Here is a 57,671-nt window from a genome sequence, read left to right on the forward strand (position 1 = left end):
CGTCAATGCGTAAGTCCTATTATCTTGTTTACCTAAAAGGAAATTTCTTAAGTTCAGTTCAGCACGATTGATCTGATCTATGAAATACTTACTTTCATTTTCAAAATTAGAATTCTTATTTTTTATGTAGATTAATGTTCTCCATGAAAGGGAAGCACAGAATTTTGCTAACCAATCTTTATACTCAATAACATAAATTTTTTGATCTAAAAAAGGCATAAACATTTTTTCAGAAAATTGTTTTTCCCAACTCGAAAAAAGAAGCTCACAATCGCTGCATAATAGATAGTCCTTGATAATATCTTGTTGCCTTTTATTGATGTTATCTACGTTTCGGAGATAGCCTGTAGCACTAGTCTTTTTTAGCCATTTACCAACAAATTTGGGGATAAAGTGACTTTCTTTTAATTCTTTCGATTCATGGCAAAGCGCACATATATTATTCATTTTTTTCAGTATGCGTATGTTTTTGAAAATTTGAATAATATCGCTTAATTTTTATTATTAATCAATTAATCCCTCCCAACCTCCCTTTAGAAAAGGGAGGAGCTGTCATGTAATTAAATTGATGCGTGAAAGTCCCCCTTTGCAAAAGGGGGGATTTAGGGGGATTCAAAAGTACTTAAACAAAAAAAATCCCCTCAATTGAGGGGATTTTTTCCACTCTAAACTAGAGGAATCTTACACGATAGAATCATCCAGATTAGGCGCTAACCAGCGTTTCGCTTCATCCAGTGTCCAGCCTTTACGTTTCGCATAATCTTCCAGCTGATCACCAGAGATTTTACCCACGTTAAAGTATTCAGTTTGCGGGTTCGCATAATAGAAACCGCTGACTGATGAAGGTGGCCACATTGCAAAACTAGAAGTCAGGTAAGTACCAATCTTGTCAGTTGAACCCAACCAGTCAAACAATGGCGCTTTTTCTGAGTGCTCAGGACAAGCAGGGTAACCCGGTGCTGGACGGATACCAACATATTTCTCTTTAATCAACTCATCGTTAGTTAAAGACTCATCTGCCTGATAACCCCAGAACTCCTTACGGATCCGCTGGTGCAGATGTTCTGCAAAGGCTTCCGCAAAACGGTCAGCCAGTGACTGCACCAGAATCGCGTTATAGTCGTCGCCTTTGGCCTTGTACTCATTTGCCAGTTCTTCCGCACCGAAGATCGAAACGGTAAAGCCACCCAGATAATCCTGAGCCACATTTTTAGGCGCAATAAAGTCAGCCAGCGAGTAGTTGGCTTTGCCAGTTACCTTGTCAGATTGCTGACGCAGATGCTGGAAGATATGGGTAACATTGCCATTTTGATCGGCAACGGCAACTGTATCTGCTGCGACACGGTTCGCTGGGTAAATGCTAAAGGTTGCACGTGCATCGAAACGTTTATTTTCGATGATGTCTTTCAGCATTTCCTGAGCCTGGTTATACAGGTCACGTGCTGCTTCACCAACCACTTCATCTTCCAGGATTTTCGGGAATTTACCCGCCAGACTCCAAGAAATAAAGAACGGTGTCCAGTCAAAGTATTCCACCAAGGTTTCCAGCGGATAGTTGGTGAAGGTTTGTGAACCAATAAAGTTTGGTTTTACTGGCGCATTCTTGTCGAAGTCGATCTTGAAGCTATTTTCAATTGCTTCCTGATAAGACAGCTTTGCTGCTTTCGGTTGTTTATTCGCTAAACGCACACGGATTTTTTCATAATCCGCGGCATAGTCTGCCAGTAACTGTGGCTTCATTTCTGGAGACAGTAACTGGGTCGCTACACCGACTGCACGTGAAGCATCAGCCGTATAAAGTACGCCATCATTTTGGTATTGAGGCGCAATCTTCACGGCAGTGTGTGCTTTAGAAGTCGTCGCACCACCAATCATCAATGGAATCTTGAAGCCTTTGCGCTGCATTTCTTTGGCAACAAATACCATCTCATCCAGAGAAGGGGTGATCAGACCAGACAGACCGATGATATCGACTTTTTCGTCAATCGCGGTTTGCAGGATTTTTTCACATGGCACCATCACGCCAAGATCCACGATGTCATAACCGTTACAGCCCAGTACCACGCCGACAATGTTCTTACCGATATCGTGTACGTCACCTTTTACGGTCGCCAGCAGGATTTTACCTTTGGCTTCGCCTTGGGTTTTCTCTGCTTCAATGAACGGATTCAGCCAAGCCACGGCCTGTTTCATCACACGTGCAGATTTCACCACCTGTGGCAGGAACATTTTACCGGCACCGAACAGGTCACCAACCACGTTCATACCCGCCATCAATGGACCTTCAATCACATCCAGTGGACGAACCGCTTTCAGACGCGCTTCTTCAGTATCCTGGTCGATATAAGTGGTAATGCCTTTGACCAGTGCGTACTCAAGACGTTTTTCTACCGGTTCATTACGCCAAGCCAGATCTTCTTCAGCTTTCTGGCTGCCGCCCTGACCACGGTATTTTTCAGCAATTTCCAGCAGTTTTTCAGTTGCTTCGTTGCCGCTTTCGCCCTGGTTACGGTTTAGGATCACATCTTCAACCGCAGCTTTCAGTTCAGGATCGATGTCATCGTAAATCGCCAGCTGACCGGCATTCACGATACCCATGGTCAGACCTTGCTGGATACCGTAGTACAGGAATACCGCATGGATCGCTTCACGGACAGGCTCATTACCACGGAATGAGAAGGATACATTTGAGATACCGCCAGAGATCATGGCATTTGGCAGGTTCTGTTTGATCCAGCCAGTCGCTTCGATGAAGTCAACAGCATAGTTATTATGTTCTTCGATACCGGTTGCTACCGCAAACACGTTCGGGTCAAAGATGATGTCTTCAGAAGGGAAGCCGACTTCATTGACCAGAATGTCATACGAACGTTTACAGATCGATTTTTTGCGTTCCGCAGTATCTGCCTGACCATCTTCATCAAAGGCCATGACGATCACGGCAGCACCGTACTGACGGCACAGGCGGGCACGTTCGACAAATTCGTCATAACCTTCTTTCAGGGAAATCGAGTTCACGACCGCTTTACCCTGTACGCATTTCAGACCCGCTTCGATAATGTCCCATTTAGACGAATCCAACATGATCGGCACACGTGAGATATCCGGCTCAGAGGCGATCAGATTCAGGAAGTGAACCATTGCCCCTTGAGAATCCAGCATACCTTCATCCATGTTAATGTCGATGATCTGTGCACCGGCTTCAACCTGCTGACGGGCAACGTCCAGAGCTTCAGTGAAGTTTTCTTCTTTGATCAGACGCAGGAATTTTTTTGAACCGGTGACGTTGGTTCGTTCACCGACATTCACGAACAACGAATCTTTGGTGATGTTAAATGGTTCTAAACCACTGAGACGGCATGCTGGTTCGATTTCTGGTACTTTACGTGGTGCAATGCCTTCAACGGCTTGCGCAATCGCACGGATATGATCCGGAGTGGTACCACAGCAACCGCCCGTGATGTTAATCAAACCGCTTTCAGCGAATTCTTTAATAAAGGCCGCAGTCTGTTCCGGCGTTTCATCATAACCACCGAAAGCATTTGGTAGGCCGGCGTTCGGGTGTGCAGAAACAAAGGTATCAGCAACGTCAGACACGGTTTTCACGTGTGGACGCATTGCATCGGCACCGAGGGCACAGTTAAAGCCGATTGATAGCGGTTCCGCATGACGTACCGAGTTCCAGAACGCTTCTGCAGTTTGACCAGTTAAAGTACGGCCAGAAGCATCAGTAATAGTCCCGGAAATCATAATTGGTAATTCGGTGCCCAGTTCTTTGAACACTTCTTTGACTGCAAAGATCGCAGCTTTGGCATTCAAGGTATCGAAGATAGTCTCGATCAGGATGATATCGGCACCGCCTTCAATCAACGCCTTGGTTGATTCCATGTAATTCACTTTCAGTTCGTCAAAAGTGATATTACGGAAGGCTGGGTCGTTCACATTCGGTGAAATGGAAGTGGTGCGTGATGTTGGTCCAATCACACCTGCCACGAAACGTGGTTTTTCTGGTGTTGAATATTTGGCACAAGCTTCTTTGGCCAGACGCGCAGCTTCACGGTTGATTTCCGGAACCAGATCTTCCATGTGATAGTCGGACATGGAAACGCGGGTACCATTGAAGGAGTTGGTTTCAATGATATCGGCACCGGCTTCAAGGTAGGCTTCGTGAATGCCTTGAATAATCTGTGGCTGGGTCAGTACCAATAAGTCGTTATTGCCTTTAAGGTCGTATGCCCAATCAGCAAAACGCTCACCACGATAATCGGCTTCTTCCAATTTATGGCGTTGGATCATGGTACCCATCGCACCATCGATAATTAAAATTCTCTTGGCAAGAAGTTCTTTTAGGGTGGCAAGTGTGGACATTCAAACTTTCTCAGTAAGCATTAAAAAACGGCAATAATCTTAACAGATTAGTGGACAGTTTGCTGTAGCTGTTCTTCAGAATGCTGGATATGTCTGATATGAAATTTTGATAAGCAGTTCAGACGCTGGATAGAAGACTGAAATCAGATAGAAAACTCAAAAAAAGCGATGGACAGATTAACAAGCTGAGCTGAACAGAAAAATGTAAGCGAGTTTCATCAGACTGTCATCTTAGGGGCGCAATATTTAGACAAGCAGCAATTAAGTGGTTCTATGACAGGCTGAACTTTAGCCGCTTATATAGTTCAAAACCTATAAAAACTGGCACATCAGAAAAGGGTGAATGTTCACAAGTAATTGATTAATAAAATTTAAAAATAAAATTTTTTGTAAAAATTTTAGGATCACTGGCAGTTATAAAGTCTAAAAAATTACTTTCGCTGGCAGGTCATTGTCATATAATTGTCACAATTTAATTGAACAATATGGGGATTCTAGAATCCTCTATTCCTGCTTGCATGAATTCTAATCAAACTCCCTTAGAATCAGCACAAGGAACGTCTTCAAAACACACGAAGAACGTACATGTGCCGACACCGAAGTTTTTTATGCCGGTGTTCCTGACTCTAATCATTTCGACGCTGATCTATATCGGCTTTCAATTGACTTCCGATATTGCACATGTCCCTGCGGTACAGATGGGGTCATTGATCCTTTTAGGCACAGCATTACTGATTGCGCTGGGCTTTGAATTTGTCAACGGTTTCCACGATACCGCCAATGCAGTAGCAACCGTGATTTATACCAACGCCTTGTCTGCACCTGTGGCTGTGATGTGGGCGGGTTTCTGTAATTTCATGGGGGTGATGGTCGCAAGCGGCGCGGTTGCCTATGGGATTATCGCCCTGTTGCCGGTTGAGCTGATCATGAATGTCGGCACCGGTGCCGGTTTTGCCATGGTCTTTTCCATGCTGATTGCGGCGATTCTTTGGAACTTGGGCACTTGGTTCTTGGGTATTCCAGCTTCCAGTTCCCATACCCTGATCGGTTCGATTCTGGGTGTCGGCATCATGAACTATCTGCTGAATGCGGGTAGTGGTGCATCTGGTGTCGATGTTGAGCAGGTGATCAAGGTCGGTAAAGCCTTGCTGTTCTCGCCACTGATCGGTTTTGTTTTTGCCGGCATCTTGTTCCTGTTGGTGAAAAAAATCTTTAAACGTCAGCTTGAACTGTTTAAGCCACCTGAAGGCAACAAGCCACCACCACCACTGATTCGTGCCATTCTGATCTTTACCTGTACTGGTGTCAGCTTTGCGCATGGTTCAAACGACGGTCAAAAAGGTATGGGCCTGATCATGCTGATCCTGATCGGCTGTGTACCGCTGGCTTACTCACTGAACAAGAATCTGGATACCGCACATATCCAGTCTTTCGGTCAGCTGTCTGTACAAACGGCTGATGCCATCTATCCAAAGCATGAAGATATTCCAGATGAAAAAGCACGCGCCATCATCACGACTTACATTCAAACCAAAGAACTGAATGCTGAAGTGGTACCTGCACTGGCAAGCCTGACGGATCACCTGGGTGACAAGGTCGGCAGCTACAGCAACATCAAGGATGTTCCTGAAGCACAGGTGTCTGAATTCCGTAATGACATGTACCTGAGCACCACAGCATTTAAACGTCTGGAAAAAGCAGAAGCTTTACCGACGATGACCGCTGCTCAGGAAAAAACAGTCGATGAATATCGCGATAATCTGGATTCATTCTTGCAGTACATCCCAACCTGGGTGAAAGTGGCAACTGCCTTGGCACTGGGCTTAGGGACTATGGTGGGCTGGAAACGCATCGTGGTGACTGTGGGCGAGCGTATTGGTAAAGAACACATGACTTATGGTCAGGGTATGTCTGCTGAACTGGTTGCGATGTCTACGATTGCTGCTGCGGATGGCTTTGGTATGCCGGTATCTACCACGCACGTTTTAAACTCTGCCGTTGCAGGTACCATGGTGGCGAACAAATCCGGTCTGAACTTCAAGATGGTGAAATCGATTTTGTCTGCCTGGGTGTTTACACTACCCGCAACGATCTGTTTATCCGGTGCACTGTACTGGTTGTTATTAAAAGTTTTCTAAAAAGATCGGATGTAAAAGAGGAAATCAGGATAACGACTAAGGCGACAGGGATGTCGCCGTTAGACTGTGATATAGGGACATATCATCAGTCTAACAAAAGATTTTTGTTACTTTCGATCTTTCAAAAGTAAAGAAGAAAAGAATGGATCAACTTCAATTTGCTTAAAGTCCATTCATAAAAATTTGAAAGATTAAAAGCCTATATTGACCTCTCCCTAACCCTCTCCTAGAAGGAGAGGGGATTTTACATTACGTATTCAAATAGAGTGATTTAAGCTTAATGCTGCTCTTTTTTTACCTAAAAGATGTAGGTTTAAATATCTAATAGTAATTTAGATTTATAACGGATGCGCCCTCTCCCTATGGGAGAGGGCTGGGGTGAGGGGAAAGAATAGGAATAACTATTAAAATACTTCTCCTTAACCCTCACTTGCGCTGCATTTTAAAAGCAGTGCTTTAAAGCTTGCTCAGGAGAGGGAACTTCATTTAAGAAAAATTATTTTTTCAACCTACCCAGTAATCCTTTCGGTAATTTATCCGTTGCAAAACCATATAAAGCCGCAAATGGCAGGGCAGTACGCGCCAGATAAGCCACACGCCATAAACCGCCATGGTTTGCGCCATACATCATCAACTCGAGTGGATGATTCAGTTTTACATCTGGATTGGCCACAGATTCAGGATTACGCAGGTCGTGAATCCACAGCGCTGCCATAATCGCATTCGTCGTTTCAGGTGCAAAGGCTTCGACATCAAACAGACTGGCGCCATTAAATGCTGCTTTTAACAAAGGGTTCTTGGTCACTGAATAAGTCGTGGTTGAAGGTGCAATATTGATACTGACACACTGACCATTAGCACGCGCTAAAGTTGCACGCCATTGCTGCAGACGTTTGGCCAGTGCATAGTTTGGACCTTGCTCCACCACCAGACAGTCACTAACACCGTAAGGTTTTTCGCCAACTTTGAAGAGTTCCTGCTCATTTTTCTGGAAGAAGTGTTTACGGGAAATCAGTGAAATGCCCTTGGTTAAGGTACTTTCCAGTTTAGACAATTGCTGGTATTTGCTTTGTGCAGCCTGAACCACTTCTTCAGGTACTGCGTAGACATCGGTTGGAGTGCACATATACATCAGGCTGGTATTTGCTTTCTGTTCACTGACGTAGCTCATAATGGCATCCATCGCCATGGAAACCCGCACGTGCTTTTCGCCATCCAGATAGGCAATCGCGGCCAGATCCAGATCTTGCTTGAACTGAATTAGCCATTGGGCAATTTCAGGAATCTGGGTCAGCAGATTTGCGCCGAGTTTTTCTTTTAAGATTTCCAGTGATGTATCTGCAGATAGTGCTTCAACCGATGGTGCATATAAAGTGGCATTGCCTTGACTCACGGTATCCAGAATCTTGCCCCAGACACGGGTATTCGGCAGGTCAATCGCGACAATATTAGCTCTCCATTTGGATAACCAGGTCAGTGGGCCTGCTTCAGAAGCGGCGCCGAAGAGCACCATAGTACGATCCGACAGGTCAAACCATTCCGGATGGGAAATACATTCACGCAGGGCATTGGCATGACTTGGTTCGACAATTCCACGTTCTTCCCAAGACTGGATCTGATCTAGTAAAGCTTGTCCTTGCAGCTTTTTGCCATGATAAGGCACATACCATTCCGGTGAATTTTCTGATGAGCCTTTTAGCTGGAAAGTATGCAGTTTTTCTGCAGGCAAAGACATCACATCTTTGAGTACATATTTTTGACCATTACGGTAAAACTCAAAACTGCAATGCGCCGTTTCCAGACCCTGTTTGGCAATACTCAGTGCAGCACCTGCAGAACGCAGTCCATCTTCAACCAGGCGCTTAAAATGCACTGGATACTGTTTGCGCCAGTTTTTCTCCTGTTGTGCGGCATTGGCATGTACAGGATCAACTGCACCTAGGGCTGCGGAAATGATGTTACGGCCAATTTTTGAGGTGCTTGGTTTTTTTTCTGAGGCTGAAATGGTGAATTGAAGACCGTCTAGGGAATTGGACATGCAAAATATCTCGTGATTTACAGCGATTTATAGATAGATATACACATTATCGCTGCAAAATTTAGTCCAGGCTTGGCAATATATGACATCCTGACTTTGGAAATTATTACGAGATGTTTCAAGTAAAAAGGAAGTATGATACTTCCTTTGAGGAATCTGCTTAAAAATTCATTAACTGAACTTGTATCAGCTCACTCGGTACGAAAATAGAGTAATCCGGACAGATCTCTATAAATCATAAAAGGGGATAAGACTATCCCCGTGCTCCATAAAATTTAAAGCGGAAGCTGAGCTAGTTTATTTAGGAAATGTGGAATGACAAGAGGTTCTAGAATGATGGTGATGATCACCCCATAAGCTGCTCCCCATAGGTGAGCACTATGGTTGATATTGCTGTTGCCGCGTTTGCCAGACCAGACACTATAAACCACATATAGCACGGCAAAAATAATCGCGGGTACTGGAATAAAGAACACAAAAATCAGTTTCCATGGCTCAAACAGGATATAGGCGAACAGTACCGCAGAAACTGCACCTGATGCACCCAGGCTGGCCCAGCGCGGATTATTTTTATTCTTTAAATAGCTTGGCAGGATTGCCGCAATTAGCCCCCCCAGATAGAACAGCACAAAGCCCATGTCAAACAGATACTGGCGGTAAAAGCTTTCAATGATGCTGCCAAAGAAGAACAGGGTAATCATGTTGAACAGCAGATGGGTACCATCAGCATGAATAAAACCATGCGCAATAAAGCGGTCATATTCACCACGTTGAATGGCAGGCGGCCAGAAAATTAGACGGTTCATTACTTTTTCTTTGGAAAAAGCAATGAAAGAGATGACACAGGTAATCAGAATAAGGGTAATGGTATGATTAAAAGGTAAATGCAGCATATAAGACAGTTCTAATTCTGAAGTCGGGATATCTAATCTTGCCATTAATCTGGCATTTAGGTGGAACTTTTATAATAAATCCGACAATTTTAGTTGAAATTTTATATTTCCCCCGCATCTTCAGTTAAAATAGCAGCTTCAGCTTGAGGAAATTATTGTTATGTCGACTGAGAACAGCAGCACTACAGTTGCAGAGGAAATTCCGAACCTATTGATTACACCAAATGCGCAAGAGTATTTGAAAGAATTGCTGGAAAAGCAAAACACGCCGGGCATTGGTGTGCGTATTTTCGTGGAAAATCCTGGTACTCCGCGCGCTGAATGTTGCATGGCTTATAGTGCACCGGATGAAGTTGTACCGACAGACTACAAACAGGAATATCCAGATTTTCCTGCATACATCGATACACCGTCAATTCCTTACTTGCTGGATGCCGTGATTGATTACAACAAAGACCGTTTTGGTGGTCAGCTGACTTTCCGTGCGCCAAACTCTAAAGTGCCACGTGTGGGTCCAGATGCATCTGTAGAAGAGCGGATCACTTATGTGCTTCAGGCAGAAATTAACCCAGGTCTGGCAGGTCACGGTGGTAACTGTGCACTGGTAGAAGTGATTGAAGATGAAGAACATGGTCTGACAGCAGTTCTGAAATTCGGTGGCGGTTGCCAAGGCTGTTCAGCAATTGATGTAACGCTGAAACAGGGTGTAGAAACCACGCTGAAACAGCATATTCCAGAACTGGCACGTGTAGTGGACCAAACTGACCACAGCCAGGCTGAAGGTGCTTACTTCAAATAAGTCTTCAATCAAATTGAGCTTATGAAAAAAGACCCCGAATGTTCGGGGTCTTTTTTTATGCTTCGATTTTTAAAATTTTTAACGTACTTTTTGAATAATAGAATTTTTCCAGATAGCTACGGGCACGCTCACGTAAATGACCTTGTGAAATCATCTGCTGAATCACAGGAACCAATAATTCATTTAGTTCCTGCTGAATCAGAGATTCGTCAATATTCAGATCACGCAGCATTGAGTCAAAAGTATGATCCTGATTACGTACATACCAGGCATGCACGCCGTCATGTAATTGCTGCTGCAGATAATCAGTCTGGCGGATATGGTCCCAGATTTCATGACCCAGATTCACGGTCTGGTTCAGATCCTGCACTTCAATATAATTTTTCAGTACTGATAACGGCATATCCTTGATTTTATGCCAGAGATTTGCCTGAAAATGATACAGTTTCTCATCATCAAAATGCTGGTTCAGGATATTTTCACTCAGCTGACCCAGCTTCAGGATATTCTTTTGCAGGTACTTGCTGATGGCATTGTCCAGACTGCTATCGGTGACATTTTCCAGTACCGATTTGCCCATTTTCATAAAGCGGGAAACACCCGGAACACTTTTCGCAATCATTGAATTGTCCAGATAATCCTGAATCGAATGCTGGATCAATTGGCTGATCATGGCAGAGAAAGCAGGATTATTCACGATGCGTTTGATCAGGCGTTGGCGGTGACTACTTTTACTCGCCACATACTGGGCAATCTTGTCGATGGTCATGACCGGAATCACATCAGAAATCTTGGTCGTGTCATTTGCCGGATGTACCAGTGCAAAACGGATATGTTCGGCAATCTGTTCGATTAGAAAAGAGCTTGCTGCTGTGCCTAAGATTTGCTTTTGTAGCAGCTGGTTAATCTGGGCTGGGTTCCACAGATCTTTCAGTGTCTGTTTACGAAACCAGAGATAGAATGCCTGAAACTCTTGCTGAATGGTTTCAGATTGAGCAAAGGACTGATCGAGAAAATCAAGTTGAGCATCAATCAATTGCTCAATCATTTGGTGTTTCTGCATAGTTATTCTAAAACTTAATTTAAAGGAATGAGTTTATCAGCAAGCGGATTTTTAAGTGTCTGTGTCTTTGCAAGGAAAGGTAAATAATACTGTGCCACCTGTTGGTCTGCTTCCAGTAACGGCACGTGACCGACATTATTCAGAATAATCGGTGTTTCAGCCCGTTTTAATAAAGAATGCAGTTCCTTGGCAACTTCGACGTTTATAATACGATCTTGCTTGCCCCAGAGAATTAAAGTTGGTGCTTCTACATTACGGGTTAAGCGGGCAAAAGTCTCTGGCGTATAGATGCGGCTTAGCATGACAATCTGGTCAATGGTTTTGCTGGTTTTGTCCGCTTGTGAAATCAGCAGTTTTTCCTGTGCTTGTACCAGTTTGTCGGGCAAGGCAGGTGGATGCTGCATCAATTTATGCCGCACATCATCCAGATCGCCCGGTTTATTCACGATCAGATTTTTTAAAGCATGCGGATCACGAGTATATGGAGTATTGGCCTGTTTATAGATGCCGGCACTATTGATGAGAAACAGGCTTTGCGTATCAAAAGGGTATTGAGCGGCATAGACAGTGGCAATAGAACCGCCCAGAGAATGACCTGCCACATGCAGATTTTTCTCAACTTTTAAGGCTTCCAGAAACTGGCGCAGCTGTGAGGTGACATTCGGTACGGAAAAATCAAAGTCCTCAGGTGTTCTGGTATCGCCATTATTCGGCAGGTCTGGAATGATGACATGATAATAAGGAGTCAGAAACTGTGCGACACGATTCCAATGATCTTTGGTGCCGGCCAGACCGTGAATCAGTACAATAGAAGGTCGGTTTTTACTGCCACCTTCATTATAACTCCAGGTAATTTCCCCAACTTTGATGCTTTTATTTTGCAAGCCTGCTTGGGTGCGTTGCTGGAATAAATATTGATTTAAGATATTGCTCGAAGTCTGAGCACGAGCAGGTGAAAAGACCTGGGCCTGACTCATTGTACTAATAGTTGAAGTGACAGCTAGGGCAAGCGCGCACAGTAATTTTGAGCGTTTTATTGGTGTTTTTATCATGGCTACAATTCCGTGTATTGCATCAGGTGCACTGCTCAAAGATCGTTATGAATCACAAAGTAAATAGAACTTTTGGGTGAAAACGATGATGTGTTTTCTATTGTAAATTATTGTGAACCAATGTCACGAATTTCTTATACAGTTGTCTAGAAAAAATCCGGTTTTCATGTGAAGTATGCTAGGAAATGGCAAGAAAACTGTGAACTATCCGAAAAGATAGAAATTTGCACAAGTTCTTTTTTTGCAAGTGACATTCCCATATCAGGGGATTAAGATATTGCAACTTAAAACAATGGTGGTAAACAGGAATGCTCACAGCTCAGGAAGCGATCGAACGTCTAAAAAAAGGTAACCAGCGCTTTGTTAATGGTGAAACACAGCATTTAAAATTATTATCGCATCAAGAACGTGCGGAAATGGCAGAAAGTCAGGAACCGTTTGCGATTATTTTAGGCTGTTCAGATTCGCGTGTACCTGCGGAAATGATCTTTGACCAAGGTTTGGGCGACCTGTTCGTGATTCGTGTTGCGGGTAACATTGTGGCGCCGTCTCAGGTCGGTAGTGTGGAATTCGCGGCAGAAAGCTTTGGCTGCCCTGTGGTCATCGTACTTGGTCATACCCACTGTGGTGCGATTCATTCAACCATTGAAGCACTGACTAATCCGGCAACTCCACCGTCAGCAAACCTAATGTCAATTGTGAATCGTGTTCGTCCATCGGTTGAAATCCTGATGCAGACTGAACTGAAAGATGACTTAAACAAACTGTCTCGACATGCAGTAAAATCTAACGTCTTTGCATCTGTAAACCAGTTGCGTCATGGGTCTGCCGTACTAGAGAACCTGATTCTGCAAGGTAAACTGCAAGTGATTGGTGCAGAATATTCACTGGAAACAGGTGAAGTCACTTTTTTTGACTTCTGATCAGATTCTGTAATCTGATTGAATTAAAGGCGCCTTAGAGGGCGCCTTTAATGTATGGGTAAGCATTATTTAACAGAATGTTTTGCGCCTTGGCATTGGGATGGATCATATCCTGTTGCATCAGGTCTTTATTACCCGCCACGCCATTTAGGAAAAATGGCAGTAATTTCACTTTATATTGCTGGCTCACTACCTTGTAGTTGTTTTCAAAGGCTTTGCTATAGCTCTGGCCATAATTGGGTGGCATTTTCATGCCAAATAAAATGACTTTTGCCTTTGCTTTCTGGCTTTGCTGGACCAGACTGGCGAGATTTTTCTGAATCATTTGTGGCGGCTGACCACGCAGACCATCATTTCCCCCTAATTCAATCACCACTACATGCGGCTTATGCGTTTGTAGCAATTTAGGCAGACGTGCCAAGGCACCGCTGGTAGTTTCGCCGCTGACACTTGCATTGACCACTTTATGCTGTTTCGGATACTGTTGGTCTAAACGTTTTTGCAACAGATGAACCCAACCCTGTTCAGGTTGAATACCATAACCCGCACTTAAGCTGTCACCCAGAATCATAATCGTCTTTGCTGAAACCAGAACAGGCATCAGGCACAGGCTGAAAAGCGCTAAGCTGCGGAATAAATAAGACTTTAGAATTCGAATATTAAGACGCATAGGACAAGTATGATTCAAGACCGCCAAGGAAGCTCCATCATGCCACAGCCCATCATTTCTGCTCAACAATTGACACAAAAGATACAACTATCACAAAAACAGTTGACGATTTTTGAGAATCTGAATCTGGAAATTCAGGCCGGTGAGCAGGTGGCGATTACTGGACGATCGGGCTCTGGAAAATCGACTTTACTGGGTATTCTGGCTACCCTCGATCAGACCAGTTCCGGGCAGCTACAGGTTTGTGGTGAATCAATTACCAAGCTGAATGAAGAACAGCGGGCCAAGGTCCGGCTGGAGAATATCGGTTTTGTATTTCAGTCCTTTCAGCTGTTGCCGCATCTGACTGCGCTGGAAAATGTCATGTTACCGTTACGACTGCAACCAAACTTTAACTATGCCGAAGCCGAACAAAAAGCTTTGAATCTGTTAAAGCGAGTTGGGTTAGACCGTCAGGCACAGCAAACGCCAAAAGTCTTATCGGGTGGGGAGCAGCAACGTGTCGCGATTGCCCGGGCTTTGGTCAGTGAACCAAAAATCATTTTTGCTGATGAACCGACCGGCAATCTGGATGGGGAAACCGCGCAGGAAATTGAACAGCTGTTATTTCAGTTAAACCGAGAACTCGGCACAACGTTGGTCTTGGTCACGCATGACCAGCAACTGGCCCAACAATGCCAGCGCCATTTTGAATTGAGCAATGGTCAATTAACTGAACATGTAAATGGAGGATGATATGCATCTCTTCCGACCTTTACTGACTCAAAGCTTTAAGACCACCGGTATTTATCTGTTGATTATTGCCCTGACTTTGGCGATCAGTGCCACAACAGCCCTCAAGTTTAGTAATGAGCAGATTCAGAATGCGGTAGCTCTACAGGCGGCGGAAATTCTGGCTGGGGATTTGCAGCTTAGCAACAATGAACCGATTGAAGATCGCTGGCGGGATAAAGCAGATCAGCTGGGCTTGCAGCAATCTGAAGTCACCGTATTTGGCAGTATGGCGCATACCAATGATGAATTTGTCATGGTCAATGTCAAAGCCATTGATTCAGCTTTTCCCTTACGTGGTGAGCTCCGTGTTAAACCTGCAGCAAAACAGATTCAGCCGGGTGAAATCTGGCTGAGTCAACGCGCCCTGGATTTGTTGAAAGTCCAAGTAGGGGATCAGGTCAATATTGCCGACGCTGCGTTTAAGATCACCGCAGTGATTGATTATGACTCCAATCAGGAACTAGGCTTTTCCGGTTTTTCTCCAACCGTGATTATTTCTCAGGCTGATATAGCCAGAACCAATGCGATTCAGGTTGGTAGCCGGATTGATTACCGTTTGTTGATGGCAGGTGAGCCAGAAAGCATTAAAGCCTATCAGAAAGATTTTAAAAAAATTATCAAACCTGAATCGGATTCCGATGCGGATCAAGAGCAGTTTGAAGAGCAGAACAGCCTGCGTCTCAGAAATGCCAATGAAAGCAATACCCGCTTGATGAAGCCGATTGCCAATCTGGATACTTTCCTGCAATTAGCCAATATCCTCACCATTCTGCTGTGTGGTATTGCGATCGCCTTAACTGCACAGCGTTATGTGCAGCAGAATCAGGATCATATTGCCCTGATGCGTTGTATCGGCGCGACCCGGAATCAGATTCTAGCAGCTTATCTAGCCTTACTTGGATTAGTGCTAGTGATTGCGATGCTGATTGGGGCCATCGTTGGGGTGAGTCTAGGTTATGGATTGCTGCAACTGATGTTGCAGCTGATTCCAAACCTGAAACTGGAATTTTCTGCGGCAGCGATGCTGTTAGGACCTTTGCCAATCGCCATGCTGACCAGCGCCGTGGTGTTACTGGGTTTTGTAATGCCAAGCTTATGGCAGTTGCTGAACACACCACCCATCCGTGTCATCCGTCAGGAAGAAAAATCGGTACATTCCATGCTGTGGATGCTGGTCTGTGGTACTGTCAGCCTGATCATTTTCAGTATTGTGCTGACAGAGAATATCGTGCTGACGGCTTGGGTGATTGGCGCGATTATTTTGCTCTGTGCCGCGCTGTACCTGACGGTTTGGGGCTTATTGAAAGTTTTACGTAATTCCAAGTCTCGAATTTCAGCTTATGTCCGAACGCCCTATCAGACTGCTTTACAGATTACCGCTTTGGCTCTCGGTTTAAGTTTGATTACGGTGCTGGCCGTGTTACGAACCGATCTGCTGGAGCGCTGGCAGCAGCAGTTGCCGGAAGGGACACCGAACCAGTTTGTTTATGGCTTGCCACCTTTTGAAATGCCCGCATTCAAGGCACAAGTAGAAGAAAATGGATGGAAAAGTACGCCTCTGTATCCCAACATTCGCGGTCGATTGATTGCTAAAAATGATCAGCCATTTCCAGCTGAGTTGATCAAAAAGAGCAATACGTTGCGTCGGGAATTGAATCTGACCCAGACTGATCGCTATCCGCAAGATAATGTGATTGTCAGTGGTCAGGCTGAACTCAAACAGCCGGGAGAAGTGTCAGTTGAAGCAGCGACTGCGGAAGAGCTGGGGATCAAGATTGATGACAAGCTGACCTTTAGTCTGCCTGAAGGTCCACTGGAAGCCAAAGTGGTGAACCTGCGTAGTGTGGAGTGGGAGAGTTTTAGCCCAAATTTCTTCTTTATCTTTACACCGAATACCATGGACGCTAATGCTGGCAGTTATCTGGGGAGTTTCTATGTGCCGGAACAGGAACGGCCGAAACTGGTGCAGTTGATCCAGCAATTTTCAAATACCGTATTTATTGACGTGACATTGATCCTGAACGAGATCAAACGTATTGTGAATGTGCTGGTACAGATTGTCACTGTACTGGCACTACTGGTCAGTGTTTCTGGGGTGCTGGTGTTGATTGCCTGCCTGAATTTACTGATGGATGAACGCAAGCGGGAAGTGGCCTTGCTGCGTTCTTTTGGCAGTTCCAAGCAGAAACTGAAAACTATGCTTAGTCTGGAAATTGGTTTTATTGGACTGTGTGCTGGTATCGTATCTTGCTTGTTTGCGGAAGTGATTAGTGCAGTGGCGAGCTATCGTATGGAATTGCCGATTCAGCCACATTGGGAAATCTGGGTAATTCTGCCGATCTTTATGACGCTGTTATGTGCCTTGATTGGACGTTATCGACTGAGTTATCTCAGTGAAATTCCCCCGTTGCAAAGCCTGCGAGAATTAAACCAATAAGAAATTGATGATACCTAAATTAGATGTTCAGTTGCTTACGCATCATCTCCAGTACTTCTTCCCAGAGCGGCTGAATTGGTTCAAGCAGTTTAAGGTTGTATTGATACATGAAATAGCAGGCTGCAAAGGCGGCAAGCAGGGCGATGAAATTAATGATTGCCGGCTTATGTAGTCTTTGCCCGGCATACCAAAGGGCTGCAAGTACCGCACCCATGATCATGCCGCCGATATGCGCGGCATTATTAATGCCGGCAATCATAAAGCCCATAAACAGGTTGATGCCCATCACCATCAGCAGGGTCTTTTTATCCAGAATAAAACGCTGACGGGGTAAAATGGGCAGAATAGAAATAATGGTCAATGCGCCACCGAGTCCCATCACGGCACCGGAAGCACCGGCACTGACGCGTGGAAACAGTTCCGGATTGGCGACACCACCTTCAATTAGCGCATAAGTATCCTGAATGCTCATATAGCCACTCAGTAGACTTCCCATCAGCCCGGCACAGAGATACAGACCAACGAAATAGGCTCGCCCCAGCATCTGCTCGGCGACACTACCAAAGATATACAGCGCCCACATGTTCAACATCAAGTGAATCAGACCAAAATGAAAAAACATGCTGCTAAATACGCGAATGGGTTCCGCCAGATAAGTCAAAGGTGCATAATCAGCTCCCCAACGAATGGCGTCTTGCGTACTTGGATGGCTGGCATCGGTGCCGGTCAGAATCTGCCAGACAAATAATCCGACATTCACAGCAATCAACAGGGCAGTGAACCACCAGGCGTGGACGTCCAGTTTACGGTGAATGGAAGGCGGTGCGTATTCAGACATGCTATTCTTGTGCTGTATTTATCTTTCCGACAAGCTTAACACGAAAAATTGACATCTTCAGGAGTAACACACTGACATGAAAGCTTTTCTGATCCGAATCTTCCTGCTGTTGTTCAGTGTGTTTCTATGTATCCAGCTCTGGATTTTTGCCTCTCTGGCCTGGTGGCGTTTCAAGCCGGTGGATACTACCATGATGATGCGTCTGGATTACTGGAGTGAGCCAGCCGTACCGATCAAACACCAGTGGCGTCCTTATGACGAGATCAGTACCAACCTGAAAAAGGCGGTGGTCACCGCTGAAGATGGCAAGTTTATGCATCACCACGGTTTTGACTGGGAAGGGATTCAGACCGCATTGAGTAAGAATAAAGAGCAAGGCAAGGTCGTAGCAGGTGGTTCGACCATTTCCCAGCAGCTGGCGAAAAACCTGTTCCTGTTTAACAAGCGTTCTTTTTTGCGTAAGGGTCAGGAAGTCATTGCCACCTGGATGATGGAACGGATGTGGTCAAAAGAGCGTATTCTGGAAGTGTATTTAAACTCGATTGAGTTCGGACATCATGTCTATGGAGCAGAAGCCGCAGCCAAACACTATTTCGGCAAGACTTCAGAAAGCCTGACCAAAGATGAAGCGATTTTTCTGGCAGCCATCCTGACCAATCCGAAATATTTCGAAGAACATCGTCATGCCTCTGCGCTCAAGGCACGTAAGCACATGATTCGCCGCTATATGCGTTATGCGGAAATTCCTTAAGGGAAATATTGTTATAAATATTCACCATCAAGCCCGAGAAATCGGGCTTTTTTTATGAAAATGTCATAAATTTAAAGCATACTGATAGTAATGAATGAAGACTTTAAAATTTATATAGGTTCGATATGAATACGGCAGCGAATAGCCCTACAGTACAGACTGAATATACCTATAACGACCGCTACATTAACCGGGAACTGTCTATTCTGGATTTCCATTTGCGTGTTCTGGAGCAGGCGGTAGATCCACTGCATCCCTTGCTGGAACGCATGAACTTCCTGCTGATCTTTTCCCGTAACCTGGACGAGTTTTTCGAGATCCGTGTAGCAGGGGTGATGGAACAGCTGTATCTGGGCAATGAAAGCCGTAGCCCGGATGGCCTGACCCCGAAACAGGTGCTGGAGCAGATTTCTAAAACTGCGCATGCTGCTATTGAACGACAGTATCGTATTTTAAATGAAGAAATCCTGCCAAAACTGCGTGAGGAAGATATCTGCTTCTTGCGCCGTGGTGAGTTAACTCCAGCGCAGTCACAATGGGTGAAAAAATACTTCCAGGAACAGGTAGCACCGGTATTGACTCCAATCAGTCTGGACCCAGCGCATCCATTCCCGCGTTTGGTCAATAAATCCCTGAATTTTATTGTGACCCTAGAAGGGAAAGATGCTTTTGGTCGTCAGATTGACCTAGCGGTAGTGCCTGCACCACGTTCCTTGCCACGTGTGGTACGTCTGCCGGATGAATTAACCGGTGGCAAAGAGCATCACGTGATGCTGTCTGCGATTATTCATGAGCATGTATCCGACCTGTTCCCGGGCATGACCGCAACCGGATGCTATCAGTTCCGTGTCACCCGTAATGCCGACTTGGCTTTAAATGAAGATGTGGAAGATTTGGCGATTGCCTTAAAAGGCGAACTGAACTCTCGCCGTTTCGGTCGTGCGGTACGTCTGGAAGTGACTGAAAATTGTCCTCAGCATATTTATCAGTACTTGCTGGATGAGTTCGATCTGGAAGAAGAGCAACTCTATAAAGTGGCCGGTCCAGTAAATCTGGCGCGTTTGCTGTCGAATTTTAAACGCCCACACCTACGTTATGACTCATTTACTCCGGTGGTACCTAAAGTCCTGAAGAAATCGGAAAATATCTTTAGTGCGATGCAGAAGCAGGACATCCTGCTGCATCATCCATTTGAGTCTTTCTCTCCGGTAATTTCTTTGCTGCGTGAAGCGGCGCGTGATCCACAGGTACTGGCGATCAAGCAGACGCTCTACCGTAGTGGTGCAGATTCTGAAATTGTGCAGGTACTGGCTGAAGCGGCGCGTAATGGTAAGGAAGTCACCGCCGTTATCGAACTGCGTGCGCGTTTTGACGAAGAATCCAATATCGCCGTTGCCAATGTGCTACAGGAAGCGGGTGCGGTGGTTGTGTATGGCATTGTGGGCTATAAGACCCATGCCAAGATGATTCTGGTAGTGCGTCGAGAAAACAACAAGCTGGTACGTTATGTCCATCTCGGCACCGGGAACTACCATGCTGGCAATGCGCGTATCTATACCGACTATGGTTTGCTGACCACGGACAAAGACTTGTGTGAAGATGTGCACCGGATCTTCCAGGAACTGACAGGTATGGGCAAAATGGCCAAGCTGAAAAAGCTGCTACATGCGCCATTTACCTTGCATGCCCAGCTTATCAATTACATCGACAATGAAATTGCCAATGCCAAAGCGGGCAAAAAAGCGCAGATCATTGTCAAAGTGAATGCGCTGACTGAACTACAGCTGATTAATAAGCTCTATGAAGCATCACAAGCTGGTGTAAAGATTGACTTGATCATCCGTTCAATCTGTTGTCTACGTCCGGGTTTACCGGGTTTGTCGGAAAATATTCGTGTACGTTCTATTGTCGGTCGTTTTTTGGAACATACCCGCGTGTATTACTTCCTGAATAATGGCGATTCTCGTATTTACTGCTCAAGTGCTGACTGGATGGATCGGAACCTGTTTAACCGGGTTGAAGCCTGTTTCCCGATTGAAGATGAAACCTTGAAAAAACGCATCTATCAGCAAGGTTTGTTGAACTACCTGAAAGACAACCAGCAAGCCTGGTTGCTGCAAAGTGACGGTACCTGGGTGCGTGCTCAACCAGCAGAAGGGGAAGCACCGCATAATGCACAGCGGGTACTGCTAGAAACCTTTAAGTAACGTGTCAATTTTCATTCAAAAAGAGGCTCAAAATGGGGCCTCTTTTTATTTTGAATCGGCTTAATCGAAAGTTTATTCTGCGGCCCATCTCAAATCATTCAGGCAATAAAAAAGGAGCGACCGAAGTGCTCCTTTTTAGCTTGACTAGCAGATTAGTGTTGAGTGACTTTCTGCAGAATCTGTAGCAATACATCGAATTCGCTTTGCAGCGGCGTACTTTTACGTGTCACCAAAGCCAAAGTACGGGTTGGTGCGCCACTAATCCGGTTCACCTGAAGTTCAGAATTAGCTTTCACCATATTGGTATGAATTGCAATTTCTGGCAGCAGGGTGAAGCCTAAATCAGAAGAAACCATTTCAATCAGTGTCGGCAATGAGCTTGCTTTCAGGCGGTGATCATTTTTACGTTCACCAATCGGGCAGGCACTTAATGCATGATCGCGGAGACAGTGGCCTTCTTCCAGCAACATCAGGCGAGAGAGATCCAGATCTTCTAATGTTTTAGCATTTGCTGCATTCTGGTCAGATTTGTGATGCACCACGTACAGGCTTTCTTTGGCAATCTCAGCGACTTTCAGGCTGCGAGTATCAAATGGCAGTGCCAGCACCACCATATCCAGGTTGCCGTGCTCCAGACGTTCCACAATCTTTTCGCTTTGGGCTTCGTGCAGATGCAACTGGATTTTTGGCAGCTGTTTGTGCACTTCATCCAACAGTTGTGACAAGATAAATGGCGCGATGGTTGGAATCACCCCAAGGTGCAGGTCACCAGTCAGTGGTTCGCTCATTTCGCGGCTTAAACGCATCAGGTCTTGAGCATCTGCCAGTAGAACACGGGCGCGTGCAACCACTTGTTCACCAAGCGGGGTCAAACGTACGTTCTGACGATCACGTTCAACCAGAACGCCACCAAGCAAACGCTCCAATTCCATGATCCCGCCAGACAGGGTGGACTGAGTCACAAAAGAACGGCGAGCAGCTTCTGTAAAATGCAGCGTCTCTGACAGTGTTACGAGGTATGACAGCTGTCTTAGGGATGGTAATGCAGCCATAGTGTCCTAATTTAATGATTTAAAATGATCAGCAAATAATTCGCTAAGATATGGAATAAAATGCGGTGGGATATCATGCCCCATTCCATCAATTAATTCAAATTTAGCACCTGATATTGCCTTTGCAACAGCCTTACCATGGCCGGGTGGCAGCAAGCGATCGTGAGAGCCATGAACCACAAGCGTCTCATGAGGGATTTGCTTATCCAGTTGCAGCAACGAGCCCGTACATAATATTGCTAAAAACTGTTGAAGTACACCCGCTGGATAATAACTTCGCTGATATAATTTGCGGGCGGTCTGCATGGCTTCGATCTGGTTGACATAACCCGGTGAGCCAATGATTTTAAAAAGCTTTAGGCTGTGGTCGACAATTCCATCTTCATCATGCGAAGCCGGCTTGCCAATTAGACTAAAGAGTTGTTTGGGAAATGGGGGTGGTAACAGCGGCTGGTTATTGCTGGTAAACAACAAACCGAGCTTTTTCACTTTTTCCGGATAACGCGCTGCCAGAATCTGGGCAATCATGCCGCCCATGGAAGCACCGAGCACATAGACTTCATCTAGTCCCATGCGGTCAATCAACAGGCTGACATCATCGGCCATGTCATACAGGGTATAAGGTGCGCCCTGATTTTCAAGACCGAGCATGAAACGACCCATGAGTTTCAGGGTGTTCAAGCGAGGTCCTTTATGATGCACCTTGGACGACAAACCAATATCGCGGTTGTCAAAACGGATCACCCGGAAGCCCTGGTCAATAAAAGATTTACAGAAGAAATCTGGCCAGAACAGCATTTGTGCGCCAAGGCCCATGACTAACAGCAGCGTGGGCTGATTTTCTAAACCACCCACTTCGACATGCAGTTCAATGCCATTACCAAGATCGACCTTGGTTTCATGCATAAAAGCTGAGTATGGGGAAACACTGTATTGCAAGGCACTGTTCATGACCGATTTCCTGAAAAAAGAACATTCTGTACAAAGAATGTCCTGTGTATTTAAACCTTAAACAGCTGCAGGAATCAAGTCAGGGACCTGTTTAGTCAGTGTAAGTCTTTGTTTTGATGCAGTTGGACCAAGTAATACAAAGCCACGCAGGGTGCCTTCACTATCGGTGGCTTTCGCCAGCATACCATCGTCAAACTCTTCAGTTTCCCAGGTTACTTCGACTTCAGCTGGAGCCGGAAGTACAGTCAATGGCGCAGCTGGAGTTTTAACAGCCACCGGCATCGCAGGGTAGTGGACCGAAGTTGATTCACCATTCAGGGTTTTTGCCAAGGCACGTGCCTGTTGCATGATTGGCATCACATAAGGGAGTAAGGTGCCGTTGACTTCGGCACAGTCACCGACTGCATAAATGTCGGGCAGGTTAGTTTCCAGATGTGCATTAGTCAAGATACCGCGTGCTGCATGTACACCAGAGGCTTTGGCCATAGACGCATTTGGCTGTAAGCCAACAGCAGACAGGACTACATCGGCAACTACAGACTGACCATTGGCTAACGTTACCAGATAGTCGCCATTGTCCACTTTAGAGACTTTTTCAACGGTCGTGCCCAGGACAAACTTGATGCCAGTTTCTGCCAGATTTTGCTGGAAAGCTTTGGCAACATGTTCAGGCAGCAAACGCACTAATGGATATGGTGCCAGGTCAATGATGGTGACCTGATGACCAGTATGCTGCAAGTCATTGGCAAATTCACAGCCGATCAGACCCGCACCTAGAATTACAACACGCTTGTCCTGACGAGCTGCAAGGCTGGCACGGAACGCTTTATAGTCAGTCAGGTTGTTCACCACGTGAATGTCATCACTACCATCACCTGAAATGGCTAAACGGATCGGATTAGCACCCACTGCTAATACCAGTTTGGAATAAGATTGTTTTTGTTCTTGTCCGTCTTTGGCAATGGTCAGTTCATGGGCTGCGGCATCAATCGCTTTCCCCCAGGTATGAGGTTCAATACGCATATTCAGTTGAGCTGCCATTTTTGCTGCATCACCCAGTGCAATATTTTCAGGCGCTTTTTTACCAACAAAAGCATTGGACAGGGTAGGCTTGGCATAATTGGTCGCATCATCGGCGCAAATCATGAGCAGTTCATGGTCTGGATTAAGCTTACGAAACTCGCGTGCGACAGCATAACCTGCCATACCCGAACCAATGATGACGATAGGATGCATATTGAACTCCATGCTTTTTTAGTATGTATTTAAGGGCATAAAAAAAGACCACTGAAAATGGCCTTTGTCTGGCTGTGATCAGACTTCGATCATTTCAAAATCGAGTTTAGATACGCCACAGTCTGGGCAAGTCCAGTCATCTGGAATATCTTCCCATTTGGTGCCTGGTGCGATACCGTCCTGCGGCCAGCCTTCAGCTTCGTCGTAAATCCATCCACAAACGATGCATTGATATTTTTTCATGTAACTCTCCAAAAACCAGCGATTCTTCGGGCTGGATAAAAACCTGAACAGGCAAGACTCTAATAATATGGCATTTTCAGCATTCATATTTGGCTAAATTTTTACGCAGTTCTGTTCAGAAAGTAAAGTGGATAACAGTTTATTCAGTGAAATTAAAAGCAGAATAGCGATACGGGTCAGAAAATATCATTTATTCAAATTTTTTATGGATTGAAATATGCTGGAAAATGCATTCATTCTGATGGATCAGTCAGGGACGATTTTTTTCTGGCGATAAGCATCTTCAGAAAAATATTTGACTGAATGGAAATGGAAAATGGCTTCGGAACAAGCATTAAAATTTTTATTAAAAAAGCACTGTGATAAATCCCTGAACTGAAAATAGATACGCAAATGTCAAGAGGGAAATTGCGGGAAAAATACACAATTTCCACTATCCTTTAGTCGTAATACAGTTTAAAATTCACCGGTTCTTTTTTCTTATTTAACGATCTCCCATGAGCAATATGTCTACTTCATTGTGGTCTCACATTCGTACTGTCCAGGATTTTCCAAAGCCAGGTATCTGCTTCTTTGACTTGACGCCGCTTTTCATGAACAACATCGGTGCATTGACTGATGCCTTGATTGCGAGCATTCCTGCTGAAAAGCTGGAAGAAGTAGACAGCTTTATTGCGGTTGAAGCACGTGGTTTCGTGCTGGCTAGTCTGTTAGCACAGCGTACCGGAAAAGGCTTATTGCTGGTTCGTAAAGCAGGTAAATTACCACCTCCAGTCGTGGGTGTGGGTTATAGTCTGGAATATGGTTTGGACCGTCTGGAAATGTCTGCTGAAGTACAGTCTAAAAAGGTGATTATTGTCGATGACGTTCTGGCCACTGGTGGTACCTTGAAAGCGGTACGTGAGCTGGCTGCTAAATGTAATCACGAAGTGCTAGGCGCTAGCATCTTCCTTGATCTACCCGACCTGCACAATGACTTGGGTCTGGATATCTGGACTGTACTGGATGATAAATCTAAGCCTGAAGTAGAAGCTGCTTAAGCCTTATCGATTGATTGGGAGCCTCACAACCTGTGGGGCTTTTTTATGGCTGTTATTTTTATATGATGTATTGATTTTGCAGAAGCTGTTCAATTTGCAGAATCAGTGGATTGATTCGTTCCGGATGTTCCAGACGGTGATGGCCACCAGCGACGGCTTCGACCTGCATGTAGTCTTCCAATTGTGACTGCACTGCGTGCATGTCGAGCATTTCATCGCCCAGTTCGATATAGGCAAATTGAGGAATATCGTGCTGCAGGTCCTCATCACAGATGGCAGGGTAATCATCACGGAAATTTGGATTCAGGCTTGGATTGGCAATCACACAAGGAATCTGGAAGCGCTGCGACATCTTTAAGGCCCAGTAACCACCGAGGCTATGTCCGACCAGGATATCTGGATGAATCTTCTGAATAATTTCACTATAGAATTCAGCTACAGTCACATAATTGAGGTTGCGATAATCCACATCAATACAATATTTTTTGTCTGCATCAATGGCATGGAATTTTGTTGACTCTTTGGAAGAATCAAGTCCATGAATAAACAGGATTTTAGAAGTGCATTGGCTCATTATGGTCGTCGTATTCGTTTGTTTTCTGGTCCAGCAATGATTTGCGTCTGAACACATTGTAGAACGTCTATACAATGAAAGAAGTTAGCATTTGGTCTAAGAGATTTTGTTCAATGAAAGAATTAACCCAAAGGTCGCAGGCATTCTTTCACTACTTTGATATCACAACGTTATTTTTTGAATTAATGGTCAATTAATTTTTCACAAATTCTACTCAGTAAAGGGCTGGCGGTTGTCTGACAGGAATAAATTTATAAGGAAAGAATAGATTTGAGCAGAAAAGAGAATTCAGATGAGTCATGACGCTACGATTTAACGTCAAAATCTGCTATTGTATGCACCTTCTATTTTTAAACTAATCTTATTCGAGGCAGAGATGACGCAAACTAACGCTCAATCGACTTCTGAACAACACATTTCCGAAAACGATTTAATTGCACAGCGTCATGCCAAGTTAAAGCAAATTGAAGAACACGCCAAGGAAACCGGTAAGAGCCCATGGCCAAATACCTTCAAGCGTGAACACTATGCACAAGACCTTCAAGACCAGTTCGCTGACAAATCAAAAGAAGAAATTGAAGCAGGCGAAAAGGTTTATGTAAAAGTTGCTGGTCGTGTGATGTTGAACCGTGGTTCATTCATTGTGATCCAGGACATGACTGGCCGTATCCAGCTCTATGTTCCACGTAAAGAACTGGATGCTGATACACTAGCAACCATCAAATCACTGGATCTGGGTGACATCATTGCAGCAGAAGGTTATATCGGCCGTTCTGGTAAAGGTGATCTTTACGTTCACATCGAACATTTTGAATTACTGACTAAATCATTGCGTCCACTGCCAGACAAATTCCATGGTCTGACAGACACAGAAGTGAAATACCGTAAACGTTATCTGGATCTGATTGTTAACGAAGAGACCCGTAAAACTTTTGAAATCCGTGCCAAAGTGGTTGCTGGTATCCGTAGTTACCTGACTGAAAAACGCTTCATGGAAGTTGAAACTCCAATGATGCACGTGATTCCAGGCGGGGCGTCTGCGCGTCCATTCGAAACACACCACAACGCTTTGGATATGCCGCTGTTCCTGCGTATTGCGCCTGAGCTTTATCTGAAACGGTTGGTCGTAGGTGGTTTTGAACGTGTATTCGAAATCAACCGTAACTTCCGTAATGAAGGTGTTTCAACTCGTCATAACCCGGAATTCACCATGATCGAGTTCTATCAGGCTTATGCAGACTATAAAGACCTGATGGAACTGACTGAACAAATGCTGGAAAAACTGGCCCTGGATATCCTAGGTACAACTGACGTGCCTTATGGCGATGAAGTGTATAGCTTCAAAGGCCCATTCAAGAAAATCTCAATGTTTGATGCGATTCTTGAGCACAACCCGCAGTTCACACCTGAAAACGTGAATGACCGTGAGTTCCTGGCGAAATTTGTTCGTGAAGAGTTGAAAGAAGAAGTGAAACCAGGTTTCGGTCTGGGCAAACTGCAAACGATCGTATTTGAAGAAACTGTAGAAACTAAACTGCGTCAGCCTACTTTTGTGACTGAATACCCAGCAGAAACTTCTCCACTGGCTCGTCGTAATGATGAAAATCCACACATCACTGACCGTTTTGAATTCTTCATCGGTGGTCGTGAGCTGGCGAATGGCTTCTCGGAATTAAATGACCCGATCGACCAGGCTGAACGCTTCCAGGCTCAGGTTGCTGAAAAAGACGCGGGTGATGATGAAGCAATGCATTACGATGCGGACTTCATTGAAGCGCTGGAATACGGTCTACCTCCAACAGCGGGTGAAGGTATCGGGATCGACCGTCTGGTGATGATCTTTGCCAATGCACCAAGTATCCGTGACGTCATCCTGTTCCCACACATGCGTCATAAACACGCTTAAACCTAAGCACAAAAAAACCCGCACATGATGCGGGTTTTTTATGGGCTACATTCTTGTCACATAAGCCGAACATTGTTATGGACTCATCTAGGCTAAAATGCATTCTTATAAAATTACAGACAAAAAAAACGCAATGATTGGGGTTGTCATTGCGTAGAAAAAGGAAAAACTTATTGCAAATGAAACTGTGGAGAATGTTTCTTGCTGTTTCCTCAATATGTAATCAGAATAAAACTCTTCAGCCTTTATTACATTGGTAAACGTGTTAAGTGCTGTTAAGTAAAGTAAGTTTTTAAACAGTTCTGTGACTTAAATTCCATAATATGAACTAATTATGGAGATGACTCACAAAAAAGCCCTTCATGAGAAGGGCTTTTCAGTATTTTAAAGCTTTATTCCGGACTTAGAAGTGGAACACACCGAGTGCATTTTTCACTTCATCTAAAGTTGCCTGAGTGATGTCACGACATTTATCTGTACCAGTTTTCAGTACATCCATGATGTAGTCAGGATCTTTTTGCAGCTCCATACGGCGTTCACGGATTGGGCCGATCAGCTCTTTCAGGATACCTTCCAAACGTTTTTTCACAGCACCATCGCCTAAACCGCCACGACGGTAGTGTGCTTTCAGCTCTTCCAGTTCTTCTTTGTTTGGATCGAACGCATCCAGATAAGTAAATACTACGTTGCCTTCTACCTGACCTGGATCTTCAATGCGTAGGTGGTTCGGGTCGGTGTACATCGCATTGACCGCTTTTTTAATGTCTTTGTCAGAGGCATCCAGCACAATGGTATTGCCTAAAGACTTGGACATTTTTGCCTTGCCGTCAAAGCCTGGCAGACGGCCCACATTTGACAGAAGTGCCTTACATTCTGGCAGCAGTTCACGACCCACTTGACGGTTCAGACGACGCACGATTTCGTTGGTCTGTTCGATCATTGGGATCTGGTCTTCACCGACTGGTACTACAGTTGCCTTGAATGCAGTAATGTCGGCAGCTTGAGCGACTGGGTAGCACAGGAAGCCAGCTGGAATGTCACGCTCGAAACCACGCATCTGAATTTCAGATTTGATGGTTGGGTTACGTTCCAGGCGAGAAACTGTTACGAAGTTCAGGTAAAGCATGGTCAGCTCATTCAGCGCTGGCAGGCAAGACTGTACGCAGATGGTAGTTTTGGTTGGATCAATACCGACAGCAAGATAGTCAGTTGCAACTTCAATGATATTACGACGTACTTTTTCGAAGTTATCTGCATTGTCTGTCAGGGCCTGAGCGTCAGCAAGCAGCAGATGTTGATGGTGAGAATCCTGTAAACCCACGCGAGAACGCAAAGAACCAACAAAGTGACCGAGGTGAAGTTGTCCGGTAGGACGGTCGCCAGTCAAGATCACTGGACGATTATCTTGATTACTCATTATCTATTCCAAAACAGTAGTCGTACTACATTCAAAATTTTTAGGATCGCAACATTGTACGGCATTCTGTTTTTGAATGTCAGTCACAATAAATGCCTGCTGCAAAAAATCTAGGAATTTAAAGAAGTAAATACAATCTCGAACTTTGTTTTTGAGTAGAATATTTCTAGATTTATAAGGAATAACAAGAATGGCGAGTAGCTTATTAATATTACTGGATGATATTGCCACGGTTCTAGACGATGTTGCGGTCATGAGTAAAATGGCTGCAAAAAAGACGGCTGGGGTTTTGGGAGATGATTTAGCACTCAATGCTCAGCAAGTGAGTGGTGTACGTTCAGAACGTGAACTTCCTGTCGTGTGGGGCGTCGCCAAAGGCTCCTTCGTTAATAAACTAATTCTTGTTCCTTTGGCTTTGCTGATCAGCGTAGTCGCGCCATGGTTAATCAATCCTTTATTAATGATTGGTGGTCTGTTTCTGTGTTATGAAGGTGTGGAGAAAGTACTACATAGCATACAGCACAAAAAAGCCAAGACTGAAGAAGAAGCTGAAGCAGAATTAACCACAATTGAAACAGATCTGGTGCAATTCGAAAAAGACAAAATTAAAGGTGCGATTCGTACGGATTTTATTTTGTCGGCTGAAATTGTTGTGATTTCGCTAGGTACTGTCGCTACTGCAGCTTTTACGACTAAGGTGATGGTACTCTCGGCAATTGCTGTGGTGATGACAATCGGCGTGTATGGCTTTGTGGCCATGATTGTGAAAATTGATGATTTGGGATTATACCTAACCGAGCAGGCATCAAGTTTTAAACAAAGCGTGGGTCGCGGCCTACTGGCTTTTGCCCCCAAGCTTATGAAAACCCTAACGATTGTAGGAACGATTGCCATGTTCCTGGTCGGAGGCGGGATTATTGCGCATACGATTCCATGGTTCCATCATTTCACCGAAGATTCTGTAGAGTATGTCGAGCATATTCCGACAATGGGTAGCATTGTAGGAGCGGTTACTCCAACATTCATTAATTTGGTGATTGGTTTTATTGCCGGGTTGCTAGTATTTATCGTAATTGCTTTAATTCAAAAGATTAAATCTAAATCGAAGCAGGCATAATTAATCCTGAATCGCTAAAATAAGCTGAAGTAAACTATAAGGAAATCACTATGCGCTGGAAAGGTCGTCGAGTTAGTAGCAATGTAGAAGACCGCCGTGGCGGTGGCGCCAAAGCGGGTGGAATCAGTATTATTGGTCTGATCGTGGCCTTTGTGGCCTGGAAATTCTTTGGGGTCGATCCGCAGCAGGCTTATCAAGCCACCAAACAAGTGACTCAAAATGTTTCCAGTGCAGAAACGAGTGGTCTGGATAATCCAACGCCAGAGCAGCAGGAAGCGATGGAATTTGTCGGTACAGTGCTTGCAGATACCGAGGATACCTGGTCACAAGTTTTTCAGCAGCAGCTGAACCAGCAATATACGCCGCCAAAACTGGTGATGTTTAGTGGTGTAGTGAATTCCGGTTGTGGTACGGCACAATCTGCCATGGGGCCGTTCTATTGCCCAGCAGACCAGAAAGTGTATATCGATACGTCTTTCTTTAGAGACATGCGTACTCAAATGGACATTAGTGGCGAGCAGAATCAAACTGAACTGTCACGTAATGACCAGGCGGGTGATTTTGCTCAGGCGTATGTGGTGGCACATGAGGTCGGACATCATATTCAGACCTTGTTAGGCATTTCTTCGCAGGTACAGCAGGCGCGTCAGCAGGCGACCAAAGCGCAGGCCAATAAGTTATCTGTGTATCAAGAATTACAAGCCGACTGTCTGGCAGGCGTGTGGGCCTATCATAACCATGAAAGAACCCAGTTCCTAGAACAGGGCGATGTACAGGAAGCGATGGATGCTGCTCATAAGATTGGTGATGACTATCTGCAGAAAAAAGCTCAAGGTCATGCTGTACCCGACAGTTTTACCCATGGTACCAGTGCACAGCGGATGCAGTGGTTTAATACCGGTTTGAAATCAGGGCAAATGGCGGACTGTGATACCTTTAATAAAGGGATCTAAAGCTTTTAATATTTCAATTTTTCAGAATAAATTAAAGGAGCAAAAATGCTCCTTTATTTTTAACTCAATATTTAAATTATTAGCTTAGAAAATGGCGGAAGTCTTTAATCAGACTAAAGCAGATAAATAAGACAGCAATTGCAAATAGACCGATCCTAAATACTTTAAATTTCAGGTTGTAAATATTCTGCGGAACAAACTGCTGAATCTAATGTTTGGGATAAATAAAATCTGCTTTTTCCCAGTTGAAAATAAACACGGCATTCACTGGTTTCTGGTTATTGGAGAGCATGACTTGCTCAGCTGGGCTGCTGATTAAAGTCAGAGATTTGCCTTGCTGATATTTTTGATTTTCTGCCTGCAGAATTTCCTGAATTCTGGTGACACAGGTCAACCACAACGACAGTGTGACTAGAAAAACTATTATGGCCAGACATAGGCGAAAAATAGTTTTCCCCATTTGAAGCATGGGAGAACTGTTAAAAATTACGCCGAAGCATATATGAGAAATGATGATTGAATTGTATGATAATTCATCAGTTAAAATCCTTGAAAAGAAACTTAACTCAAAAGCCTGGGAAAGGGGATTAAACTTATTTCACCCGGAAATACCTCTTTGCTAGATATTTTATTTTTTGATAGGCCGGCACTTTTCTCAGGCGTGGGCTGCATTTTTTAAGGAAATCCATGGGAAATTTCTTTTTCTTACAACTTCTCACCGTTGTTTTTGCCCTATCTATTGCCACGACATTATTCAATAAGCGGGTATTGGGTTTTCCTCAAGCCATTGGGGTTCCAATTGTTTCCGCGATTTTCGTGTTTATCCTGCAATGGGGCGCGAGTCTGCTACATGGCAATCCTTTTTTCAGCATCAATATTACCAATATTGAAAACGCAGTTCGGCATATTGATTTCTATGACTTCCTGATCAATGGGGTGATCTGTTTCATCCTGACCTCATCGGCGCTGAAATTTAAGGTTTCAGATTTGCGTAACCACTGGCGTCCGATCGGGATTCTGGCCAGTCTGGCACTGGTTTTCTGTGCAGTGTTCTTTGGTCTGGCGCTGTATGGTTACCAGTTCCTGATCGGCAAGCATGTGGATCTGGTCGTACTATTGCTGCTTGGCGCCGCCTTGGGGGCTACCGACCCGATCGGAATCAAAGGGGTACTCAGTTCGGTTCGTGCACCGTATCATCTGATGGTGAAGCTAGAAGGCGAATCATTGTTTAATGACGCGATGTGTATTGCCTTGTTTATGACTTTGCTAAATGTATTGCAAGGGGAAAGCTTTACTATTCTGGGTGTATTGCAAACGCTGTTGTATGAAATTGTCGTCGCAGTGCTGATTGGTGTGGTATTTGGTTGGGCAATCCTACGTATTTTGCGTGGCAAACATGAAATGGAATCACTGATTCTGACAACAGCATTGTTAGCTTGTGGTTCTTATCTAGTGGCATTGTTAGCCCATGCATCTGCACCTATTGCCTGTGTGATTGGTGGTTTAATTGTCGGTAACAAGTGGAAAGAAATTCTGGCTGATGCCGACATCGGGGACGTCAATCATTTCTGGCATACCGTAGAAGGGATTATTAATTCCTTCCTGTTTACCCTGATTGGTTTGGAACTATTTATTATTGACCTGAGTACCAGCCTGATTCTGGGCGGGATAGTGGCCTTTATTATCTTGCACGTCGCGCGTTTTGCAGCAAACTTTTTATCTTTCTCGATGTTCCCGCACTTGCGCAGAAAGCGTTACAACGGCAGTTTGGCAATTCTATCTTGGGGTGGTGTCCGTGGGGGGATTTCTCTGGCGCTAATTCTGGCGGTTGCCAATATTCCAGAATTGGAAGAGTACAGCAGTATTCTGATTGGTTATACCTTTATTGTGGTGCTGCTCTCCGGTGTGGTGTGTGGTCTTGGGCTGCCGGCGGTAATGAATGCGTTTTATCACAACCCTAATGAAGAAACCCTGGGCTGGAAAGGCTGGTATCAGCGGTTGTGCCATCGAATGAACCGCAAAGGCTTTAAGTATATTATCGGTGAAGATGCGCAGGGTAATGAAACTATTACCGTGTATCAGCCAGAAACCTTAATTGATGAGAAAGATGAGGATGGTGTCGCAGCAGTACATAATCCGGAAAAAGTGCAGGAAGTAAAACGCCTGGAAAGTCCGGACAACTTCTAATTTCTTGCTTATGTTAAAAAGAGAATCTCCGGATTCTCTTTTTTTTATTGCCCATATTTTCTATTGGTACGTGAATAATAAATGATTAAGATCAGGACAAAACAAAAGGGAAATCGATGATACTAGCCAGACCCAGTGATGAACTTGCCCAAATGATTCTGAGTATTGTTGCCTTGATTCCTCAAGGTAAAGTGGCAAGCTATGGCCAGATTGCCAAACTTGCAGGATTGCCACGGCATGCGCGACTGGTCGGACGTGTACTGAAGGAAATGGATGAATCCTCAGATTTGCCTTGGCATCGGGTGATTAATTCCCAAGGCAAAATCAGTGTGCATAAACTCGACGAGCAAGGCATGAATATACAGGCGGCTAAATTAATGCAAGAAGGTGTGGTGGTGATAGGGGATAAAGTGAATCTAAAAACCTATCAATGGGATGGTCTACACGCATAAAAATACCCCATGCGGAGATGAGGTATTTTAAATATGGCGAATTAAGGCTTAATCGTGACCGCGTACCACCAGCACTGGAATTTCAGCCTGTCCAAGAATGCTTTGCGCCACGCTGCCCAGGAAGAATTTCTTGAAGCCAGTACGACCATGTGAACCGATCACAATCAGGTCAGCACCTAAGGTTTTTGCGGCTTTGGCGATTTCGGTATTCACCACCTGACCTTCTAATAACTGGGTTTCTACTTGAACACCTGCAGCTTCAAAACGTTTTTTCGCTTCATCCAAGTTTTGCTGAATGGAAGTGCGCGCACGTTCAATCAGGTCATTGGTTTGTGCTGCTGTGATGTATTCAGCAGCGATATAAGGGTCTAGAGTCATCACCTGAACCACGGTGATTTTGCTGTTAAATGCTTTGGCCAGTTCTACAGCCTTATCTACAGCAACAAGTGAAGTTTGTGAACCATCAATTGGAACTAAAATATTTTGAAAAGACATAACCAATCTCCTTACGGAAGCAAAGTTTTATAATTATGAACCGGTTGTCCGGGCTAAAATTTCCTGCTTATAGTTTGATCATATACCCTATTGCATAGAAATAAAACCAGCTAAATTCGTAGGAATTCAGGAAAATTAGTTTGAATAGATAGATGAAAAATTAAGCTAAAATTCTAGTAGTAGAAAAGTCTTATTTGGGGGTTTTTGAATAATTGATCTTGGAGCTAGTTAAATTATTTGGGTTCTGGTTGCTGCAATGGAAAGGGAAAAGCCTTGTATGAATGGTTCATTAAATTTATTTAGCTGCTAATCATTTTTAACCTGCAGATCTAAGGGGATAGGGTTGGAGGTATTTTCTAAAATAAAATAGCTACTTAAAAATACATTCTTTGCTGATCTTTCTGGATGGGAGATTTAAAAAAAATAGCGCGTTGATTAAGCGCTTCTTTTTGTTCAATAGATTAGAAGAGGAATTCTAGGTAAAAGAACAATAAATAATAAGATGATGAATTTGTTTAATTTTTAAATGATTATTACATCATTGCATAAAGACTGAACATTTACCTGTAAAAATACTTGACGATAGGTAAGGAAGTTAAGATAATGCGCACACAGTTTACGGCTATGTAGCTCAGTTGGTTAGAGCACAGCACTCATAATGCTGGGGTCACAGGTTCAAGTCCAGTCATAGCCACCATTTTTATAGACCAAGCTCTCAGCTTGGTCTCTTTTTTTGTGCCTAAAAAATATATTTTATTCTGTTAAAACTGTTGCACTATTCTTCTGAATTTCACCTCTAATTTTTCAGTATTTTATTTCTATCATTCAAATTATTTAAAAATAAAAAATCGCCTAAGCGGACTTAAGCGATTTTGAATTTCTATCTTCTAAGAAAAGAGGAGTCTTAGACGCCCGGTTTCCAGCCATTCACGATTGGGTAACGGCGTTCACGGCTAAAGGAACGTGAGCTAATACGAGGACCGATTGCACCTTGGCGGCGTTTGTATTCGCTGATATCCACCAGACGAATCACGCGTTTTACTACCTCTTCATCAAAGCCTTTGGCAATGATGTCATCTTGGCTTTGATCTTCTTCGATATAAGAGTACAGGATTGCATCCAGCACTTCGTATGGAGGTAATGAGTCCTGATCCAATTGGTCTGGGCGAAGTTCTGCTGAAGGTGGACGGGTAATCACACGTTCAGGAATTACTGGTGTTTCAGCAATGCTATTACGGTATTTCGCCAGTTCAAACACAATGGTTTTGTAGACATCTTTCAGTACTGCGAAACCGCCGACCATATCGCCGTATAGGGTGCAATAACCCACAGACAGTTCAGATTTGTTGCCGGTAGACAGTACTAGGTTACCAAACTTGTTGGATAATGCCATCAGCAGTGTGCCGCGTGAACGTGCCTGCAAGTTCTCTTCGGTTGCATCCACTGGTGCATCACCAAAGAATGGATATAGGGTTTGCAGGAAGCCATTTACAATCGGATTGATCTCGGCAATACCGAAAGTCACGCCTAGAGTTTTGGCCTGTTCTGCTGCATCTTCTACACTGATTTGCGCAGTATAAGTATAAGGCATCATCACCGCTTGGACTTTATCAGCACCCAAGGCATCCACGGCAATGGCTAACGTCAATGCAGAGTCGATCCCGCCAGACAGCCCTAGAATGACGCCCGGGAAGCCAGAACGTTGAACATAGTCACGTGTTCCAACCACCAGACTTTGATAAATCTCTGCCATGGTGTCCAGTACTGGAGTTACGGTGCCTTTGCTGAATGCTTGTTGTTCAGCATTGAATTCCACCAGATGTAGGCCTTCCTGGAAGCTAGGTGCTTGCAGTGCCAGTTCCCCGGTTTTATTCAGAACAAAGCTGGTACCGTCGAAGACCAGATCATCCTGACCACCCACCTGGTTACAGTAAACCAGATTGATATTCAGTTCTTTGACCAATGCAGCCATGGTGTCAATGCGGTGCTGTGGCTTGCCGACTTCATAAGGAGAAGAGTTCAGTACTAGGGCAGTATCGATATTCAGCTGAGCCAGTTGCTGCACCGTATTTAAAGACCAGACATCTTCGCAAATCAGTACGCCAAACTTGTGACCGAGGTATTCAAAGACCAGGTGCTGATGACCTTTATTGAAGTAACGTTTTTCATCAAAAACGCTGTAATTAGGCAGTGTCTGCTTGTTATAAACACCCAATACCTGACCATCTTTCATCACAGCAGCAGAGTTAAAACGCTGACCATCTTCAGCCACGTTCACAAAACCAAACACCATTACGATGTCTTTGACTTGTGCCAGTTGATCAAATGCCTGTTGAGTACGTTTGGTCAAACTTGGACGCAGAATCAAATCTTCTGCAGGGTAACCAAGAATCGAAAGTTCTGGAAAGATAATCAGATCAGCATTGTCTTTTTTTGCCAGATTGGCCTGTTCGATAATTTTTTGCGTATTTGCGTCGATATTGCCTACATGTGGAGAGAATTGAGCAAGGGCAATTTTAAAACTTTTCATTCCAACTAAATCCTAATCCTGATAGATTTTTTGCACTAATCGGCTGATATTTAAAATTATAGTTCTTCAGTAGAGTGCAATTGGGGTGTACTAACATAATGCCAAATGGCTATAAATTTTAAACACAATCATAAAGCGTGATATTTAATCTCAATTATTGGGAGGAAAATATCAGACAAGAGTTATTCTATCGAATTTTGAAGCAGATGCTAGCGTTGTTTGCATAGATTTATTGTTGAAATGCAACTGTATCATTAAAAATAAAACGAACGCTTATGCTTTTGTAAGGAATCCGTCTGAAGTGAGTATGTTGTGTGAAAAATTAGGATTTTAGCTCTAAAAAAATTATTCCAGTTCCTGAATAATATTGGGTATTTTCTTAAGATAAATATCACGTGCAATATCGCCTTGCTGTTCGATGTTATAGCACCAGAATGCTTTTCCCGGAATATAGGTATATTGATAGGGATTATATTTGCCAAAACTTAAAAAATAAGCGGTCTGTAAAATCGCACCGCGTAGCACCACATTAATACCATGCTGATGCTGGAAAATATGGGTCATCTCATGAATAAATACGGCGCGAAAGCTCGCATTCTCTTTGGAATAATCCTCCTTAAAAAGAATATTGCGCACATGCACATAGCCGATCGGTGCCATCAAAATATGTTTCGGTTGCCAGGGCAAGAAAGGATGATTCATGACATGCACTTTGCTGTAATCAACCCGGTCACCAAACACTGAAAGGCACATCTGGATTTCACCTTGAGTGAGTGGACGGCATTTAAAGCGATCCAGTTTGAGCAGTTTGATTAAAAAAGGCAGTAACTTGAGCAACAGCATAGGGCGGTGCAGGGAAATGGGTGAAATATATAGGCAGACCTTAGCATCCTATTTTTGAGTTGTGCAAGTCAGCTTACATGGTTTCATCCAAACTACTGGAAAGTTACAATGGTTTGATTCCAAACAGGTAGTCCATTTATGAAAGCGCGCATCCATACTCTCATTTCCGCCATCAGTGCAAATATGTATGAGCGCGAACATATTATCGCCCTGAGCCTGCTGGCAGGTGCAGCGGGCATGAATACCTTTCTGTATGGTCATCCGGGGACGGCAAAAAGCCTGATTTCACGTCGTATAGCCTGCGCCTTTGAAGTGGCAGAATATTTTGAATATCTGATGAATCGTTTCAGTACGCCGGAAGAAATTTTTGGGCCAGTCTCGATTAAGGCTCTCAAAGAAGACCAGTACATTCGCAAAACCGAGCACTATTTACCCAAAGCGGATTTCGCGTTTCTGGATGAAATCTGGAAAGCCAGCCCGGCCATTCTGAATACCCTGTTAACGCTGGTGAATGAGCGCATCTTTAAAAATGGCGATATGATTCAGCAGGTGCCGCTGAAAGTGCTGATGAGTGCCTCCAATGAGATTCCAGAACCGAATCAGGGATTGGATGCATTATATGACCGCTTTATTTTACGCCTGACTGTGCCTCCGATTGAGCAGGCAACCAATTTTCATGCATTGCTGCAAACCAAGCCGGCACGCGCTAAGCCTGAAGTTGATGAAGCCCTAAAAATTAAAAAACATGAATTGGCTAAGTGGCGTAATCAGATGCATGAGGTCGAGCTGCCAGCACATGTGCTGGCAGTATTTGATGAGATCAAGCAGCGACTGAATCACAGCTATGAAGATCATCAGGTTTATGTTTCAGACCGTCGCTGGCAACGAATTGCCTATCTGGTTAAAGCCGCCGCTTTTTTAAATGAGCGTAGTCAGGTGCAGTTGAATGATCTATTTATTCTCAAGCACTGTCTCTGGAATCAGGTGGAAGATGTGCCATTGGTCAATCAGGCTGTAGAGAACGCCATCCTAGAAACGGGTTTGGCTTTTGAATCAGAGCTGGAAGCACTAACCATAGAGAAAGAAATGCTGGAGCAGAATATCCTGAACAGCTTTTACTATACCGATGATGTTTATGAAAGCTATTTGATCCGTGGTAAAGAATATCTACGCGCTGTCACCAATCTGGATCATCACTATAAGGATAAGGTGCTGTATCTGGAACTAAACAAGATGGGGACCAAAAAAGATTTCTTTGCTGTGGATGAAAGCGGTGAAGAAATCCGTGGTATTGTGTGTAATTTTAACGGATCGCGCATCTGTACCCTGAAAGGGGGCTATTACGGATTAGAGGAAACCGTTTCGCCTTATATCAAACACAGTAAAGGCACTACACGTAGCAGTGTAGCCAGCGAAGTGCGTATTGATCTGCTGCAGCAACTTAAACAACTGGAACAGAAACTGCAGGCAGATGTAGTCCGCATTCAGCAACGTTTCAAAACAGAAAGAGCTGCCCTTGATTCACCTTTTGTGCAGGAAGCAGATATTCAGCAACTACAACAAGGCATGCAACAACAGCTGGAACGCTATCAGCTGCAGATGCAGGATTGTGCCCGTCTGGAACAGTTATGCAGAAGCTAAACCTGCGTTCACCGTTACAGACACAGCAATCATTAGAAAGGCTGACCGATCAACTATACGATGAACTGCACCAGTCCACACTCAAGCATTGGCTGAATGACCATAAAACGGCACAGCGGTTGGATGAAAAAGTGCAGGAGTGGGCCTATCAGGCCAAAAATAATCTGGATGAACAGCATCCTTATCAGGAAGCGCAGCAGCATTTGGAATATTGGCTGCAACTAGAGCAGGTTAATGCAGCACAGTTTCAGCAGATGCTGGAGCAATACCAAAGTTTTACTCAGCAAATTGGTCTGCCAGATCTAAGCGATTTTTGGCAGTATCAGCTGCAACAGGCGAAGCACAGCGTCACTCAGTTGCAGTTCCAGTTGCTGAAAGAAAAATGGCAACGTAAGCTTACGGAAGCGGTAGCACATTGGGAGTTTGAACAGCTGGCATTATTGCGGGATGCATTTTTAGAAGAGATAAAAGACTTCTTGGCTTCACTACAAAAAATGTCTCGATATAAGGATAGTTTCGGCGCAGATACTGGCATCTTTCTGGATTATTCCAGTGGCAAGCTGACCCAGCAGGATGTCCAGCAGTTTGAGCAGTGGAGTCGCTATCTGGAAGAAGATGCAGAGCTGATGCGCCTGTGCCGGATGATTGGCTCGGCACAGCCATCCTGTTATCCCCGTAAAAATCTTGCTGCCAAATATGATATTCAGGCACAGGAACAGATACAACAAGTGGCCCATGAAGAAATCACCGGCATTGCACTGGGACAAGCCTTGAATCTGGCACTACCGAATGAACTGGCATTACTGTCCGATCCAGACCTGCAGATTTTATTTGACTTAAAGTTCCTTGAATCCAACCTGATGAGCTTCCATATGCAGGGGCAGCAGTCGGGGCGGGTGATTGAAGATTCTCGGCATGCCAAGAAAAAGCTTGGGCAGAAAGGGCCGATGATCGTGTGTCTGGATACCAGCGGTTCCATGCATGGTCAGCCGGAGTTGATTTCCAAAGCCATTTGCCTATACCTAGGCATTCAGGCGATGCGGGATAAGCGCCCGATGTACCTGATTAATTTCTCTACCAATTTGACGGCACTCAGTTTAAATACCAATACTGCATTAGACGATCTGATCCATTTCCTCAGTCAGTCCTTTCATGGTGGCACCGATATTATTCCTGTGATGGAGCATGCAGTCGAGATGCTGGAACGGCCGGAATTTCAAAATGCCGATGTCGCCGTGATTTCTGACTTTATTATGGGGCAGCTCAGTCCAGAGCTGATGGAAAAAATTGATCTGCAGAAGCAGCAGGGCGCTGGCTTTTATGGAGTCGCGATTGGAGGTTTTCGCTTTGATCATCTCGATAAAGGATTGTTTGATCATCAGTGGATTTACCAGTCCAGTACCGGAAAAGTGATTGAATTGGAGCCGAATGCATAAGGTTTTTTTAGCGAGAGCTCATCTCTGATAGGATTTTAATTTTATTAGTCATAAAAAAACCGCCCGAAGGGGCGGTTTTTTGGGTCTTTCGACGCGTACCGGATTAACGGTTGATGTCGCGTTGAGTTTCGCCAGTGTAAAGCTGACGAGGACGACCGATTTTGTAAGGTGCGCTGTGCATTTCTAACCAGTGGCTGATCCAACCCACTGTACGTGCAAGAGCGAAGATTACAGTAAACATTTCTGTTGGGATACCAATCGCTTTAAGGATGATACCTGAGTAGAAGTCTACGTTAGGGTACAGGTTACGTTTGATGAAGTATTCGTCAGAAAGTGCAATACGTTCAAGTTCCATAGCCAGTGCAAGCTGTGGATCGTTGATACCAAGTGCAGTTAACACTTCGTCGCAAGTTTCTTTCATTACTTTCGCACGTGGGTCAAAGTTTTTGTACACACGGTGACCGAAGCCCATGAGTTTAACTTCTTTAGTTTTCACTTTTTCCATGAACGGAGCAACGTTCTCTACAGTGCCGATTTCATCCAGCATCTTAAGAACAGCTTCGTTCGCACCACCGTGTGCAGGACCCCATAGCGCAGCAATACCAGCAGCGATACATGCATATGGGTTAGCACCAGTAGAACCCGCTAGACGTACTGTAGAAGTAGACGCGTTTTGTTCGTGGTCAGCATGAAGCGTAAAGATACGGTCCATTGCTTTCGCAAGAATTGGATTAACTTTGTAGTCACGGTCTGCTGGAGTAGCAAACATCATGTACAGGAAGTTTTCAGCGTAGCTTAAGTCGTTACGTGGGTAAACGAATGGTTGACCAACTGTATATTTGTAAGTCCAAGCAGCCAGAGTAGGGACTTTAGCGATCAGACGGATTGCAGTGATTTCACGGTGGTCAATGTTTTCGATGTCCAGGCTGTTGTGATAGAACGCAGAAAGCGCACCAACCACACCACACATGATCGCCATAGGGTGAGCGTCACGACGGAAACCATTGAAGAAGCGGCTAACTTGGTCGTGAACCATAGTGTGGTTACGAACTTTAGAGTCGAACTCAGCTTTTTGTTCAGCAGTTGGAAGCTCGCCATTTAACAACAGGTAGCAAGTTTCTAGGTAGTCTGCTTTAGTTGCTAACTGGTCGATTGGGTAACCACGGTGTAAAAGAACGCCTTTACCGCCATCGATGAATGTGATTTTAGATTCGCACGCCGCTGTAGACACGAAACCAGGATCAAAAGTAAAGTGACCTGCAGCCAATACATCTTTAACGTCGATTACATCTGGGCCCAATGTGCCGCTGTAAATTGGTAGTTCAATTTGTTTGCCATCAAGCTGTAAAACGGCTTTCTTGCCAGTTGCTTCAGACATTCAATAGATCTCCTGTCCTGGTGAATGTTTATCCGAGTTGTCTATCAATCTTTTAATGCACAAAACGGACGGATCAAAAAATTGCTATAAGATTAGTGAGTACTGAAATTTTGTCAATTATACTTATGGATAAAAAATGACATTACACAGTGGTTTAGTCACATAATCTCTGTATAAAGCTTTCATGAAAATCACAGCATCAACGCGGTATAATAAGGTAAAAATATCTTTAGGTGCAGAAAAAAAACATTGTTTGTAGCAATAATCATCATCGTTTAATCGTAAAAAAATGTTTATAAATCCAGCTTTCAGATGAGAACCCTTCGCAAAACTATATAAATTTCGCGACTTAGCTAACTTTTAAAGTCTTGTTGTTTTTGTTCAGTTTTATAATTAAAAGCGCTTAACACTTTTCATTAAAATGATTGTTTGGTTAAAAAATGACTGATTTGGAACAGCCATAATATTGTGTGAAGATATATTTGTGAGATTTTTGTCACATTTTTATTAATTAAAGAGCAGAGGGGAATTAATAAGATGGTGGACTCAATTAAATAAGGTTAAATATCATCGAATACGTCAGCAAAATATTTAGACTCAAATGGTATCCTTCCTTATATATAAGATGTACCAGATTAAAAGAAGTATTGGCTTATTTGAGTGATATTTTCAATGGCTTACTTAAGTGGTTGAATCTTCTCCTTTAGTCTAAAGTATAGACAATATTGTTAACTATATATACTGCACTGATTTGATCAGGTTTATTTTTAAAAAACAAAGAAATAAACATCATACGCTAACTATTTGAAAGGGCGGGAATTGCACTTTTAATTGTTAATGATTCTTATTTAAATATTTTTTAGTGAAAAAGCGAAATAGAGTTGTTTGTGTTTTAATATTTAGCGTTTTATAATTCAGTGTCGTTTTATGTTTAGGCATGTATTTGTCTAATAATGCCAGCTTTCCTTCGAATTAATTCCAACAAACTCCGGATGGAGTTTTTAACTACAGGATGCCCGCTGTGAAAAGCAACAGACCTGTCAATTTGTCCATGGGTCAAGTTTTAGAAGTAAACTTAAAATCACCTGTGGCTATTGCATCAATTCTACACCGTCTTTCGGGTGTAATCGTATTTTTACTCGTACCGGTCCTTCTATGGATTTTAGACAAATCATTGTCTTCACCTGAAGGTTTTGCACAAGTGCAAGAAATCTTTAATGGTTTCATTGTCCGCTTCGTTGTATGGGTATTTGTAGCCGGCTTAATTTATCATTTGTTCACTGGTATTAAGCACTTACTGGCAGATATCGGCGTTGCAGAGGAACTGCAAAGCGGTCGTACTGCAGCTACTATTTCATTAATCTTGTCTGCTATCGGTATCGTTGCAGCATTTGTATGGATCGTACTCTAATGAAAAGTGCTACTGGTTTAACAGGTTCAGGTTCTCGTGATTGGTTTATCCAACGCATTAGTGCTGTAGTTTTAGCTGTTTATACCGTTGTGGTATTGGGTTGGATCCTACTGAATGGTGGTTTCAACTTCGAGCAATGGTACGGCTTTATGATGACATTACCAATGAAGATTATGTCTTTATTGGCAGTCTTATCTCTTGTTGCGCATGCTTGGATCGGTATGTGGCAGGTATTCACTGACTATGTGACTACTCGTCAAATGGGTCCATCGGCTTCAGGTTTACGCCTTGTACTGACTTCAGCAGTGATCATTGCTGTATTTGCATATGCAATCTGGGCTATCCGGATTTTTTGGGCGAATTGATAGGAAACAATCATGGGCGCTATAACCCCTAAAGAAGACTACACAAATATTCCACATTTAACTTTCGACGCAGTGATTGTCGGTGGTGGTGGTTCAGGTATGCGTGCTTCTTACCAACTTGCTCAAGCTGGTTTGAAAGTTGCTGTACTGACTAAAGTATTCCCAACACGTTCTCATACTGTGGCTGCACAGGGTGGTATTGGTGCATCTCTTGGTAACATGCAAGAAGATAACTGGCACTACCACTTCTATGACACTGTTAAAGGTTCTGACTGGTTAGGTGACCAAGACGCAATTGAGTTCATGACTCGTGAAGCGCCACAAGTTGTTTATGAACTTGAACACCTAGGTATGCCATTTGACCGTAACGCAGACGGTACAATCTACCAGCGTCCATTCGGTGGTCACTCTGCAAACTACGGTGAAAAAGCGGTTCCACGTGCATGTGCTGCTGCCGACCGTACAGGTCACGCACTGCTTCACACGCTGTACCAAAGCAACGTGAAAATGGGTACTCAATTCTTCGTCGAATGGATCGCGCTTGACCTGATCCGTAACGAAGCAGGCGATGTCCTTGGTGTGACAGCGATCGACCAAGAAACTGGTAAAATCGCAGTATTCCAAGCGAAAGCAACATTGTTTGCTACTGGTGGTGCTGGTCGTGTGTACCGTGCATCGACTAACGCTTATATCAACACTGGTGACGGTCTTGGTATGGCGGCTCGTGCTGGTATTCCACTGCAAGATATGGAATTCTGGCAATTCCACCCTACAGGTGTTGCGGGCGCAGGCGTACTGTTAACTGAAGGTTGTCGTGGTGAAGGTGCGATCCTTCGTAACAAAGACGGCGAACCGTTTATGGAACGTTATGCACCAACTTTGAAAGACTTGGCTCCTCGTGACTTCGTATCACGTTCAATGGACCAGGAAATCAAAGAAGGTCGTGGTTGTGGTCCTAAAGGCGACTATATCCTGCTGGATATGACTCACCTGGGTGCTGAAACCATCATGAAACGTCTGCCATCTGTATTCGAGATTGGTAAGAAATTCGCGAACGTTGACATCACCAAAGAGCCAATTCCTGTAGTACCTACAATTCACTATCAAATGGGTGGTATTCCGACTAACATCCATGGTCAGGTTGTAGTACCAGAAGGCAATGAAACTGCTCCTCTAGTGACTCATTACGATAAAAACACAGATACTTATACTGTGAATACTGATCGTAACTTCACTAAACCAGTGAAAGGTTTCTACGCAATTGGTGAATGTTCATGTGTATCTGTACACGGTGCAAACCGTCTGGGTACAAACTCTCTGCTTGACCTTGTTGTATTTGGTAAAGCAGCTGGTGAACACATCATCGACTACGTGACTAAACACCACGGTGATGAGTACGCGCCACTTCCTACAACTGTACTTGAGAAAACACTTGAGCGTGTTCGTAAACTTGACGAATCTACTTCAGGTGAAAATGCTCAAGAAGTTGCTGACGCAATCCGTGACATCGTTCAAGACCACGCTGGTGTATTCCGTACAACTGCGCTGCTTGAAGAAGGTGTTAAACAGATTCTTGCGCTGGAATCACGTGTTCGCAACATCCACCTGAAAGACAAATCTAAAGTCTTCAACACGGCACGTATCGAAGCGCTTGAAGTTGAAAACTTATACGAAGTAGCGAAAGCAACTCTGATTTCTGCTGCTGCCCGTAAAGAATGTCGTGGTGCACATACGGTTGTTGATTTCGAATTGCCACCTGATCACCCAGAATACCCATACGGTCGTCGCGATGATGAGTGGATGAAGCACACATTATGGTTCTCTGCTGACAACCATCTTGAGTACAAGCCAGTTCGCTACAAACCTTTATCGGTTGATGCCATTCCACCGAAACCACGTACATTCTAATTAGGAGATGTGAGATGAGTAGAGGTACTCGTACATTTAATATCTACCGCTACGATCCTGATAAGGATGCAGCACCATACATGCAAACTTTCAAGCTTGAGTTGACTGACAAGCACCGTATGTTGCTTGATGCACTTCTAGCATTGAAAGTACAAGATGAAACTTTGACGTTCCGTCGTTCATGTCGTGAAGGTATTTGTGGTTCTGATGGTGTAAACATCAATGGTAAAAACGGTCTTGCATGTCTGCAAAACCTGAATGATTTGCCAGAAACCATTACAATCCGTCCGCTGCCAGGTCTTCCAGTAATCAAAGACCTTGTAGTTGATATGAACCAGTTCTATGATCAGTACAACAAAATTCACCCGTTCTTGATCAACAACCAGCCTGCGCCGCCTAAAGAGCGTCTGCAGTCTCCTGAAGAACGTGAACACCTGAATGGTCTGTACGAATGTATTCTATGTGCATGTTGTTCAACTTCATGCCCATCATTCTGGTGGAACCCGGACAAATTCCTGGGTCCTTCAGCATTGTTGAATGCATACCGTTTCATCATCGATTCACGTGATACAGCGACTCAAGAGCGTCTGGCTCGTCTTGACGACCCATTCTCTCTGTTCCGTTGTAAAGGAATCATGAACTGTGTATCTGTATGTCCTAAAGGCCTGAACCCTACTAAAGCAATTGGTCACATCCGTAATATGCTTCTAGATATGGCTGGCTAATCCAGACTGCATATAACAGTTTGTCAAAAAGCACACCACTTGGTGTGCTTTTTGCTTTATAGGGGCACGTAAAATGACAGGTGAAGTGGAAAGCTGGTGTTTTCAGTATTCTGTCTTATGCAATAGGGCGGGGTGATGCGCTATTTCAGAGCATACTGCTCAACTTTGTGCACTCATTTGATCGGATTCGATTTATTTAGGGGTTTTAGGGGGAAATCTGACCTGAAAATGTTGCGTAATAATGTTATTATATAACGCATTATTTTGAAGGGAGTGGATTGGAAAATTTACTCTCTTTTTGTTTATCAATGGGATGTAGAACTTTAGTCGGTTTCTCATTTAAATCCACTTATGATAGAGTAATTCCAGGGTGGTGTATTTGACTAAAAAATATACGTTTCTTGTCAAAAAAATCAATTGATTAGTCGAGATCGTGTTAGCATTTAGCGTACAAGCATATTTAAAAAAGAGTCTTTCTACGTACATTTTTTAAACATGGGAAGAGGGACACTTGGTATATAAATGTATGGTGGAGTCGCTTTAGAAAAAATTAGGCTTAAATCGTTGTTTTTTCTAAGTCGATTTGCAAAAAATTGCCCGGTCACGATCGGGTATTCAATGAGTGATGATGCCGCTGAGGGGCGTTATTGTTCATTAAACACGTCAAGCCTTGGTCTTGATGTGGTGATAACGCCTCATGGCTTATGCCTTATGGGGGACTAATGTCATATTACCAATTTGACATTACAAATCCTGGGTTTTGCTTAAAAAGCATCCTGAAAATGTTTTTGCAATAGGAAATGGGTCCACAAATGCAAGAAGTTGCTGACGCATTGCGTCTTGACACTGAATTAAGCGCTGATAGTGCAGCGTATATTGAAGAGCTTTATGAGCAATATCTGACCGCTCCAGAATCAGTGGGTGCTGACTGGCAGGAATACTTCGGTAAATTCCCTAAAGGTGATCAACCACACAGCAATGTACGTGAGCAATTCCTTCTTCTAGGTCGCAACTCAAACCGTATTCAGCCTGTTGTACAAAGTGCAGTAAGTTCTGAGCATGAGCGTCGTCAAATCGGCGTATTGCAACTGATTGCAGCATACCGTAACCGCGGTCACCAAAAGGCGAAACTAGATCCACTAGGTCTGGCAAAACGCGAACAGGCGTTTGACCTGGAACTGGATGCTCACGGTCTGACTAAATCTGACCTGGACACAGTATTCAATACTGGCAACCTTGCAATTGGTAAAGAAGAAGCAACCCTTGCTGAAATTCTTGAAGCACTAGAAACCACTTACTGTGGTTCTATCGGTGCTGAATACATGCACATCGTGGACACCAAAGAAAAACGTTGGATCCAACAACGTCTTGAAGGTGCACGTGGCAAATTCAACTTCTCTACAGATCAGAAAAAACACGTCCTAGAACGTTTAACTGCAGCTGAAGGCTTAGAAAAATATTTAGGTAACAAATACGTTGGTGCGAAACGTTTCGGTGTTGAAGGCGGTGAGTCTTTCATTCCGATGGTTGATGCCGTGATTCAACGCGCAGGTTCGGTAGGTTGTAAAGAAGTTGTGATCGGTATGCCACACCGTGGCCGTCTGAACCTGCTTGTGAACATCATGGGTAAAAACCCGGCTGACCTGTTTGGTGAGTTCGAAGGTAAATCTCTGAACAAAAAAGGTTCTGGTGACGTTAAATACCACCAAGGTTTCTCTTCTAACGTGATGACTCCGGGTGGCGAAGTTCACTTGGCATTGGCGTTCAACCCATCTCACCTTGAAATCGTTGGACCTGTAGTTGAAGGTTCTGTACGTGCTCGTCAAGTACGTCGTAAAGATATCGGTGGTGATGACGTATTACCAATCATCGTTCACGGTGACGCAGCATTTGCAGGTCAAGGTGTCAACCAAGAAACCTTCCAAATGTCACAAACTCGTGGTTACACTGTTGGTGGTACAGTTCACATCGTTGTGAACAACCAGGTTGGTTTCACCACTTCTGATCCACGTGACGCACGTTCTACAGAATACTGTACTGACATCGCGAAAATGATCCAAGCACCGATCTTCCACGTGAACGGTGATGATCCAGAAGCTGTATTGTTTGTTGCTCAATTGGCACATGACTTCCGTCATACATTCCGTAAAGACGTTGTCATTGATATGTTCTGTTACCGTCGTCGTGGTCACAACGAAGCGGACGAACCAGCTGCAACTCAGCCATTGATGTACCAAGTGATCACCAAAAAAGCGACTACTCGTACATTGTATGCTGACAAACTTGTACAAGAAGGCGTTCTTGACCGCGCTACTGCGGATGCAATGGTAGAGCAGTACCGTGCTGACCTTGAAGCTGGTAACCACGTTGCGAATGCACTTGTACTTGAACCGAACAAGAAAATGTTCGTGGACTGGACGCCTTACCTGGGTCACGAATACACAGACGTTTGGGATACTACATTCCCAGAAGATCGTCTGAAAGAACTTGGTCGTAAAATGCGTGAGCTTCCAGAAGGCTTCGTGATGCAGCGCCAAGTATCTAAAGTGATTGATGACCGTCTGAAAATGCAGACTGGTGAAATGCCACTGAACTGGGGTGCTGCTGAAACTCTGGCTTATGCAACACTTCTAGACGAAGGTTACCTGGTACGTTTAACTGGTGAAGACGTGGGTCGTGGTACATTCTCACACCGTCACGCTAAATTGCATAACCAGGTAGATGGTTCTGTATATATCCCACTTTGCCATATCAAAGAAAATCAACCACGTGTTGCGATCTATGACTCTTTACTGTCTGAAATGGCAGTACTGGCATTCGAATACGGTTATGCAACTACTCTGCCTAAGAGCCTGATCATCTGGGAAGCTCAGTTCGGTGACTTCGCTAACTGTGCACAGGTTGTAATTGACCAGTTCATCTCATCTGGTGAAACCAAATGGGAACGTGTATGTGGTTTGACTATGCTTCTGCCACACGGCTTCGAAGGTCAAGGCCCAGAGCACTCATCTGCACGTCTGGAACGCTTCCTGCAATTATGTGCTGAAGAAAACATGCAAGTGTTAACACCAACTACACCTGCTCAGATCTTCCATGCATTGCGTCGTCAAGCAATCCGTCCGATCCGTAAACCAATGATTGTAATGTCACCTAAGTCATTGCTGCGTCACAAGTTAGCTGTGTCTAACCTGGATGAGCTGGCAAATGGTACATTCCAAACTGTGATAGACGAAGTTGATAACATCAACAAGTCTGACGTAACTCGTCTGGTACTGTGTGGTGGTAAGGTTTACTACGACCTGCTAGAAAAACGTCGTGAAAAAGAATTGAACAACACTGCAATCGTTCGTATCGAACAATTGTATCCATACCCAGAAGCACGTCTTGCTGAAGTTCTGGCTCAATATCCAAATGTCACTGAACTGGTATGGGCTCAAGAAGAGCCGAAGAACCAAGGTGCTTGGCTGTTCATCGCTCCACGTCTGTACGAAGATGTGATGAAGTCTGGTAAACAGATTCGTATTAGCTACGCTGGCCGTGAAGCTTCTGCAGCTCCAGCGTGTGGTTCACCATATTTGCATGCAAAACAACAAGCTCAGCTCGTTAACGACGCTCTAGCGATCGATGCTGAATAATCCAGGAGATTCTAAGTAATGGCAACCGAAATTAAAGCACCGGTATTTCCAGAGTCAGTTGCGGACGGCACGATCGCAACTTGGCACAAACAACCAGGTGAAGCAGTATCACGTGATGAAGTGATCTGTGATATTGAGACTGATAAAGTTGTTTTAGAAGTTGTTGCTCCTGCTGACGGTACAATTGCATCAATCATCAAAAATGAAGGCGACACAGTGCTTTCTGCTGAAGTGATTGCACAATTCGAAGAAGGTGCTGTTTCTGGTGCTGCGCAAACTCAAGCAGTTCAATCTGAAGAGAAAGTTGAACAAGCTGCTGCGCAAACTCAAGCTGGTAATGCACCGATCGTTGAGCGTAGCCAAGTTCAAGATCAAGCACCTGCAGTACGTAAAGCATTGACTGAATCTGGTATCAATGCTGCTGACGTTGCTGGTACAGGCCGTGGCGGTCGCATCACTAAAGAAGATGTTGCGAACCACCAAGCTAAACCTGCAGCTGCTGCTCCAGTAGCACCTCTAAGTGTTGCTGTTGGTGAGCGTATCGAAAAACGCGTTCCAATGACTCGTCTGCGTAAACGTGTTGCTGAACGTCTGCTTGCTGCGACTCAAGAAACAGCAATGTTGACGACTTTCAACGAAGTAAACATGAAACCAATCATGGAAATGCGTGCGCAATACAAAGACGTTTTCGAAAAACGTCACGGTGCACGTCTAGGCTTCATGTCATTCTTCGTTAAAGCAGCGACTGAGGCACTGAAACGCTACCCAGCAGTGAACGCTTCTATCGATGGCGACGATATCGTTTACCACGGTTACTATGACATCGGCGTGGCAGTATCTTCTGATCGTGGTCTAGTTGTGCCAGTTCTGCGTGATACTGACCGCATGAGCTATGCAGAAGTTGAAAACGGTATCCGTGCATACGCAGGTAAAGCACGTGAAGGCAAACTGGCAATTGAAGATATGACTGGCGGTACTTTCACTATTACCAACGGTGGTACTTTCGGTTCACTGCTTTCAACTCCGATCCTGAACCAGCCACAAACTGCGATCCTGGGTATGCACAAAATCCAAGAACGTCCTATGGCTGTAAATGGTCAGGTTGAAATCCTGCCTATGATGTACCTGGCACTTTCTTATGACCACCGTCTGATCGATGGTAAAGAAGCTGTTGGCTTCCTGGTAACTATCAAAGAATTGTTAGAAGAACCAGCTCGCCTTATCCTTGACCTATAATTTTAGTTCTTAAGAATAATCTGAACGAGTTCAAAGCGATGCTTTGAACTCGTTTTTGGAGATAAAAATGTCTCAATACGATTTAGTTGTAATCGGTGGTGGACCAGGTGGTTATGAAGCTGCGATCCGTGCAGCACAGCTTGGTTACAAAGTTGCGTGTATCGAAAAACGTATTCACAAAGGTAAACCATCTTTAGGTGGTACTTGCTTAAACGTAGGTTGTATCCCTTCTAAAGCACTTCTGGATTCTTCTCACCGTTACGAAGATACTGTTCATCACCTGGATGACCACGGTATTACCACTGGTGAAGTAAGCTTCGATCTTTCTAAACTGCTTGCTCGTAAAGACAAAGTTGTAGACCAACTGACTGGTGGTGTTGCACAGTTACTTAAAGGTAATGGCATCGACTGGTTACAAGGTACTGGTAAACTGCTTGCTGGTAAAAAAGTTGAGTTCGTTCCACACGAAGGTGAAACTCAAGTTCTAGAACCTAAATATGTAATCCTTGCATCTGGTTCTGTACCTGTAAACATTCCAGTGGCTCCTGTAGATCAAGACCTGATCGTTGACTCAACTGGTGCGCTTGAATTCCCAGAAGTTCCTAAACGTCTTGGTGTGATCGGTGCTGGTGTAATCGGTCTGGAACTGGGTTCTGTATGGCGTCGTCTGGGTGCTGAAGTTGTTGTATTTGAAGCAATGGATGCATTCCTGCCAATGGCCGACAAAGCACTGGCTAAGGAATACCAAAAAATCCTGACTAAACAAGGTCTGGATATTCGTATCGGCGCTAAAGTTTCTGGTACTGAAATTAATGGTCGTGAAGTGACTGTTAAATATAACCAGGGCGGCGAAGACAAAGAACAGACTTTTGACAAACTGATCGTTTGTGTAGGCCGTAAAGCATATGCAGAAGGTCTGCTGGCTGAAGATTCAGGCATCAAACTAACTGAACGTGGTCTGGTTGAAGTAAACGACTGGTGTGCAACTTCTGTTGAAGGTGTATACGCAATCGGTGACTTGGTACGCGGTCCAATGCTTGCGCATAAAGCAATGGAAGAAGGCGTAATGGCAGTTGAACGTATTCACGGTCATGCTGCTCAAGTGAACTACGACACCATCATTTCTGTAATCTACACTCACCCAGAAGCGGCTTGGATAGGTTTAACAGAAGAGCAAGCGAAAGAAAAAGGCCACGAAGTAAAAACTGGTCAATTCGGCTTTGCTGTAAACGGTCGTGCGCTGGCTGCTGGTGAAGGTGCTGGTTTCGTGAAGTTTGTTGCTGATGCGAAAACTGACCGTTTGCTAGGTATGCACGTGATCGGACCAAATGCGTCTGACATCGTACACCAAGGCATGATCGCACTTGAATTTGTATCTTCAGTGGAAGATCTGCAGTTGATGACTTTCGGTCACCCAACATTCTCTGAAGTAGTGCATGAAGCTGCTCTGGCAGTGGATGGACGTGCAATTCACGCGATTCAACGTAAGCGTAAATAATTAAAAAGAGAGCGGCGTCAGCCGCTCTTTTTACATTTGATGGTTGTGTTTGTTTGAATAATCATCTAAAAATAAAGATAAGAAATAAGACATCGTTTTAAAAAATTCCAATATCGATGTTGCAGCGCCACAGGATATTGGACGCGGTAATAACAAAGTGAAAAGTAGTAAAAGGTCAATCAATGAATTTACATGAATATCAAGCCAAAACTTTATTAAAAAAATATGGGATGCCAGTGCAAGAAGGTATTCTTGCGACCAATGCCGATGAAGCCGTGCAGGCATTCCAGCAATTAGGTGGAAAATTTGCTGTATTAAAGGCACAGGTACATGCCGGGGGGCGTGGCAAGGCAGGTGGGGTAAAGGTGGTCAAATCTGCCGAAGAAGCTGCTGAATATGCCAATCAGATTATTGGAACCCGTTTAGTTACCTATCAAACCGATGCCAATGGCCAACCAGTGAATAGTATCCTGGTGGCTGAAGATGTTTATCCGGTTGAACGTGAACTCTATCTCGGTGCAGTAGTTGACCGTTCTAGCCGTCGTATTACCTTTATGGCATCTACAGAAGGCGGTGTTGAAATTGAAAAAGTCGCTGAAGAAACGCCAGAAAAAATTATTAAAGTTGAAGTTGATCCGCTAGTTGGTTTATTACCTTTCCAGGCACGTGAAGTGGCATTTGCCCTGAACCTGAAAGATGGTCAAGTGAACCAGTTTGTCAAAGTCATGACGGCTGCTTATAAAGCATTTGTTGAAAATGACTTTGCCTTGTTTGAAATTAACCCGCTGTCTGTACGTGAAAATGGTGACATTCTGTGTGTCGATGCTAAAGTGGGTATTGATTCAAATGCGCTATACCGTTTACCTGAAATTGCAGCATTACGTGATAAATCTCAGGAAAATGAGCGTGAGTTGAAAGCCTCTGAATTTGACCTGAACTATGTGGCCTTAGAAGGGAACATTGGCTGTATGGTGAATGGTGCCGGTCTTGCGATGGCAACTATGGACATCATCAAACTGTATGGTGGTCAGCCAGCCAACTTCCTGGACGTGGGTGGTGGTGCAACCAAAGAACGTGTGATCGAAGCATTCAAAATTATCCTGGCAGATTCTTCTGTACAAGGTGTCCTGATCAATATTTTTGGTGGAATTGTACGATGCGACATGATCGCTGAAGCGATTATTGCAGCGGTTCAGGAAGTTAATGTCACTGTGCCTGTGGTGGTTCGCCTAGAAGGCAACAACGCAGAGCTGGGTGCCAAATTACTGGATGAATCAGGTTTGAAATTGATTTCTGCAAATGGCCTTGCCGATGCTGCAGAAAAAATTGTTGCTGCAGTAAAAGCGTAAGGGAGTATCGAGCATGAGCGTATTAGTTAATAAAGACACTACAGTTTTGGTTCAGGGTTTCACAGGTAAAAACGGTACTTTCCATTCAGAGCAGTCGATTGCCTACGGTACTAAGGTGGTTGGTGGGGTAACTCCAGGCAAGGGTGGTACTACTCATCTTAATTTACCTGTATTCAATACTATGAAAGAAGCAGTGCGTGAGACTGGTGCAACAGCTACTTCGATTTATGTGCCAGCGCCATTCGTACTGGATTCTATTATTGAATCGATCGACTCTGGCATTGAGCTGATCGTGGTGATTACTGAAGGTGTACCAACACTGGATATGTTGAAAGCCAAACGTTATCTGGAAACCAATGGCAATGGTACACGTCTGATTGGTCCAAACTGTCCGGGTATTATTACCCCTGAAGAATGCAAGATCGGGATTATGCCAGGACATATTCATAAAAAAGGTAAGATTGGGATTATTTCGCGTTCTGGCACCCTGACTTATGAAGCGGTTTCACAAACAACTAAATTGGGTCTAGGTCAGTCAACTTGTATCGGTATTGGTGGTGACCCAATTCCAGGTATGAACCAGATTGATTGCCTGAAACTGTTTGAAGAAGATCCTGAAACTGAAGCGATTATTATGATTGGTGAGATTGGCGGTACCGCAGAAGAAGAAGCGGCTGAATATATCCAGTCCAATGTCACTAAACCGGTTGTTGGTTATATTGCAGGTGTGACAGCACCGAAAGGTAAGCGCATGGGTCATGCCGGTGCAATTATTTCGGGTGGTAAGGGTACTGCGGAAGAAAAATTTGCTGCCTTTGAAAAGGCGGGCATCGCATATACCCGTAGTCCGGCAGAGTTGGGTTCAACTATGTATCAGGTATTAAAAGATAATGGCTTAATCTAAACTGTAATAATCAAATATAAAGCCCTCTATATGAGGGCTTTTTTTACAACAAATTAACAATAATTTGGTCATATAGAAAGAAATTGTGAGAAATGTCTCACTTTGTTATAATGATTGTAAAACTACAATACACAATAAGATATACACAAATGCGAAATTACAAAAATCATTATTCATTTGTCTACATGCTGTTAATGGCGGGAATGACTTCCACACCTCTATATGCAGCTATTTCGGATGTTCAACGGCAACAGGTCGTTGAACAAATTAAGGCGGGAAAAGCTCAAACAGGACTTAAATTGCTTGCTGATATGGTGCAAAAAGATCCGAGCAATATGACTTTGCTGGCTGATTATATTTTGTTAAGCAAGCAATACAATCCGCAAGCTTCTCAACAAGATTACAAGCTTAATCACTTAAATTTTTCAACATATCCGGTGTATGGTCAGTTGCCATTAGTGATGCTGTTGAGAGATCAGGGGAAATTTCAGCTGGCTGAGCAGTATGCGGCAGGCTTTCAAAAACACAGTATCAGTGATATTCCATGGAATTTGTATCGTGGAATATTGCTGGCAGAAGGTGGCCAAGCGGAGCAAGCTAAGCAGCGACTCAAACAGGTAGATCAGCAGAAATTAAATGCAGATCAGCTTGCACAATTGGCTTATACTTATCGGTTACTTGGACAACCTGTACAGTCATTAGAAAGTGCAAAGAAAGCGATGGCGATCAGCCGCGCTGAAAATGTGCAAGAACAGTATGTACTGGCACTTGCAGCTAATGCTGATTATGACAGTGCTAATCAATTCTTACAGCTGAATGGAAAAGGAAAAAGCCAGTTAAAGCATGAAGTTCAACTGATAAAGTTCAGTCAAAATATTCGTCATGCAATAGACTTTTATCGCGTACAAACGGAACAGGATCAAGGCAAGATTGCCTATACACAGCTTGATGCTGTACTAGCTGAGATGCGAATGTATGAAAAAGAATTAGCTGACTATCCAGAGCTTCGCCAGAAATTTTATTACAACTATATTTATGCATTAAGCGCACGTCAGCGATCAAAAGAAGCACTGGCACAACTTTCCAAATTAAATCAGCCGGTAGAGCAGATGCCAGCATATGCGCGACATGCACTTGCAGATAGCTATCTGCGTGAGCATAAACCTCAGCAGGCTGAAATACTGTACCGCAGCCTGTTTAAAGAAAAAAATTATGTGGACTATGACGTTTATGCCGGTCTGTATTATAGCTTGATTGAACAGGAGAAATTTAAGGCTGCTGATGCACTGATTGAAGAAATGGATCAGCGTTTACCGGTATATTTTTATAGTAGTGCTAAAGGGGTGGACCGCCAGATTCACTGGGATCGTGATGAGTTTATTACTCTAAAAGGATTGCATTTCGGTTATAAAAATCAGCTAGATAAAGCGGAGCAATATTTCCAGAATCTAGTGGCTAAATCTCCAGGTAATCAGAGTTATCTTAATTCTCTGGCAACCATCCAGCGTTGGCGTGAAAAACCTCTACAGGCACAAGCGACTGTATCTTTACTTAATGGCACGGAGCCAGTAACTCGGGCAACGCGCATCAATAGTATGGAAAATGCTCAAGCCATCACAGATGTAAAGACCTGGCGTGATAGCAATACCGATTTATACACACGAGCAGAAAATGATACTGGTGTGATCCGTAGCCATAAAGAGCTTCGAGATCGCGATCGTTTCACTATTTCCCATAATAGTCTTTATGCTAAAAGTGATGCAGATGAACAAAATGAAGTGAATAATCTGAATGGTGCACGTGAGAAACAAAGCTGGACAAGATTAAATACACCATGGTTCTCAGATTATTTCCGGAGTTTTGTGGAACATCAATATCGTAGCGGGGAGTATGAAGAAGGAGATCGAGATGATCAGCGTATTGGCTTAGGTTTGGAGTGGGCAAATAAACGCAAATATGCCACGGTTGCTGTTTCTCAAGCAACCGAAGGTGATCGCTTTGGTGTTAATTTGACCTGGAATCACTGGTTAGATGACCACTGGAATTATGGTATTGGTTATAACAGTCAAGCAGATATTCCGTTACAAATACAAGATGAGCATGAAGGGCAGTCTTACCGTTTTGATTTGAACTGGCAAAAACATGAATCTACGAAAGCTGGTTTAAGTTATCAATTTACAGATATTGATGATGGCAATGAGCGCCAAGAGCTTGGTACTTATTTCAAGCAACGTATAT

Annotated in this window: 42 protein-coding genes, 1 tRNA gene and 2 pseudogenes (1 of these 45 running past the window's edge); 26 read left to right on the plus strand and 19 right to left on the minus strand. The window is 44.0% G+C overall.

All coding sequences use genetic code 11. From position 1 onward, the window contains the following. Nucleotides 1–447, minus strand: a pseudogene (locus GW12_RS08375) (hypothetical protein); the annotation flags it as partial. Nucleotides 448–681: 234 nt separating this feature from the next. Next, nucleotides 682–4,368, minus strand: a complete 3,687-nt coding sequence (metH, locus tag GW12_RS08380) for a methionine synthase (RefSeq protein WP_034586205.1) — start codon at nucleotides 4,366–4,368, stop codon at nucleotides 682–684. A gap of 518 nt (nucleotides 4,369–4,886) precedes the next feature. Here metH and GW12_RS08385 point away from each other — a divergent pair. Beyond that, nucleotides 4,887–6,506 (plus strand): inorganic phosphate transporter, encoded by a 1,620-nt coding sequence (locus GW12_RS08385; RefSeq protein ID WP_034586207.1) that lies wholly within the window; start codon nucleotides 4,887–4,889, stop codon nucleotides 6,504–6,506. Nucleotides 6,507–7,002: 496 nt separating this feature from the next. On the opposite strand, the gene GW12_RS08390 is transcribed toward GW12_RS08385, so the two are convergent. Beyond that, entirely contained in the window at nucleotides 7,003–8,544 is a 1,542-nt protein-coding gene (locus tag GW12_RS08390) for a hypothetical protein (RefSeq protein WP_034586210.1), read from the minus strand. Nucleotides 8,545–8,819: 275 nt separating this feature from the next. Continuing rightward, nucleotides 8,820–9,437 (minus strand): rhomboid family intramembrane serine protease, encoded by a 618-nt coding sequence (locus GW12_RS08395; protein ID WP_034586435.1) that lies wholly within the window; start codon nucleotides 9,435–9,437, stop codon nucleotides 8,820–8,822. Between the two features lie 160 nt (nucleotides 9,438–9,597). Here GW12_RS08395 and nfuA point away from each other — a divergent pair, with 160 nt between their 5' ends. Beyond that, the gene (gene nfuA / locus GW12_RS08400) at nucleotides 9,598–10,236 is read left to right on the plus strand and encodes a Fe-S biogenesis protein NfuA (RefSeq protein ID WP_034586213.1); all 639 of its coding nucleotides are present in this window, start codon (nucleotides 9,598–9,600) and stop codon (nucleotides 10,234–10,236) included. 55 nt (nucleotides 10,237–10,291) lie between these two features. Here the strand turns inward: nfuA and GW12_RS08405 are convergent, their stop codons facing one another. After that, a complete protein-coding gene (locus GW12_RS08405) occupies nucleotides 10,292–11,299 on the minus strand; it encodes a hypothetical protein (RefSeq protein ID WP_034586216.1) in 1,008 nt (335 codons plus the stop codon). 14 nt (nucleotides 11,300–11,313) lie between these two features. Continuing rightward, nucleotides 11,314–12,276 (minus strand): alpha/beta fold hydrolase, encoded by a 963-nt coding sequence (locus GW12_RS08410; RefSeq protein ID WP_375730990.1) that lies wholly within the window; start codon nucleotides 12,274–12,276, stop codon nucleotides 11,314–11,316. A gap of 383 nt (nucleotides 12,277–12,659) precedes the next feature. On the opposite strand from GW12_RS08410, the gene GW12_RS08415 reads away from it, so the two are divergent. Beyond that, a complete protein-coding gene (locus GW12_RS08415) occupies nucleotides 12,660–13,274 on the plus strand; it encodes a carbonic anhydrase (protein ID WP_034586221.1) in 615 nt (204 codons plus the stop codon). Nucleotides 13,275–13,308: 34 nt separating this feature from the next. Here the strand turns inward: GW12_RS08415 and GW12_RS08420 are convergent, their stop codons facing one another. Further along, the gene (locus tag GW12_RS08420) at nucleotides 13,309–13,944 is read right to left on the minus strand and encodes an arylesterase (protein WP_034586224.1); all 636 of its coding nucleotides are present in this window, start codon (nucleotides 13,942–13,944) and stop codon (nucleotides 13,309–13,311) included. Between the two features lie 9 nt (nucleotides 13,945–13,953). On the opposite strand from GW12_RS08420, the gene GW12_RS08425 reads away from it, so the two are divergent. Further along, nucleotides 13,954–14,679 carry an ABC transporter ATP-binding protein gene (locus tag GW12_RS08425; protein ID WP_034586226.1) on the plus strand — a complete coding sequence of 242 codons (726 nt, stop codon included), beginning with the start codon at nucleotides 13,954–13,956 and terminating at the stop codon, nucleotides 14,677–14,679. Between the two features lies 1 nt (nucleotide 14,680). Further along, entirely contained in the window at nucleotides 14,681–17,155 is a 2,475-nt protein-coding gene (locus GW12_RS08430; RefSeq protein ID WP_034586229.1) for an ABC transporter permease, read from the plus strand. Between the two features lie 19 nt (nucleotides 17,156–17,174). Here the strand turns inward: GW12_RS08430 and GW12_RS08435 are convergent, their stop codons facing one another. Next, nucleotides 17,175–17,993, minus strand: coding sequence for a rhomboid family intramembrane serine protease (locus GW12_RS08435; protein ID WP_034586232.1), 819 nt, complete (start codon nucleotides 17,991–17,993; stop codon nucleotides 17,175–17,177). 76 nt (nucleotides 17,994–18,069) lie between these two features. On the opposite strand from GW12_RS08435, the gene mtgA reads away from it, so the two are divergent. Further along, a complete protein-coding gene (gene mtgA / locus GW12_RS08440; RefSeq protein ID WP_034586235.1) occupies nucleotides 18,070–18,744 on the plus strand; it encodes a monofunctional biosynthetic peptidoglycan transglycosylase in 675 nt (224 codons plus the stop codon). A 125-nt stretch (nucleotides 18,745–18,869) separates the two neighbouring features. Continuing rightward, complete coding sequence (ppk1, locus tag GW12_RS08445) at nucleotides 18,870–20,951, plus strand: polyphosphate kinase 1 (protein ID WP_034586238.1); 2,082 nt, start codon at nucleotides 18,870–18,872, stop codon at nucleotides 20,949–20,951. A gap of 152 nt (nucleotides 20,952–21,103) precedes the next feature. Here ppk1 and oxyR read toward each other — a convergent pair whose 3' ends face one another. The 4 genes from oxyR to rubA all read right to left on the minus strand — a co-directional run bounded on the left by oxyR (nucleotide 21,104) and on the right by rubA (nucleotide 24,433). Next, on the minus strand, nucleotides 21,104–22,003 hold the full coding sequence (gene oxyR, locus GW12_RS08450) for a LysR family transcriptional regulator OxyR (protein ID WP_034586242.1): 900 nt from the start codon (nucleotides 22,001–22,003) through the stop codon (nucleotides 21,104–21,106). 6 nt (nucleotides 22,004–22,009) lie between these two features. Next, nucleotides 22,010–22,954: an esterase EstB gene (gene estB, locus GW12_RS08455; RefSeq protein WP_034586244.1), complete on the minus strand. Its 945-nt coding sequence runs from the start codon at nucleotides 22,952–22,954 to the stop codon at nucleotides 22,010–22,012. Nucleotides 22,955–23,011: 57 nt separating this feature from the next. Continuing rightward, complete coding sequence (locus GW12_RS08460; protein ID WP_034586245.1) at nucleotides 23,012–24,190, minus strand: NAD(P)/FAD-dependent oxidoreductase; 1,179 nt, start codon at nucleotides 24,188–24,190, stop codon at nucleotides 23,012–23,014. A 78-nt stretch (nucleotides 24,191–24,268) separates the two neighbouring features. After that, nucleotides 24,269–24,433, minus strand: a complete 165-nt coding sequence (gene rubA, locus GW12_RS08465) for a rubredoxin RubA (RefSeq protein WP_034586247.1) — start codon at nucleotides 24,431–24,433, stop codon at nucleotides 24,269–24,271. Nucleotides 24,434–24,930: 497 nt separating this feature from the next. Here rubA and GW12_RS08470 point away from each other — a divergent pair, with 497 nt between their 5' ends. Then, nucleotides 24,931–25,473: an adenine phosphoribosyltransferase gene (locus tag GW12_RS08470; protein ID WP_034586249.1), complete on the plus strand. Its 543-nt coding sequence runs from the start codon at nucleotides 24,931–24,933 to the stop codon at nucleotides 25,471–25,473. Between the two features lie 58 nt (nucleotides 25,474–25,531). Here GW12_RS08470 and GW12_RS08475 read toward each other — a convergent pair whose 3' ends face one another. Continuing rightward, nucleotides 25,532–26,047, minus strand: a complete 516-nt coding sequence (locus tag GW12_RS08475; protein ID WP_034586251.1) for a YqiA/YcfP family alpha/beta fold hydrolase — start codon at nucleotides 26,045–26,047, stop codon at nucleotides 25,532–25,534. Between the two features lie 376 nt (nucleotides 26,048–26,423). Here GW12_RS08475 and lysS point away from each other — a divergent pair, with 376 nt between their 5' ends. Further along, nucleotides 26,424–27,953, plus strand: coding sequence for a lysine--tRNA ligase (lysS, locus tag GW12_RS08480; protein WP_034586254.1), 1,530 nt, complete (start codon nucleotides 26,424–26,426; stop codon nucleotides 27,951–27,953). Between the two features lie 403 nt (nucleotides 27,954–28,356). Here the strand turns inward: lysS and trpS are convergent, their stop codons facing one another. After that, the gene (trpS, locus tag GW12_RS08485) at nucleotides 28,357–29,370 is read right to left on the minus strand and encodes a tryptophan--tRNA ligase (protein WP_034586258.1); all 1,014 of its coding nucleotides are present in this window, start codon (nucleotides 29,368–29,370) and stop codon (nucleotides 28,357–28,359) included. A 190-nt stretch (nucleotides 29,371–29,560) separates the two neighbouring features. Between trpS and GW12_RS08490 the strand changes: the two genes are divergently transcribed. Next, nucleotides 29,561–30,487, plus strand: a complete 927-nt coding sequence (locus GW12_RS08490; protein ID WP_034586261.1) for a DUF808 domain-containing protein — start codon at nucleotides 29,561–29,563, stop codon at nucleotides 30,485–30,487. A gap of 50 nt (nucleotides 30,488–30,537) precedes the next feature. Then, the gene (locus tag GW12_RS08495) at nucleotides 30,538–31,440 is read left to right on the plus strand and encodes a neutral zinc metallopeptidase (RefSeq protein WP_034586265.1); all 903 of its coding nucleotides are present in this window, start codon (nucleotides 30,538–30,540) and stop codon (nucleotides 31,438–31,440) included. Between the two features lie 208 nt (nucleotides 31,441–31,648). On the opposite strand, the gene GW12_RS15445 is transcribed toward GW12_RS08495, so the two are convergent. Further along, entirely contained in the window at nucleotides 31,649–31,909 is a 261-nt protein-coding gene (locus GW12_RS15445) for a hypothetical protein (protein ID WP_227504154.1), read from the minus strand. A gap of 218 nt (nucleotides 31,910–32,127) precedes the next feature. On the opposite strand from GW12_RS15445, the gene GW12_RS08505 reads away from it, so the two are divergent. Both GW12_RS08505 and GW12_RS08510 read left to right on the plus strand, forming a co-directional pair. Next, entirely contained in the window at nucleotides 32,128–33,627 is a 1,500-nt protein-coding gene (locus GW12_RS08505; RefSeq protein ID WP_034586268.1) for a sodium:proton antiporter, read from the plus strand. A gap of 116 nt (nucleotides 33,628–33,743) precedes the next feature. Next, the gene (locus GW12_RS08510; protein ID WP_171077687.1) at nucleotides 33,744–34,079 is read left to right on the plus strand and encodes an MGMT family protein; all 336 of its coding nucleotides are present in this window, start codon (nucleotides 33,744–33,746) and stop codon (nucleotides 34,077–34,079) included. Nucleotides 34,080–34,127: 48 nt separating this feature from the next. Here the strand turns inward: GW12_RS08510 and GW12_RS08515 are convergent, their stop codons facing one another. Then, on the minus strand, nucleotides 34,128–34,574 hold the full coding sequence (locus GW12_RS08515; protein ID WP_034586274.1) for a universal stress protein: 447 nt from the start codon (nucleotides 34,572–34,574) through the stop codon (nucleotides 34,128–34,130). Between the two features lie 620 nt (nucleotides 34,575–35,194). Here GW12_RS08515 and GW12_RS08520 point away from each other — a divergent pair. Then, a tRNA-Met gene (locus GW12_RS08520) sits at nucleotides 35,195–35,271 on the plus strand. A 207-nt stretch (nucleotides 35,272–35,478) separates the two neighbouring features. Here the strand turns inward: GW12_RS08520 and GW12_RS08525 are convergent. Next, nucleotides 35,479–37,104 carry an NAD+ synthase gene (locus GW12_RS08525; RefSeq protein ID WP_034586277.1) on the minus strand — a complete coding sequence of 542 codons (1,626 nt, stop codon included), beginning with the start codon at nucleotides 37,102–37,104 and terminating at the stop codon, nucleotides 35,479–35,481. 345 nt (nucleotides 37,105–37,449) lie between these two features. After that, nucleotides 37,450–37,944, minus strand: coding sequence for a hypothetical protein (locus GW12_RS08530; RefSeq protein WP_171077691.1), 495 nt, complete (start codon nucleotides 37,942–37,944; stop codon nucleotides 37,450–37,452). A gap of 141 nt (nucleotides 37,945–38,085) precedes the next feature. Between GW12_RS08530 and GW12_RS08535 the strand changes: the two genes are divergently transcribed. Together GW12_RS08535 and GW12_RS08540 are read left to right on the plus strand one after the other, a co-directional pair. Next, nucleotides 38,086–39,588 (plus strand): AAA family ATPase, encoded by a 1,503-nt coding sequence (locus GW12_RS08535; RefSeq protein ID WP_034586282.1) that lies wholly within the window; start codon nucleotides 38,086–38,088, stop codon nucleotides 39,586–39,588. After that, nucleotides 39,576–41,024, plus strand: a complete 1,449-nt coding sequence (locus GW12_RS08540; RefSeq protein WP_034586285.1) for a VWA domain-containing protein — start codon at nucleotides 39,576–39,578, stop codon at nucleotides 41,022–41,024. Before GW12_RS08535 ends, GW12_RS08540 begins: the two co-directional genes overlap by 13 nt. A 103-nt stretch (nucleotides 41,025–41,127) precedes the next feature. Here the strand turns inward: GW12_RS08540 and gltA are convergent, their stop codons facing one another. Further along, nucleotides 41,128–42,402 (minus strand): citrate synthase, encoded by a 1,275-nt coding sequence (gene gltA / locus GW12_RS08545; protein WP_034586290.1) that lies wholly within the window; start codon nucleotides 42,400–42,402, stop codon nucleotides 41,128–41,130. A 1,012-nt stretch (nucleotides 42,403–43,414) separates the two neighbouring features. On the opposite strand from gltA, the gene sdhC reads away from it, so the two are divergent. From sdhC to GW12_RS08595, 10 genes and pseudogenes are all read left to right on the plus strand, one after another. Continuing rightward, entirely contained in the window at nucleotides 43,415–43,813 is a 399-nt protein-coding gene (gene sdhC, locus GW12_RS08550; protein WP_034586294.1) for a succinate dehydrogenase, cytochrome b556 subunit, read from the plus strand. Next, nucleotides 43,813–44,178, plus strand: a complete 366-nt coding sequence (gene sdhD, locus GW12_RS08555) for a succinate dehydrogenase, hydrophobic membrane anchor protein (protein ID WP_034586296.1) — start codon at nucleotides 43,813–43,815, stop codon at nucleotides 44,176–44,178. Before sdhC ends, sdhD begins: the two co-directional genes overlap by 1 nt. A 12-nt stretch (nucleotides 44,179–44,190) precedes the next feature. Beyond that, nucleotides 44,191–46,086 carry a succinate dehydrogenase flavoprotein subunit gene (gene sdhA / locus GW12_RS08560; RefSeq protein ID WP_034586298.1) on the plus strand — a complete coding sequence of 632 codons (1,896 nt, stop codon included), beginning with the start codon at nucleotides 44,191–44,193 and terminating at the stop codon, nucleotides 46,084–46,086. A 14-nt stretch (nucleotides 46,087–46,100) separates the two neighbouring features. Further along, on the plus strand, nucleotides 46,101–46,811 hold the full coding sequence (locus tag GW12_RS08565; RefSeq protein ID WP_034586301.1) for a succinate dehydrogenase iron-sulfur subunit: 711 nt from the start codon (nucleotides 46,101–46,103) through the stop codon (nucleotides 46,809–46,811). Nucleotides 46,812–47,623: 812 nt separating this feature from the next. Continuing rightward, nucleotides 47,624–50,446 (plus strand): 2-oxoglutarate dehydrogenase E1 component, encoded by a 2,823-nt coding sequence (locus GW12_RS08570; RefSeq protein ID WP_034586445.1) that lies wholly within the window; start codon nucleotides 47,624–47,626, stop codon nucleotides 50,444–50,446. 18 nt (nucleotides 50,447–50,464) lie between these two features. After that, nucleotides 50,465–51,682: a 2-oxoglutarate dehydrogenase complex dihydrolipoyllysine-residue succinyltransferase gene (odhB, locus tag GW12_RS08575; protein WP_034586303.1), complete on the plus strand. Its 1,218-nt coding sequence runs from the start codon at nucleotides 50,465–50,467 to the stop codon at nucleotides 51,680–51,682. 67 nt (nucleotides 51,683–51,749) lie between these two features. After that, nucleotides 51,750–53,180, plus strand: coding sequence for a dihydrolipoyl dehydrogenase (gene lpdA / locus GW12_RS08580; protein ID WP_034586306.1), 1,431 nt, complete (start codon nucleotides 51,750–51,752; stop codon nucleotides 53,178–53,180). 179 nt (nucleotides 53,181–53,359) lie between these two features. After that, nucleotides 53,360–54,529 (plus strand): annotated as a pseudogene (sucC, locus tag GW12_RS08585) (ADP-forming succinate--CoA ligase subunit beta); the annotation flags it as partial. 13 nt (nucleotides 54,530–54,542) lie between these two features. Beyond that, a complete protein-coding gene (gene sucD / locus GW12_RS08590; RefSeq protein WP_034586310.1) occupies nucleotides 54,543–55,433 on the plus strand; it encodes a succinate--CoA ligase subunit alpha in 891 nt (296 codons plus the stop codon). 92 nt (nucleotides 55,434–55,525) lie between these two features. Continuing rightward, on the plus strand, nucleotides 55,526–57,671 hold the 5' portion of the coding sequence (locus GW12_RS08595; RefSeq protein ID WP_227504155.1) for a poly-beta-1,6 N-acetyl-D-glucosamine export porin PgaA. The gene runs 362 nt beyond the window's last position; the window shows 2,146 of its 2,508 coding nt (coding positions 1–2,146); it begins with the start codon at nucleotides 55,526–55,528; its stop codon lies beyond the right edge, outside the window.

Source organism: Acinetobacter sp. HR7 (assembly GCF_000773685.1).
In the GTDB taxonomy this organism is placed as follows: domain Bacteria; phylum Pseudomonadota; class Gammaproteobacteria; order Pseudomonadales; family Moraxellaceae; genus Acinetobacter; species Acinetobacter thermotolerans.

Coding starts and splice junctions, on each gene's coding strand:
- metH (WP_034586205.1), bottom strand. CDS start 4,368: ATGTCCACACTTGCCACCCTAAAAGAACTTCTTGCCAAGAGAATTTTA.
- GW12_RS08385 (WP_034586207.1), top strand. CDS start 4,887: ATGAATTCTAATCAAACTCCCTTAGAATCAGCACAAGGAACGTCTTCA.
- GW12_RS08390 (WP_034586210.1), bottom strand. CDS start 8,544: ATGTCCAATTCCCTAGACGGTCTTCAATTCACCATTTCAGCCTCAGAA.
- GW12_RS08395 (WP_034586435.1), bottom strand. CDS start 9,437: ATGCTGCATTTACCTTTTAATCATACCATTACCCTTATTCTGATTACC.
- nfuA (WP_034586213.1), top strand. CDS start 9,598: ATGTCGACTGAGAACAGCAGCACTACAGTTGCAGAGGAAATTCCGAAC.
- GW12_RS08405 (WP_034586216.1), bottom strand. CDS start 11,299: ATGCAGAAACACCAAATGATTGAGCAATTGATTGATGCTCAACTTGAT.
- GW12_RS08410 (WP_375730990.1), bottom strand. CDS start 12,276: ATGAGTCAGGCCCAGGTCTTTTCACCTGCTCGTGCTCAGACTTCGAGC.
- GW12_RS08415 (WP_034586221.1), top strand. CDS start 12,660: ATGCTCACAGCTCAGGAAGCGATCGAACGTCTAAAAAAAGGTAACCAG.
- GW12_RS08420 (WP_034586224.1), bottom strand. CDS start 13,944: ATGCGTCTTAATATTCGAATTCTAAAGTCTTATTTATTCCGCAGCTTA.
- GW12_RS08425 (WP_034586226.1), top strand. CDS start 13,954: ATGATTCAAGACCGCCAAGGAAGCTCCATCATGCCACAGCCCATCATT.
- GW12_RS08430 (WP_034586229.1), top strand. CDS start 14,681: ATGCATCTCTTCCGACCTTTACTGACTCAAAGCTTTAAGACCACCGGT.
- GW12_RS08435 (WP_034586232.1), bottom strand. CDS start 17,993: ATGTCTGAATACGCACCGCCTTCCATTCACCGTAAACTGGACGTCCAC.
- mtgA (WP_034586235.1), top strand. CDS start 18,070: ATGAAAGCTTTTCTGATCCGAATCTTCCTGCTGTTGTTCAGTGTGTTT.
- ppk1 (WP_034586238.1), top strand. CDS start 18,870: ATGAATACGGCAGCGAATAGCCCTACAGTACAGACTGAATATACCTAT.
- oxyR (WP_034586242.1), bottom strand. CDS start 22,003: ATGGCTGCATTACCATCCCTAAGACAGCTGTCATACCTCGTAACACTG.
- estB (WP_034586244.1), bottom strand. CDS start 22,954: ATGAACAGTGCCTTGCAATACAGTGTTTCCCCATACTCAGCTTTTATG.
- GW12_RS08460 (WP_034586245.1), bottom strand. CDS start 24,190: ATGCATCCTATCGTCATCATTGGTTCGGGTATGGCAGGTTATGCTGTC.
- rubA (WP_034586247.1), bottom strand. CDS start 24,433: ATGAAAAAATATCAATGCATCGTTTGTGGATGGATTTACGACGAAGCT.
- GW12_RS08470 (WP_034586249.1), top strand. CDS start 24,931: ATGAGCAATATGTCTACTTCATTGTGGTCTCACATTCGTACTGTCCAG.
- GW12_RS08475 (WP_034586251.1), bottom strand. CDS start 26,047: ATGAGCCAATGCACTTCTAAAATCCTGTTTATTCATGGACTTGATTCT.
- lysS (WP_034586254.1), top strand. CDS start 26,424: ATGACGCAAACTAACGCTCAATCGACTTCTGAACAACACATTTCCGAA.
- trpS (WP_034586258.1), bottom strand. CDS start 29,370: ATGAGTAATCAAGATAATCGTCCAGTGATCTTGACTGGCGACCGTCCT.
- GW12_RS08490 (WP_034586261.1), top strand. CDS start 29,561: ATGGCGAGTAGCTTATTAATATTACTGGATGATATTGCCACGGTTCTA.
- GW12_RS08495 (WP_034586265.1), top strand. CDS start 30,538: ATGCGCTGGAAAGGTCGTCGAGTTAGTAGCAATGTAGAAGACCGCCGT.
- GW12_RS15445 (WP_227504154.1), bottom strand. CDS start 31,909: ATGCTTCAAATGGGGAAAACTATTTTTCGCCTATGTCTGGCCATAATA.
- GW12_RS08505 (WP_034586268.1), top strand. CDS start 32,128: ATGGGAAATTTCTTTTTCTTACAACTTCTCACCGTTGTTTTTGCCCTA.
- GW12_RS08510 (WP_171077687.1), top strand. CDS start 33,744: ATGATACTAGCCAGACCCAGTGATGAACTTGCCCAAATGATTCTGAGT.
- GW12_RS08515 (WP_034586274.1), bottom strand. CDS start 34,574: ATGTCTTTTCAAAATATTTTAGTTCCAATTGATGGTTCACAAACTTCA.
- GW12_RS08525 (WP_034586277.1), bottom strand. CDS start 37,104: ATGAAAAGTTTTAAAATTGCCCTTGCTCAATTCTCTCCACATGTAGGC.
- GW12_RS08535 (WP_034586282.1), top strand. CDS start 38,086: ATGAAAGCGCGCATCCATACTCTCATTTCCGCCATCAGTGCAAATATG.
- GW12_RS08540 (WP_034586285.1), top strand. CDS start 39,576: ATGCAGAAGCTAAACCTGCGTTCACCGTTACAGACACAGCAATCATTA.
- gltA (WP_034586290.1), bottom strand. CDS start 42,402: ATGTCTGAAGCAACTGGCAAGAAAGCCGTTTTACAGCTTGATGGCAAA.
- sdhC (WP_034586294.1), top strand. CDS start 43,415: ATGCCCGCTGTGAAAAGCAACAGACCTGTCAATTTGTCCATGGGTCAA.
- sdhD (WP_034586296.1), top strand. CDS start 43,813: ATGAAAAGTGCTACTGGTTTAACAGGTTCAGGTTCTCGTGATTGGTTT.
- sdhA (WP_034586298.1), top strand. CDS start 44,191: ATGGGCGCTATAACCCCTAAAGAAGACTACACAAATATTCCACATTTA.
- GW12_RS08565 (WP_034586301.1), top strand. CDS start 46,101: ATGAGTAGAGGTACTCGTACATTTAATATCTACCGCTACGATCCTGAT.
- GW12_RS08570 (WP_034586445.1), top strand. CDS start 47,624: ATGCAAGAAGTTGCTGACGCATTGCGTCTTGACACTGAATTAAGCGCT.
- odhB (WP_034586303.1), top strand. CDS start 50,465: ATGGCAACCGAAATTAAAGCACCGGTATTTCCAGAGTCAGTTGCGGAC.
- lpdA (WP_034586306.1), top strand. CDS start 51,750: ATGTCTCAATACGATTTAGTTGTAATCGGTGGTGGACCAGGTGGTTAT.
- sucD (WP_034586310.1), top strand. CDS start 54,543: ATGAGCGTATTAGTTAATAAAGACACTACAGTTTTGGTTCAGGGTTTC.